We start from the raw sequence: 57,671 nt of genomic DNA on the forward strand, positions 1-57,671 counted from the left end.
GTTTTCCAAATATATGGAAAGTATAAATCGTGTTCGACAGTTTCAAAAAGAAGGGCAGCCGGACGCTTATAAAAAATGGGTGATAACTCTTTCTCCGGAGCTTAGCGCGCTCGTTCAGCTTCATTCGTTCGTATTGAAAGAAATGAAAAACGAACCCATCGATTGGAATTCGATCATCTCTTCGATTTCCTCTCGAATTGGTTTAAAAGATTCGAGACTTTGGAAGGTCTTGGAACTCACTCGCGTTTTTGCCGAACTCAGAGCCGGTTTGGAAGCGGCTTTTGTTTCTTCTAAGGCCGCCGGGCTGGAAGAACTCGTAAAAAAAGCTTGGCCTCATATTCTCAAAATCTTCGAAGAGTATCCGAACACTTCCTCTTTGCGTCAAAAATTGGATCAGCTTTTTGCGAGAATTCCGGATGCCACTCAGAGAAAAAAACTTTCCGATCTTTTTCTTCCCGTTCTTCAAAAATTCTAATCGAGTTTTTTCATTTTTGGAGCCGCACGTTTCGGATCCATTCTTTGAAAACGGATTTGATTTTTTCAAAGTTGTTCGAATCCGATGACGCTACGATCCCTATAAAATGGAATACCGCCAATTTGAGCACAAATCCCACGTTTAGATTCAGATTTTAGACACTTTATTTTATGTAGGGATGAATGATTACCGAAAGTTAGAGTGGCTTGTCATTCGAAAGAACCAAGGAAGAACTAGGAATTTCTAGCGAGAGGAAATTGCGATCCTTTCCGCAATCAACAATTCATAGGATTTTTATAAAGCAGCGCGGTGTTTTAATAGATAGATCAGTCAGGGTTTTAGGACTTTACAAGGCTCTAAAATAAAGCGAGCTTGGCGTAAGAAATCCATGATTCATTTTTCTGTAAAAAGTTGAAATTTGAACTTTGTAAATCTATTTTTAAAATGTGGGAACTACAACAAATCGCGATTTTACGAACAAATTCTAAAAGTAGGAACTCCTACTTTTAGAAAATTCTTTCTCATTTTCTTATGCCGAACTCACGTTACAATAGAGTCATGAGTCACAGACGCTTTGTAAAAGGAGTTCTAACTTTAACAAAACCGAGCTTTATCTATTTCCAATCATTCTAAGATATTTTTGAGTTAGCCTATAACAAATAATCGTATTTGCGGAACTTTTGGATATATTTATGACTGAAAATTTTCAACGGTTCGTGTCGATTCTTTGCCAATCTTTAATCAAATTTCGATTCTTTCGAAAAGAATCTTATTTTTTAGATCTGGAACGATGTTCGAAATTGTGTTATACTTGGAAACGAAATTAAAAAGACCCAGCAATTAGAAAGTCTTTTTTGAAAATGAGGAGTTCCCACGTTTTAGTGGATAGATGTTAGGGTTTTAAGGGGGCAGTGGTTAGGACTTTACAGGAGTAACACGGAAAAAAAATCCGGACCACTCATACTACAAAAACCCACAGCGGTCCGATTTTTTATCAGCCGAATACCGTTTGATTCACAACAGATTCTTATTTCAATCCCGTCTTTTAAAAGAATGTTTTCAATTTACTTAACTCTCAATTTATTGGACAATAGCTGGGGAATTTTGCTGAAATTTCAGCCATAAACTATAGACGGCCCCGACGTTTTATGGAAACCAGGGAAATTGGATGATGAGGGATCTCTGCAGATGAATGATCTAAAAGAACAATTACAACTTCAAAGGTATCTGGAGGAAAACGGACTTTATGAGAAGTCGTTCGAACATGATAACTGCGGAGTGGGATTTGTCGCTTCCTTTCAGGGAGAAAACAGTCACAGAATCGTATCTATGGGGCTTAAGGCGGTCGCATGCCTGACTCACAGAGGAGCGGTGGACGCGGATATGGTTACCGGAGACGGAGCCGGTATCATGATCCAGATTCCCAAAAAGTTGTTCGCAACCTATATCGAAGAGATGGGACATCGTAGACCGGACGAAGATTCCATCGGAGTAGGGATGATCTTTCTTCCGAGAGAAGACATCGATAAACAGGACATGTGCCGCAGTCTCGTCGAGTCCGCGCTTATGGAATTCAACTTTAAACTTTATGCATGGAGATACGTTCCTGTAAATCCGGAAGTTCTCGGACCGAAGGCGAACCAATCCAGGCCTCAGATCGAACAAGTTCTCATCGGCAAACCGGAAGGAATGTCAAACGACGACTTTGAAACGAAATTATTCTTAATTCAGAAAAAATTGATGAGGGACGCGGATCGTCATTCTCTCGCGGGAGATCTTTATATTTGTTCTCTTTCCTCGGAAAGAATCGTATTCAAGGGGCTTTTCAACGGAAATCAGGTTTCCCAGTTTTACGAAGACTTGAACTCGGAAGAGATGGTTTCCCCGTACTGTATCTTTCACCAAAGATATTCGACCAACACGTTCCCTTCTTGGGCTCTCGCTCAGCCTTTTAGAATTCTCGCACACAACGGAGAGATTAATACAATCGCGGGAAACAGAATCTGGATGCTCGCGCGCGAAGAGGAACTCGAGTGCAAAAAATGGGGAGAATATCAAAAGGAAATCCATCCGATCATCCGCCCTCACATGAGCGATTCCGCCAGTTTGGACAACGCGATGGAGGCCATCGTTCGTTCCGGAAAGGACGTTCTTCAGGCGAAGGCTATGCTCGTTCCGAACGCGTGGTCCAAAAACCTCACGATGTCGGAAGAGTTGAAAAGTTTTTACGAATATAATAATACTTTAATAGAGCCTTGGGACGGTCCCGCCGCGCTCGCTTTTGCGGAAGGCGACTGGATCGGAGGCGCTCTCGACAGAAACGGGCTTCGTCCCGCACGTTATGCGGTTACGGAAGACGGTCTTTTGGTCATGGGTTCCGAGGCTGGGCTCGTTCAAGTGGACGAGGAAATCGTAACAAAAAAAGGACGTCTCGGTCCCGGAGAGATGATCGGGATCAATTTGAAAGAGAAAAAACTCTATTATAACGAGGACATCAACTCTCTCTTCGAAAAAAAATACGATTATAGAGAATGGTCCAAAGAAAACGTATCCTATCTCAATCAGGATTTGGATTCTTCGATCAACGAAACGATCACCTACAAAGGCGACGATCTTAAGAGAAGACAAATCTTGTTCGCGTATTCTCCGTTTAAACAAAAATCGGTGATCAAACCTCAGGCACACCAGGCAAAAGAAGCGATCAGTTCGATGGGAGACGATACTCCTCTTTCGATTCTGATGCTTTCCAGAATCGGTCTTTATACTTATTTCCGTCAGAGATTCGCGCAGGTAACCAATCCTCCGATCGATTACATCCGCGAAAAAGGCGTGACCTCTCTTTACACCCGTCTTGTGAAAAAGATGAATCTGTTCGGGGACGAAAAGCCCCAGAACTGTTTGGTTCTTTCCCATCCGTATCTCACGAATTTGGATCTGAAACGGATCCGGGAAATGGAAGGAAAGCCGTATAAAATTCTCACGTTAGACGCAACCTTCGAGGCGCATCTGGAAACGGAAACGAACTTGAATCGAAATTATCTCGAAAAGGCTCTGGAAGCTCTTCTCGAACAGGCCTTGCAGGCGGCGAAATCCGGAACGAACATTCTGATTCTTTCCGATAAAAAGCTTTCGAAAGAAAGGGCTCCGATTCCTATGGAACTCGCGGTCGCGGCGGTTCATAACCACTTGATCCGAAATAAAACACGATCCGCGGTTTCGATTCTCGTTGAAACCGGTTCCGCATTCGAAATTCATAATGTGGCCGTGTTGCTCGGATACGGAGCTTCCGGAGTCAACAGCTATTTGATCTGGGACACGTTATTTGATCTTTGGGAAAAGGGAGAATTTGATTCCGAGGATGGAAGTCGTCCCGAGTTTTACACGATTTGCGGAAACTATCGCTACGGAACCGATGACGGACTTTTAAAAATCATGTCCAAGATGGGAATCTCCATTCTTTCCTCTTACGTGGGCGGTCAGGTATTCGAAGCGATCGGTCTTTCCAGAACCCTCGTATCCAAGTATTTTCCCGGAACGTATTCCAGAATTTCAGGAATCGGAATCGGCGGAATCGAACAGAATATTCTTAGAAATCACGAACAGGCGTTTTATAAGGAAATCAATCCGGAAGATTTTATCTCCGAAAAGGACGATCAACCTCACCGTTGGTCTCCGAGAGTCGTTAAGTTCTTAAGAAAAGCGGCGGTCGATAACGACTACGAAGCTTTCAAAGAAGCGACTAAAATTCTGAAAGAGAGCGATCCGATCAATATCCGAGATCTATTCGACTTTGTTGCGAAAAAACCGATTCCGATCGAGGAAGTGGAAACCGTTACCGAAATTCAAAAACGTTTCTTAACTCCGGGAATGTCTCACGGCGCTTTGTCTATCGAAGCGCATACCGACCTTGCGATCGCCATGAACCGGTTAGGCGCTAAGTCTTCCTCCGGAGAAGGCGGGGAAAATCCTTCCCGTTACGTTGTGAACGAAAAAGGGGACCTCGCCAATTCTTCCATCAAACAAATCGCTTCGGGAAGGTTCGGTGTCACTTCCGAGTATTTGAATTCCGCAACGGAGATCGAAATTAAAATCGCACAAGGTGCAAAGCCGGGAGAAGGCGGTCAGCTTCCCGGTAAGAAAAATAACGAGGAGATTGCGACCAATCGTCACACTCCGATGGGAATCGATTTGATTTCTCCTCCTCCTCACCACGATATCTATTCGATCGAGGATTTATCTCAGCTCATCTACGATTTGAAGATGGCGAACCATAAAGCGCAGGTTTCCGTAAAACTCGTGTCCGAAGCGGGAGTGGGAACGATCGCCGCCGGTGTTGCGAAGGCGAACGCGGACGTGATCCTCATTTCCGGTCACGTGGGCGGAACCGGTGCGGCTCCGATCACTTCGATCAAATATGCGGGTTCTCCTTGGGAGCTAGGGCTTTCCGAAACACATCAAGTTTTAGTAATGAACGGACTGCGTGATCGAGTCGTTCTCCGAACGGACGGTGGTATCGTTTCGGGAAGAGACGTGATCATCGCGGCTTGTCTCGGTGCGGAAGAATACGGAGTCGGAACCGCGTCGTTAGTCGCGCTTGGTTGTATCATGGCGAGAAAATGCCACTTGAACAATTGTCCTACGGGGATCGCGACTCAGGACATTAAGTTCCGTGCGAAGTACAAAGGATCTCCGGATCAACTCGTAAACTTATTCACTTGTCTCGCTCTCGAAGTGAGGGAATATCTCGCCGAACTCGGATTCAGATCCATCGACGAGATCATCGGAAGAACCGATCTCTTAAAACAGATCACACGTTACGAAAGAGACCGTTTGGATTCTCTCGATCTCAATCCGATTCTTGTTCGTTTGCCTCTATTTTACGATCCTGCAAAACAGAAAAAAGACAGATCGATCCGCAAAGAACCGATCGGAGAGGTATTGGACGATCGCATCATCAAAGATGCCGAAAAAGCGCTCGAAGGAAAATCTTCCATGGCTCTTTCTTATTTGGTGCGCAACACGAACAGAACCGTGGGAGCGAAAATCTCCGGTTTGATCGCTAGAAAATACGGTTCCAAAGGTTTGCCTGGAAAGTTGGAAATTATCTTAGAAGGAACCGCAGGACAATCTTTAGGAGCTTGGCTCGTCAAAGGAGTTCAGATCACCTTACACGGAGATGCGAACGATTACGTAGGTAAGGGACTCTGCGGAGGTGTGATCGTGATCAAAAAACACCGAAAATCCAAGTTCAAAGCCTATGAAAATACGATCATCGGTAACACTTGCCTTTACGGTGCGACTTCCGGAAAACTATTCTGTTCGGGAAGAGCGGGAGAACGTTTCGGAGTTCGTAACTCGGGAGCGGACGCTGTGGTCGGGGGTGCGGGAGATCACTTCCTCGAGTATATGACCAGCGGAACCATCGTTTGTCTAGGAAGCGTAGGTAAGAACATGGGAGCCGGTATGACCGGAGGAAGCGCGTATTTTTTCCAAAAAGGATGGGATGTTCAATCTCTTCTAAACAAGGAATATGTGAAGACCGTGGATTTGGAAAACAGCGATTACGAGGTCATTAAAAATCTAATCTCCGAACATTCCAAACTGACCGGTTCCGATTTGTCGGAAGGAATCTTAAAGGACTTTGAAGAAAACAAAAAATATTTCGTAAAAGTGGTTCCAAAGTAAATATTAGAAGAATTGAATGAGCATTTCTTTAAGAAGTTCTCCATAACCAACCCCACAAATTAAGAAGGCTTTTGGTATAATATGGTGTGGGGCGTAAGTTTCACAGAGGATTTGTCGGAATTCCGACAGATTTATTTTCGGATCCAAGTATTTGTGGGGTTGGTTATGGAAGTTCTAAGGTAGAAAAATACGAATGTTGGTTTATATTTTCATTATTGCGGGTTTTTGTTTCCTAATAGAGAAACTCATTCCCGGTTGGTCGCTTCCGAAAGTAAAAACATGGTCGATACGAGTAGTTTTAGTTAATCTTGTTCAATTAGTCGTAGTGTTAATAGCCGGTTTCACTTGGGAAAAATGGCTTTCTCAATTCAGTCTTTTCCATACTTCGGACATTCTGGGAAATATCGGCGGCGGAATTTTTGCTTACTTTATAGCAACCTTTCTATTTTATTGGTGGCACCGATGGAGACATACGGTTGATTTTCTTTGGTTAGGCTTCCATCAAATTCATCACAGTCCCCAACGAATCGAAGTAATTACTTCTTTTTACAAACATCCGTTTGAAATGATTGTAAATTCAATCATAGGAAGTCTTTTAGTTTATACAATTTTAGGCCTTAGCGTTGAAGCCGGCGCAGTTTATACGTTTTGTACTGCAATCGGTGAATTTTTTTATCATACTAATATTACAACTCCGAGGTGGATTGGATACTTCTTTCAAAGACCTGAGATGCATCGTATTCATCATCAATACAATCGCCATAAAAATAATTACGGCGATATCGTTTGGTGGGATATGATTTTCGGAACATACGAAAATCCTAAAACATTTGACTATAGTTGCGGATTTGATCCTGAAAAAGAAGAAAGATTAGCGGATATGTTATTTTATGAAGATGTTCACAAATCGTAAACTGATGTCTTAGTATTTAAGGTGTTTTTTAAGTCGAATTCGTTAGACAAAGTGTGGAGTCGGTTTTTAATGTTCTTTTAATTTACCGGCCACGTATTGATGCAATATGCTTGAAACTAAAGTCTGATAGGGAATTTCAATGCCTTCGTTTTTAATAACTGAATATCTTTTCCCGCAATTCTAATATTCACATTAATTTTCACCTTGAAGTTCGAGACAATCAAATTGAGTTTTCTATTTATTCCATTCTACTGATCTCTACATAATAGAGTATCTAAAGTTCTGCGTCTAAACATGGGATTTGTGCTCAAATTAACGGTACTCTATTTTATAGGGATCAGTAAAGTGATCGAAAAATGAATTCCGTTTGTTTCTGTTTTATTGCAACGGACGATTGAAACAGTTCTGTGAATCTGAACTATGGAATTTTTCAAAACACTATTGGGAGAATTGAATTTTTTTCTTACAAAAAACGAGTTGTCGAAAAATTTCTTAAAAAGGAATGAAGTGTTTATGAGAAAAATGAAAACCAATGGAACATGCGCGTATTGCAAGGAAGAAATACCGAAAAATTCCAAATCCATAAAAGCGCATATTTCAAAATGCGACGGTAAAAATAAATCGAAGAAAAGCAAAACCTCTCATCATATGCTTTTGCTGATTGAGGGAAAATACAATCCCGAGTATTGGCTTGTAATTAAGGCAAAAGCCGACACTTCCTTGAAAAAAATAGATTCATTCATAAAAAATATATGGGTCGACTGTTGCGGTCATTTAAGCGCCTTTTCTGATAGATTCGGTGATATTGAAATGGAAAATAAAATCGGACAAGTTTTTGAAGAAGGTTTGAAAGTGGATTACGAATATGATTTCGGATCATCCACGGAACTGTCTTTATCGTTAATCGATGAAATCGAAGACGAAGACGAAAAGGATATTAAAATAATATTTAGAAATAAGGACATTGATTTTAAATGTTCTAACTGCGGCAATAAAGCGGAGATGATTTGTCCTTTTTGTATCCATAACGAATCGGGTCTTTTATGCAAATCTTGTATTAACGATCATGAATGTGTCAAGGAGGAAGGAGAGGAACTACTTTTGCCTCTTGTAAATTCTCCGAGAGCGGGAGAATGCGGATACGCCGGTTATGATGATAAGGATGTAAAAAAATATTTTCCGAAGGAAATATTTTAGGATTTGGCATTACGGCTTTTCATTGTAGCTTTTTTCAATGTTTTTGTTTCTGATAACTTCGGCGATTCTAATATTCATTAGAGTTGTTGAAAAATTAATTCTTCGTTTGCTTCTTGTTCCATTGAAACGGAGGATTGAAGCAGTTTTATGAATCTGAAATTTTTCAAAACTCTATTGCGAGAATTAAGAGCGTGTCCCAAAACCATTCGATCTTATCAGAATGTCCGCGGATCACTGCAATTGTTCCTACGTTTTGGGACAGACTCTGATTTTCTCGTATCGAAAAAGACTGACAAAACTAAGTCGCATTAAAAAATTGTAAATTTTTATGCAACACTATCTAACCTACAAAGACGAAACTTCGGATAAATTCTGGAACATTGAAGTGAACGGAGATTTGTTTACGGTGACTTACGGCAAAACGGGAACGCCGGGGCAAACACAAACGAAGGAATTTAAGGACGAAGCTACTTGTCTGAAAGAGGCGAAGAAACTCTTAAACGAAAAGCTCAAGAAGGGTTATGTGGAAAAACAAGGCGTCAAAACGGATCAAGACAAGTCGTCTCAAAAAAGTGAAGCCGAAGAAAGTTATCTGCTCGAATGGAACAAACTTGTGAACGAAAACGGCAGTGATCGTTTGCCATCCGTACTCGCCGAACATTTTTCTTGTTTGGCGGATATGCCCGGTTTTGACCTAGTCCTTCAATCGTTGATGCAACATGCGGAGCAAGTAGAAATCCAAGATGCGGATGAAACAAAAAAGAGCTTGGTCGTTCGATTTCGCAAAGATGACGATGAATTGATCGCGTCTCCTCCCTTTTTGGGCTCCCAATATAAAACATATCCTCGTAGTTTTCAGAATATAATGAAAAAGCATTCGAATCTTTATTTGAATAAAGCTTGGTTATTTCTGGGAAACGACGGCGGATTTGAGGCGGAGCAACTTGAATATGTGGATTCCGAATGGCTGAACTTGGTAAAGAAACCTTCACAAATCCAAGTTGCATTAACAGATTATTCCAACTGGTGGCTTTATCATCCTGAGAACAAAAACGGTTTCGGCGAACCCACCATACATTTTTGTTCTCACGAAGATATGGAGATAGAAGAAGAAGGTGTACCTTACAATGTAGGCGCTTTTTTTCTCAAGAATCTTGTAGAACGTTTAGAGTTAGACATCCCTATACCGATTGTTGAAACACCCCTCATTGAACAAGAAAAGAAAGAATGGTGGAAATATCTAACCTGGATTGAAAATGGAAAACATTCTTCGACTCAACCTAGAAATTTATATTATCTTCCGAACGATGGGATTCTGTCGACTCCGCCTTCGGATGAAACATGGAGTCAAGCAACCCAAGTACGGTTCACAGGATTGACTTCTTTGATAGAAGTTCCATTAGACAAAATGTCGTCTCTCGATAACTTGAAACTATTTCCCGGTGAAGAAAAGAAAGCTCCTAAACTTTCTTCTTTGGACGGAATCGAACGAGCACCCGGGTTGGTCCTGTTGCATGTGGCGAGTCAAGGCGTATCGAATCTAGATCCTTTGTCAAAACTTCCAAATTTAAAAGTTCTTTTCGGATCGAATAACTCGATCCAAGATCTGTCTCCGCTTTCCCAGTGTCGAAACTTAGAAACACTGTATCTCAACGCAAATAAAATTTCCGACATCTCTCCTCTTGCATTGCTTTTGGAAATAGAAACGCTTTGGATAGATCAAAATCCGATCAAGGATATTCTTCCCTTAACCGGTTTGAAGAAACTGAAAGAACTGCAAATTCCGGGGAAGCTTCCGAAAGAGAATTTGGAACAGTTTAAAAAATTACGCCCCGATGTGAAGGTTTCTTTTTAAAACTCAATGTAGTAAGGTATATAACGTGAGTTCGAAGGGTTATATCAAGCGAGGCCAGCTTCGAATTCAGAAAAAGCTCGATACTATTCAACTGATATTTGAAGATATGAGAGAAGAATATGATTTTTCAAAAGGGAAGCGTGGTATTTATTCACGAGACTTAAAAGATTTGCATCTTCCTGTATATCTCGATCTTCAATTGGAAGAGTATTATAAAAAAATAGCCCTCAAAAAGAAAAAAGATCTTAGACCATTATTAATACGATTTTACAAAAAGAAATAGAATTGCACGATTCCTTAATCTAATTTTAGCCTAATTTTTTAAACGCCACCTTCGTTTAACTGCGGCTTCTTGCGGCGCTTCGAGATTGCTAACACGATTCTCACTCCGGCTTCGCACATTTGCTTTGGCGTTTCAACTTGCAAGACGTTCGCTACTCAAATCTTGCGCCAATTCTTCTGTGCACAAGAGTTCCAGAACCGTAAACGTCGAGGAACTCTTTCGTTAGGAGTCATGCCCCGTTGTTGTATTTGATTATTAAAAAGTCGATTAATTGGTGCTTGAACTTTTCAGTAAACATCGTATAAGTAGATCTATGAGAAAAATTGTCTTTGCGATCAATATAACTACCGACGGGTTTTGCAGCCACACGGACATGATCGCCGACGAGGAGTTGCACAAGTATTTCACCGATCTTTTGCGTACTGCAAGTCTCATTCTTTATGGTCGAATCACATATCAACTTATGATACCTTTTTGGCCTGAAGTCGCAAGAGACCGATCGATGTCGGAAGTCGGCAATGAGTTTGCTCGAGTATTTAACTCGATCGATAAGGTCTTATTCTCCACCACATTGAAACAAGTTGAGGAAACGAATACGAAACTTGTGCGGGGGAACATTGTAGAAGAGGCGCTTGCGTTGAAGCAGCAGCCCGGAAAGGACATTTTCGCGGGCAGTTTGAGCGTTGCGTCCCAGCTTTCGGAACGCGATTTGATCGACGAGTATCGTTTCGTGGTTCATCCGGTTGTTGCTGGAAAAGGTCCGCGGTTATTCGATACCGTGAGGCCGCGGGAAAGTCTTCGGTTGGGCTTTCTTGGTTCGGAAACTTTTCAATCTGGCGCCATTGCTCTTCACTATAGAAAACATACGTGAGAAGAAATGCACTACGGCACGAACGCCTAACTGCGGCTTCTCTCAACTCTTCGGGATTGCTACTGCAATTCTCACTTGGCTTTCGCACATTGCTTTGACTTGCAAGACGTTCGCTCAAGCCTCATTCAAATCTTGCGCCAATTCTTTCGCGCGTAACGCTTGGAGATGCAACGTCGGAAAGCTTAGGTTGTTGTCTGAAATAGTTGCGCTCTTGTACTTCGTTGGCCTTCGACGTGTGAATCGACTATAACAGAATTCTCAGTGATCGGAAGTTGGACTTAAGGTGCTATATTTTAAAAAAATGCTGTCTTTTCCATATAACTTTCAGGTATTAAGCTATGGAAAATTTTTCAACCGCAAGCTTCGAGACGATTATCAATATCCTAGATTCAAAAGGAAAACGTAAGTCAATCCATTTCGCTAAAGATTACAAGGGATATTTATTTACCATGCAACAAGAGAACGTTTTGAAGATATGGAAAATTGAACCAACATTTAAACTATCAAAAGTATCGGAGGTAACTTTACCATTCCAGATTGGCTTTGAAGACCAACAAATCATTCAATTTCAATTTATAGGTGATCACTTTCTTTTGGTCGGGGGGACGAAGTCAAAAGATAACTGTTTGGTCTTATCCTTTCAAGATATCCATAACCCCATCCAAATCCTTTGGGACAACATAACCAAATATTCTGAAGAACTACTGATTAGCATGAGCTGTTTCGCGAAAGGTATGGTTTATCATATGGCGACGGATGATAAATTTAATACGCATTTTTATCTGTCAGGAGTTCCTGATCCGGTAATCTCTCTCCCAAGGGTCAACAGTGAAGATAGGTATGGAAGATATCCGCTCGTCGTAAACGATTTGATTTACTGGGTTTGCAAGCAAGGCGTTATAGTAATGGATATATCGAATCCGAAAACCCCAAAAATCCTGGCCGAGGAAAGAATACCGAACTTCTTTAATTACGGGTTTCCGATGCTGTTGGCTAACAATTGGATAGCGGTACTTGAGTTAGGCAGCTATTACGGGACGGCTGGTATCAGCCTTTTTGATATTTCGAATAAAAATGTAAAGCCAATCGGCCATGGTGCGCTTAAGAGAACGCTAATATCAGGCTTTACGTCGATGGATAGCGTCGTCTATGTTACGCACGAGAAAGCTCAAATCAAAGATAAGGGAAAGAAACACTATTTCAGCAAAATCGATCTGACAAACGACACGACCGTTAAATTTACATGTGAACTGCCTTTCACAGATCGTATCGTCTGGTCGCGCGTTGAGAATGATAAATTGGCGGTTTTGCTTGACAATGGGCATATGCTTTCTACAGGGGCTTCCTCAAGCCATATGTCCTTTTAGTCTGCGTATATAACATTAAAAAAATTTAATGTTAAATGAGTTTTGTCAAACGAGTTTCTTAAAGTTGGTTCGTTAGCGAAATTCATTTGCGTTTTTTGGATCTATCGGTCACGTATCGGTGTAATATACTTGGCATTAAAGTTTGATTGGAAATTTCGATTTTCAATATTTTCGTTTAAATAACTCCGGCGATTCTAAGAGCGTGGGTTCCAGTATAAGAAAATGGGAAAGAATTTTCTAAAAGTAGGAGCTCCTACTTTTAGAATTTGTTCGTAAAATCATGATTTGTCGTAGCTCCCACATTTTAAGAATAAATTTACAAAGTTCAAATTCCAACTTTTTACAGAAAAATGAATCGTGGATATTTTACACCGAACTCACGTTACTATAAGTTTTTGAAAAATTAATTCTCCGTCTGTTTCTGTTTTATGAAAACGGTCGATCGAAGCAGTTTTGTTAAACGGAACTGTGGAATTTTTTAACAACTCTAATATTCGTTCTTTTTCTAAATCAACTTCAAAAAAACCGCGACTGCGTGTTTTACATCCTCTCTTCCGTCTCGTTCAAATAAAGCGGAATGTTTCCCGTTCCAGTGTTTGATCTCCGCGATCGATTTTTCGAATCGAAACGAAAACAAATCTTCGTTCGAGATAAACGCGGAAGGAATTTCTTCTTGTAAGGATTTGTGCAAATACGGAACTTCCGGAAAATTTCCACGATCCGTGTAAAGAACCGGAGTGTTTGCGTAAACCGCTTCGCTTAAAATTCCGTAACCGGGTTTCGTAATCACGTAATCGCAAGCGGTTAGAAGATCCGGGTAGTGAATTCCGGAAAATTGAACAATACTGCCTTTTTGCTTTTCGGGAATTTGTGTTAAATCGAAATCGGTTCCCGAAAGAACGATTGTATATTTTTCCGGATCGAATTGTTCCCAATGAAATCTGGAAGTTTCCACTCCGTACGCTCCGAACGAAAACAGAAGATGAATTTTATCTTCGGGAAGTTGGAAAAGTTCTTTTGCGGCTTTTTTATTCAAATGAGGTTTTCTTCCTACGAGTCCGATTTGTTTTTGTTCCGGCAAGGAGGGCGCCGGACAGGCGAAGGGAAGGAGAAGTCCGAAGGTAGCGTGATAGTATTCCTCGTAGAGTTTTTTTGCAATTCGTTCAAAAATGGGAGATTCTTTCGCGTAACCCGCGTAGATAAAATCCCAAGTGAAATTTCCCACGAACAAGGAAGGGATTTTGATCTTATCCGCCACCATAAAGGGAAGAGAAGCAGAATCCGAGATGATGAGTTCGGCCTCGAAGTCAAGACAGGATTCAATTTCAGAAATTTGAATATACTGTTTTTTTAAATCGAATTCCTTGAGCTTTTCTTCAGTAGCGCGAATATCGATGGAAAGAGAATCTTTCTGAACCATTCCCACGTCCACGATTTTTTTGCGGATTTGTAGGCGTTCCATATTCTTGGAATCCACTTCCGAAAGAGAAAGTGTGTTTAAAAAATTTTCCCGAACGGTTACGAGATCGATTTCCAAATCGGGAAAACTACGGAGTAGATGGAGGATGATTTCCATGGATCGGCTGATATGGCCGAATCCGTGACCACTTACGTAATACGTGATTTTCACGTTTGGGAACCCTGTCGAATAACTTCGTACATTAAGATTCCCGCGGACATCGCGAGATTGAGAGAATCCGTTTCCCCGAACATCGGAAGAGAGAGATATTCGTCGGAATAACTTCTTGCGTAAGAAGAAAGTCCGTATTGTTCCGATCCAAAGACGAGAGCGATTTTTCCTTTGAGGTCCGCGTCAAAGTAAAATTTTTTTGCCTCCGGTGTTACGGCTAATGTTCTATAATGATTTTTTTTCAAAATCTCGTAGATCGTTTCGATTTCTCCGAGATAAACATCCAGAGTGAACAAGGCTCCGGTGGAAGCGCGGATAACGTTCGGATTGAACAGATCCAGTCTCGGATCGGCGACGATTACCGTATGGAACCCCGCGCCTTCCGCGGTTCGAAGGATCGTCCCGAGGTTTCCCGGTTTTTCCACGCCTTCGATCACCAAAATCGGTTTCAATTTTTTGAATGCGTTTGGTTCTTTCTCAAAAAAATCCAGTCCTATCGGAAAAAAATGCGCGGTTGCGATAAGCCCGTCCGGCCTATCTCTATAGGAAATTTTTTCGAAAACTTTTTTAGGGACCTTGATGTTTTTGGCTCCGACGGAACGAATGAGGGAAAATTCGTTTTCGCCTAAAAAGCATTCGGGAGAATAGAGTACGTTTTGAAACCGAATCTTGCCCGATTTTTGTGCTCTGAGAATTTCACGATACCCTTCTATAAAAAAAAGTCCCGAAGTTTCCCTGTGTTTTTTTTCTTTGAGATTAGAAATATGTTTCAGTTTTTCGTTCGAAAAACTGGTGATCTCTAAAAATGAAATATCCCTTTCCCCGTTCAAAGCGAAAGTCTCTCCGATACATAAATACAATTCGAGCCGGCGGGGTAAAGTCTTCCGTTTTCTTCCGGGATGGAAAGTTCCCCGAGATAAAAACGGCCTTTGTTGCGAATTCTTCCCTCTAAAATTCTCTGAAGAGCCAATGAACTAAAGCCTGTGGAGTGACAGGTGAGAACGATAAAGTCCGGTTTGTTTCCGCAGAGCTGCATAAGAAGGTCCATGAGTTCGGGAAGATCTTTTTCGATCTTAAAAACTTCCCCGCTCGCTCCTCTCCCGAATGTGGGAGGATCCAAAATAAAACCGCGATAATCTTTGCCTCTTTTGATTTCCCGTTTTAAAAACTTCAAAACGTCTTCCACCATCCAACGGACCTTTTTGTCCGCGAGACCGGAAGCGTTTGCGTTGTCCCGCGCCCAGTCCACCATTCCTTTGGAAGAATCCAGATGACACGCCGAGGCGCCTCCGTCTAACACTGCCAAGGTGGAAATTCCGGAATACGCGAACAGGTTTAAAACTTCCTCTTCCTTTTTTAGTCCGGAGGAAAGCTGTTGGATTTTCTTCCAGTTTTCCAACTGCTCGGCGAAGATTCCGAGATGTCCAAAGGGAGTAAACTTAATTTTAATAGAATATTCTAAAATTCGAATATAAAATTCATCGTCTACTTTTTTGCGCCAATTCCAGGCGCCGCCGCCCTTGTCCGAACGGACGTATTCTCCGTCGGTGGTTTTCCATAAATTCGGCTTTGTTGGGGGCCAGGCGGAAACGGGAGAAGGGCGAATGATCGTATAAGGACCGATTTGTTCGAGTTTTCGAAAGTCCCCGGAATCGAGTAGTTTATAAGAACCTGCTACGATGATCGCGTCTTGATTTTGCGAGTTTTTTTTTAGTGAATTCTCTTTCGATCGCTGAGGTTCAATTTTTTTTGCAGTTTTCATAGATATGCACCTTAAAATAATTTCCTTCCGGAAAATTCTTTCTTATCGGATGATCCGCTTCCGGTTTTAAACTCGTAAAACGTTCAAATGTCCAACCTTTTGTTTTTAGAATATTCTGAGCGAGCGATTCTAATTCTTCCGACCGGATTCTTCCGGAACAAGAACAAAGAATGATCGTTCCCGATTCTTCCAAAGACGCAAGGCAACTTCCGAACAGATAAGAATAGGATCTGAATGCGTTTTGTTTCGACTTCGCGTCCGGTGTGAGATTGGGAGGATCGATTACGATCAGCCCGAATGTTTTGTCCTTGAGAATGTCTTCCAATTCCTGGAAAAGATTTTTCTGAACGAACTTATGTTTGCAGTCATTCTCGCGTTTTTTCCTTAAACTCAAAACTCTTTGAAAAGAATCCAAAGCCTGTTTTGAGCCGTCCGCGGAGAGAACGGAATTCGCCCCCGCGACTTCCATACAAATCGAAGTGAGCCCCGTATGGGAAAAAAGATGAAGGCAGTTTTTATCTTTGCTGAGTTCTTTTTTTTCGAGGAGAAATCTGCGTAGGTTTCTAAGGTCTAAAAAGATGCCTCCCTTTTGTCCCGGAAGTTCAACCGGAAATCGGATGCCGTAAAGTTGAATCGTTTCTCGGATTCGAAGCGGCTCTTTTTCAGAGTTATCTTTTCGTTTAACGGATTTCTGGCTGTCTTTTGTCGATCCGGTTTTTATCTTGATCGGTTCGCACTTTCCCCTCCAAAGCCTCTCTTCGATCCGTTTGGTCGTATTGTATAAATTCGATTTTAATAATATATTATTCTCTTCGGCTTTGAGATTCGGCGTAGAAGGGGCGAGGCTTAGGGGAAAATTGGATATTTCGGAAAAGAGGGAAGTTGTCGGCGTGTCTTTGGAATTGTGTTTTCGAAAAATCAATTTGTCGTCTCCGATCTTTTCGGCGGGATCGAATAAAATCCGTTTCGGTTGCGGTTCTCCTAATTTATAATTTTTGCATATATCGTAGAGATTCCAAACGAGCCATCGTCCATACGCGAGCAAGGAGGACGAATAAATACGAACGACCCAGGTTGAGTTTAATCGATCGATCGTAACTCCCGGAAAGAAGTCGTTCTCTCCGTGTAAAATCCTATATGCGTTAGTGGTCTTTCTGAGTTCGTTTCTTTTTTGTAAGGCGCAGATTAAACTTTCTCGAATTTTTTCTTTGGAAAAAGAGGGCGAAAATTGTATCACCCGAATTGCCACGAGACCAATGTCCGAATAAATTCCGGTCCCTATCGGAAAATTTTCCGTGGAGAAAAGGCTCAACCACTGTCCGTTGACAAAGGGGGAAGTTACCGAAGAAAGATTTCCGCTGAAGATCCAGGGATGTTTACGTCGGACGGAAAGTTCGCTCTTCCGGTTCAGCTGGTATTTGCGAAACCGGAAGTTTGCCATAGGAAGGTTCAGGCTTTTTTCTTGGCCTCTTTGTAGGAAGTTTCGACGGCGCCTGTGTAGATCTGTCTTGGGCGACCGATTTTCATATCGGTAGATTCGATCATTTCCTTCCACTGAGCGATCCAACCGGGAAGACGGCCCATAGCGAACATCACAGTGAACATGTTCACGGGGATTCCAAGTGCGCGATAGATGATTCCGGAATAGAAGTCTACGTTTGGATAGAGCTTTCTTTCTACGAAGTAAGGATCGTGAAGGGCGGTTTCTTCGAGTTCTTTAGCGATATCTAATAAAGAATCTTGAACCCCGAGTCTTTTCAGTACAGAATCACAAGCCTTTTTGATGATCTTTGCCCTTGGGTCAAAATTCTTATAAACCCTGTGACCGAATCCGGAAAGACGGAAAGAATCGTTCTTATCCTTTGCTTTTTCCACGATTTTTTTGACCGGCAAGCCGCTTGCTTGAATCTCTTGGAGCATTTCCAACACTTCTTGGTTTGCTCCGCCGTGTCTTGGCCCCCAAAGAGCGCAGATTCCGGCCGAAATTGCGCCGTAAAGATTCGCGAGAGAAGAACCTACAAGGCGAACCGTGGAAGTGGAACAGTTTTGTTCGTGATCGGCGTGAAGGATCAATAATAAGTTGAGCGCCTTTACGATTTCAGGATCGATTTTGTAGTCTTCGCTGGGAACGGAGAACATCATGTTCATAAAGTTCGCACAATAGTCGAGACTGTTCAGAGGATGGATTGTAGGCTGCCCGATAGATTTTTTATACGCGAATGCGGCGATCGTCGGGAATTTTGCGAGAAGACGGATCATGGAGATATGTCTGTGTTCCGCGTTTTCGGGATCGTAGGAATCCTGATAGTAAGTGGAAAGAGAGCCGATCATAGAGGACATGATCGCCATCGGATGGCCGTCTTTCGGGAATCCGTTGTAGAGGCGTTTGAGATCCTCGTGAATGAGAGTGTGTATCGTAAGTTCGTCGTTCCACGTTTTTAGTTCCGTGTCCGATGGAAGTTTTCCGTAAATCAGCAAATAGGCGACTTCGGTAAATGTGGAACTTTCCGCAAGTTGTTCGATTGGAATTCCTCTGTATCTTAATATGCCGAGTTCTCCGTCGAGAAAAGTCACCGCGCTAGTACAGGCTCCCGTGTTTAGGTATCCGTTGTCCAGGGTTACATAGCCTGTCTGTTGACGAAGTTTTGAAATATCGATTGCTTTTTCGTTTTCGGTACCTACGATGATCGGGAGTTCGTATTCCTTCCCGTCGATTTTCAGAATTGCTACCTCTGCCATGTCTTTCTCCTAAGAATTGTTCGTTGTTTTTACCAAGTTATCAATCGTTCAAAAATTGCGTTCTAAATCGTTTCAGATTCCTATCCTATTCCTTCCGTTAGATAGACAATCTAAAAAATCAAAATGACTCAAGAACTTGACTGAAGATTTTATTTTCATTTTAGAATTCCTTTATACTATACAAATGAATAGATTTTCCATACGAAGAATTTGATAGAATATAAAATCGGAATTTGCCTATGTTATTTGAAACCGACGGATATAAATTCTTCAGGATCTTACCGTTAGAGGTTCTTATATCTTCGTAAATTCTGATAGTTATAGTAGTTCGAGCTAACAATTCTGCAGTAATCTCTGGGTTCCTTAACCGGGAGTTCTTCCAAGAAATGATTGAAGTCCCCGCGATAATGATTTCGTTTCCATTTACGAAGATTTCCGGGCCCGCCGTTATAAGCGATCGAAGCCCATTGAAGACTGTTTCCGTTCGAAGCGACAAGATAACGTAAAAATCGAGCGCCCATTTCGATAGAAACTTCCGGATCAAAAAGAGAATAGGAATCTAGATTCATTCTTTTGGCGATTTCTTTTCCTGTTGGACCCATGATCTGCATCAATCCTCGCGCATTCGAAATCGAAGTCGCATTTTCCTTAAAAAAAGATTCCTGACGCATGATCGCGTAGACGATATCCTCTTCGATTCCGACGTTTTGGGAAACGGAAGCCACAAGTCCTCTATGCGGTCTCGGGTAAATTCTTGCGGCAAGTTTGGATGGAAGAAGGATGACATCGTCGCTGAGTTTTTCTTTTTTCATCAGGGATCTTGTGTAGAAGACGGTCAGGTAAGGAGTTCCGGTTTGTTCCCCTAACGCTGCGAGAATTTCTTCCTTTTCGTTTTCTCCGATTCCTTGTTGGACTTTGTACCTTTGAACTAAGGAAAGCGCATACGCCATCTCTCCGACTTCCAAATATTCCTTAGCCGATCGCAGAGTGGCGTTCTCTCTAATTTTAGAATGAGCGCCGTCGATTCTCACGTTCAATTTAAACGCCGCGGCTTGAGTGGCAAAGTCCAAATCCTTGCCCAAGATTTTTTCGGAAAGTTCCGGAATTCCCGCGGTTAAAGAAAGATACTCGAAGAGGCTGTCCTTGTTCCAAGTCGGATTGGAAGGAAGCGGGAAAGAGGAAATTTCCTCCTGGAATTCCTCTCGAATCACTCGAGTGTAATACGAACCCGGGATATGTCTGTAATAAGACTTAAGCCAGGAATTTAATTCTTCGGTTCTTCCGTTTTGTTTTAGAAAACGGAGATACCAATAGACGAGCCTTCCTTTGACGGGAAGATCCGGAATCTTACGGAGAGCATCCTTCCAATAAGCGTCTCCCAAAAAGTGTTTGTGACCTCCGGTCAGAAGATCGATGAGTTCGTCTTGTCGAATTAAATTCGTAGGGCTTTTTTCGAGAGAGTCTATCAGATTTCTGAAATATAAATTCTTGTTTCCCTGTTTTTTATAAGCTCTCGCGTAACCGTAAAGAACCTCTTCGTTTTTTTCCGGACTCACGTCGTTTAACAAATTCAAGGCCTTATCGGAAAGATTCTGGTTTGTGAGTTCTCTCGATATCGCGGCCGTAAAATCCGGATTGGACCTGGCGAGGTTCGCATTTCTTTTAAAGAAGCTCGGGAGAGCTTCCGGTTCAAGGGTTACGAGGACTCTTGCGGTGTTACGAAACGCTTCTCCTTTGGAAAAGGAAACTCTTTTGAGATCTTTCGATAAGACCAGGTGTTTCCTTTCGGAAGAATCCAAATGAGGAAGAAGCAAGGCCGCGCGTTCGGGAGTCAAGGAAGTATAAAAGGAGTTTCCTTTCCAAATTTGAAGATCTACCTGGATGAATTTTTTTACGGAAGAAAAAACGGAAGAGTCTTCCAGGATCGAATAGAAAATAGTCTCGGCTTTTTCGATATCCCCGGATTTATAAAGAGATTTCGCATAACGATATAAGATCATCGGGGAAAAAATTTCCGACTGTTCCCGGTCGGAAAAACTTTTGACGAATTCCAAACATTCCCGGATCATTCCGGCTTCGTAATAAATTCTGAAAATTTCGGAGATCGCGTTTTGACTGAGCGGATCGTTTTCTCTGGGAAATTTTTTTAAAAGACCGATTAATTCTTCCCTTCCCAAAATTTTTCTGTGCGAAATTTCCTCATAGAGTTTCCAGAGAGATAGTTTTGTAATAACCGAATTCGATGGCAGTGGGGAATGGAGAATTTCCAAAAGGTCTTGTCTTCCGGGTGTGAGCACAATTTTTCCTTTAAGAAGAGAAACCAGATAAGCGAATTTTTTATCCCGGTTTCCATTTGGATGTTCTTCGTGGTATCGGACTAACGCGTAGGCTTCGGATTCTGTTCCCGGGTGTCTTTCCCGAAAAATACGATGGATTTTTTGAAGACTGTAAGATTTGATCAGATATTTGAGATCATCGTTTGCGTAAAGGTTGCCGAAAATGAATAAGAGTAGGCTGGTTAGGGCGAATTTTTTCATTCGTATTCTTTACTTACCTTTTCGGCCTAAGGATTCAATCGCAAAAAGGAAATTCCCATGCAAATCCTGGAAAAAGAAAAAACGGATCATCTCTGGCCGGAAATCACATTGTCTTCTTATTCGGAGCAATTTCTCATCAAGAAAAAAAAACCAAAGGGCCCGATTTCCCGTAATTCAGAAATTATCAGACTCAAATCCAAAATTTTAGAATATTTTTCCGGAGCCTTAAACAAGATCCATTCTCCTTTCTACAATCTGAGAATCGATCTACTCGGCGAGTTTCGCTTTCAATCCGACGTTAGCTCTCCTTTCGAAGAGGAAGGTCTTTCCGAGAGAGAGAAAAATCTTCTCAAGATTTTTTTCGAAGAACTTTTGGATAAGACGCTTGAAGAACACCAGGCCGATCCCGAGGTCTTTCAGATTTTAGAATCCTTTCTATTGCACGAACAAAAATTGGACGAATATCAGGAATTAATCGGTGTCTATGACGAGGATCTTCCGTTTATCGTGGAAGCGAAACAGTGTTTAGCGCTTATGGGAAAAATTGAATATTCAACTTCTTTAAAAGACAAGGGGACTTCCCGTTTTCAGAAATATGGGGCCCTTTGGAAATTTGGGGGCCTCCGGCTTGAGGATAGGGAAATGATCTACGATCTTGTCGTTACAGGCGAGGAGCCTGGTTTGTTAGGGCTTGCGTGGCTCCTTTTCAAGCACGAGACCGTCGGTTTTAGAACCGTATTTCCGATTGAGAGAAGAATCCTTACTCTGATCGAAACGTTTCGTTCCGAAGAAAAAGAATCCTTTTTCAAAGCTTATTCTTCCCGTCACGGTTATTTGGAGAACTATTTCGTTTTGAAGAGGATTTATCCTCTGGAATATAGAAAAGCCTGGCTCGAGGGAGAAAAAAGAAAGAACGGCAGATCGGTTTTATTGGGCTCTTTACAGGATAAGATTTTAGAAGGTCAAGACGAATCCTTAGAGAAACGTTATGCGATTTTAAAGCAAAATCGTCTCGTTTATACTTTGAGTCCATTCGAACTTTTAATTCTTTTGAATTCCACCGAATCCTCCAACGTTCAAAAAGAAATCGGAGGCGTGGAGAAAAGTCTTCCGGATTCCTATTTGACGAAAAGGGCCAAGGCGGTTCTTTATTTTTTCAAAAAGGACTTCGAGGAGTTTTTGAAATCTCTTGAACATTGCGGTCGTTTCCGATTTTCTCCGGAGATGCTTTATCTTCAAGGTTCGGCTCTTGTCGAAATCGGCAGAACCAGCGAAGGAATCGGACTTTTAGAAAGCCTTTTGATGAAGTTTCCCGATGCCGACTATCTCCGTTTGGTTTTGGAACGTTATAAGAAATCGTCCTGAACGTTTATCCTAAAGCTTATGATAAAAATAAGAACGTGATCATAAAGCTCGCGGATAAAAACAACCGGAACGACTTGGAAGCGTATCCGGTTGAAAAAAATCTCCCAGTTATAGATTTACGGGTTTTACGACAATGTTTGAGAAAGCAGGATTTATGTTTGTAAAAAGGGCCGGAACCGGAAGAAATGTAATGAGATATGAACTTTAGAAAGCCGAATGTTAGGTTTTGAGACAAGTTCTTACTCAAGAACCATATAATAGAGCGCTCGCAATTCCGCCTTTAAAACAGGGATTCGTCTCAAAATTCATGACATTCAATTATGTAGGGGTTTGTAATAAAAAAGAAATCCGGTTTATATACGATGAAAAAAATCATACAAAGGATTTTGGTTATTATGATCCTGCCATGAGTTATTTTTATAAACGATGGAACGCAAACTTACGTTTGATTCAAAGAGGGCTCGAAAAGAGGAAGTTCTTAAACATTTAAAAAACTTATATCAATGGAATCGATTGGAAAGCGAAGAGAATGCGGACCCCGAGGCCATTCCTATCGCCTCTAAGAAGACGGTTTATGAAAAATACTTTTATACCGAATATACGAAATACTTATTCCACAAAGTACATTAGAGTTGTTGAAAAATTCCATGTGATGACTTCCGCTTTTTGGTCTCGAATCACTTTGTCCAGTTTTCGATTTTTAGATCCGGAATTTTATGAAAGTGTTTTTCGTTGTTACTTACCAACGTGTAGTTGAGATACAATGCGATTGATCCGATTAAAAGATCAAAATCTTCGATAGCGGTTCCTTTTTTCTGTAGAGTCGCTTTCAATTCTCCGAATGTTTCGACGATACCTCGAGTCAGTTCGATGATTGGGAATAATTCTCCGATTCGATAAACGGTCGCTAAATTCTTTTCCCTATTTTGAGATTTTTTGGCCCCATAAATCAGCTCGCCGTAGGTAATCACTGAAATCGATTTGGAAAAGTTCTTTCGGTCTAAAAAATTTTGACGGACTCTTTCGTGTTCTTTCAAGCTATAAATGATGATATCTGTATCAATCAAATAGCTCATTGACTGTTTTATCCCGATTGTTTTTGGAGCGCGAAGAACGTAAATCTTTTGCGATCTCTTTTGCTTCTCGTTTATCCCCCCACGAGTTGGATAATTTTAAAAATTCCATCGTTTGCGATTCCATCTCAAGGTGATCTCTTTGAAGGTGTTTTTCTATGATCATTACAACTTCTTGGCTGACGGAACGGTGTTCGATTTCCGCTCTACGTTTGAGCGATTCATAAAGTTTATCGTCGATATCGCGTACTTGCAGGTTTGCCATAGTGAGTTTATACGATAATGGGATCTCATGCATTTGCAAGCATTATTCATGCATAGTTTTTTCAGTGAAGTTTATTCTACTCGATTCTCTCCTTTAGAACTCCTTGACAAAAGTCTTCAATTTGCGCGAAACTAGAAAAAATCAAAATGGCAATCAGTCACGAACAAATTCTTGAGTTGCAAAAATACCAGAAGATGATCCTCCAATTGGAAAAAATCGCAAAAGGATCTCAGAACGACGAACAACGATATCGAGTTTCTAGGGAACTGGAAAAATACAAAACGAAGATGAAGGATATTTCTCCCGAAGGAATTCCGGACAATCTAGACATGACCGCGGAACAGATCAAACGATACAAAGAGAACCCGAATGAGGCCGGAAGGGTTCTCGCAAAATATCCAATCATGAAAATTTCTCCGAACTCGAACGATCCCGAGGTCAATCAGATTGGAACTTGGATCAATATAATGGATCGGGAATATCTGCCCGTATTAAACGAAACTCACGTCCGTTTCGACTTTTCGCATACCAACGAAAAAGACGGGGTCGTGAAATATATGGAGAACATTCGAAGGAATATCAAGGTTCTCACAGAAACTATAGAAGAATTTCACGCCGCAGAAAAACAGGAATTCAGAGAACAGCTGAGCAGGATGAAAAATAAACAGACTCGGATCTTCATTGCGGAAGCCTTTGAAATGTTTCAAAAATTCAACGAATTTTTAAACAAAGTAATCAGGGAGGCCAAGGAAGTCGGAGGTGTTATTATGAACTTGGAAGATTCGATCCGATTCAACCCGAGATTCGAAAGAGCCACAGAACTGGAGGGAAAGAGTATCATGGATGCTCTTAAGGAATTCCAGGAATTTACATCCGAGGTTTTAGCTAGAATCAACGTTCCCAATATCCGTTGATTTTTCGTTCTCTTTGTCAATTTTCAAAATGAAGCCTTGAAAAATCCTTTTCCGATTGATGGGATCTGCATATTTAGTGATTTTAACTCCCTCCGAAAAGGATACACAGGCGCATGGCACTCGTTAAAAATTCATCCGAAGTTACGAACTCCACTATCGGAGAAAATTCCTACTTCAGTGGCAAATTCTTTATCAACGGATCTCTTAAGATTGACGGAAAATTCGAAGGTAAGTCCTTACAGGCCGAACAACTTTATATCGGCGTTACGGGTAAGGTAAAAACTAATATCACGGCAGCCAGTGTTATCATTGAAGGAATCGTAATTGGAAACATCACCGCAAGAAACAGGGTAATGCTCCTTCCCACTTCTAAAATTCTCGGAGATATCCGCACACCGGAATTGATCATCCAGAACGGAGTGATCCTTGAGGGACGTTGTATGATTTCGAATGATCTCAAACATTCCGCGAAAGACCTAATTGACCTTGAGTATTCTAAAGATTCTCTCAGCGTCGAAAAAATCTTCGGAAAACAATCCGGAGCGAGAGAATAATTCGAAAGGTTTTCCTTTCGGAAAAAAATTTCCGGAATGAAAACCGACTTCTCGAAACAGTGAAGCGGATCTTGATTACAGAAGGCGATCCTTGTGGAATCGGTCCGGAAATCTTCATTCATTCTCTTTTTCTTTTAAGAAAAATCTCCAAAATAAGACCGATCGTTTATTTTCATTCGGGTAAGTTTCCGCTCCCGAAAGAATTCGTTTCGATTTTTTCTTCCTCCGAAATCCTGAAAAAAGGTTTGTTTGCGATTGCCCACGATTCGCTTTCCAAAAAAGAAATCTCTTCTTTGAAATCCGGTAGACCTTCTGCCTTGTCGGGAAAATCTGCGTTAGCGGCTCTTTTACTCTCAATAGAGTTTCAAAAAGAAGGTGGAGGAGATTTGATTACTCTTCCTCTCAGCAAAGAATGGGTAATTGCGTCCGGTGTTTCCACGTTTCGAGGTCATACCGAATTTTTAGCGGAGGCGTATCGGACAAAAACGTTTATGCTTATGTCCGGAAACGATCTTCAGGTGCTTCCTCTCACAACTCATATCCCTCTTGTAAAAGTTCCCGAGTTTTTGAAAGAGATTGATCTGAAATCGCTTGCGAATTCTATTCTTTCCTGCGAGAAAATCAATCTCCAAAAACCGATCGCATTTCTCGGTTTGAATCCGCACGCGGGGGAAGGCGGTAAGGTCGGTAAAGAGGAGGAAGAAATTCTAGTACCGATGATTCGATTCTTAAAAAGGCAAGGTTTGAAAGTGGAAGGACCTCTTTCTGCCGATTCTGTATTCGGTGAGTCTGCACGAAAAAAATTCGGTCTGCATCTTGCTTGTTATCACGATCAGGGTTTGATTCCTTTCAAAATGTGGGAAGGAAAGAAGGGTGTGAATCTAACCTTGGGTCTCCCGTTTATCCGAGTTTCACCGGATCACGGAACGGCTTTTGACATTGCCGGGAAAGGGCTTGCGGATTCGACGAGCTTTGTAGAATGTCTGAACCGGATTTTACAATATTCATGAATCGTATTACAATCGAGGTTTTATGCCGGGACTTTTAGAACAAATTGTATTTCCGATTTTTCTTTTTTGGTTCTGCGGATTGACTCTACTTTTGTTTCGTTCCGATTTCGAGTTCGTCTGGAAGATCATTTTTGTTTTCGTTTTTGTCTTTTATTTCTTTCAATACTTTCCCGAGTTAAAAACGAGTTATGAACGTTTGACCGTGGGTTATCCAATGGAAATTATTTCTTGGATTTACGGAATTGGAAAAGGTTTCTATTTCTTTCTGTTGTTTCTTTGGCCCATCGCTTTATTTCGAATCTTTTATTCTGCTTCTCCCCACGCAAGTAAATCCCTTGTAAAGGCTCTTGTGAGTGCAACTTTGATTTACTGGTGCGGTTTTATTCTCTACAACAATTTTTCTCCGGAAATAGACGGCTTTTTAAATACGACCTTTCTGAAATTCTTGAATTTTTCCGTGAAGTAAATCCCGTCTAAAATGTAGAATGAATCCACTCTATTTACAATCTTTTGGAGAATCCGAAGATGCGAAGAAGCATTTTTTGACCGCTTACGAGTATCAAACCAAGGGAAATCTCAAACTGGCTTCCAAACACTATCGAATGTCCATTGCGGCAAAACCGACAGCAGAAGCCTGGACGTTTTTGGGTTGGTCTTATTCTCTTGCCGGTAAATTGGATCGCGCGATTGAGTTCTGTAAAATCGCGATCGAAACGGATCCTACATTAGGAAATCCTTATAATGATATCGGGGTTTATCTGATTCAGCAAAAACGTTTCGAGGAGGCACTTCCTTGGTTTGAAAAGGCGAAGTCTGCTCCTCGTTATGAGGTTCCCGTATATCCGTATTTCAACACAGGTTCTTGTTTGGAAATTTTAGGTCATATTGAACTCGCTCGTTTGGAATACGAAAAAGCCATTCAAATTCAGCCCAATTATCCTCCAGCAAATCTCGCTCTGAAACGGATTTACATCCGGTATAACTGACTGTAAAGTCCTAACCCCTATCCACTGATTCCTAGTGCAGACTTGCGGGAAACTCAGCAAGTTCTTCCCTAAACTCAGTGAAACGCTCTCTACCATAACGTTACCCACAAATACTTGGGTCTGAAGATAAATCTGTCGGAATTACGACAAATCCTCTGTGAAACTTACGTCCCAGAACGCGCCCTAAACACCGACCCATAGGAAGGTGTTTGCTGAGTTTTCTTCGAGCGGACCCGTAGGGAGTCGTTACATTGAGTTTCCCGGGACTCGCCGTTACGCAGTTTGCCATCGTGGCAAACTTAGCTCCACGGCGTCTTTCTCGCTCATTCGCCATCCCTGGCTCATGTCGCATTTGCGACGCTCTCTAAGGATCGCTGCAAATGCTCTCGCGAGAAAGCTTCGAGTCCCACTTTAATATTATGTAATACGATAACTAACCCCTAAACCCTGATCCCTAAAATGTACCTACCGGGACTCGAACCCGGACCCCAGGCTCCGGAGGCCTGTACTCTATCCGTTGAGCTATAGGTACGTTTATAAGTGAGTCTTTTGAAAAGGTTTGGACTGTCAAATGCAAATCCTGAAGAGGTTTAGTAAAGGAAAGTCCTTGAAAAATGAATCGTATAAAAAATCGTTTTCCTAAAAATTAAAAATAGAGGTAAAGATGAAGGTTTCGTTTCTGAATTTATGGGAAGGACTTTTTTTTCGGAGGGTCGTTTCCATTTTTGTATTGGTTTGGGCATGCGGAGTTTTTACGCCGATTTTTTCGGTCAGCGAAGAGGAAGAAGCAAGGCTTTTGGAAAAAGCTCTCGTGGAAAGTGCGGTGACTCCGGGACAAAAACAAGCGATCGCGAATTATCTCAAAGCGACTGCGGTTGCCAAAAGAGCGAGAGCAAATGAGCTTAGAGAATTGGCGAAACTTTCCAGGGGAGAGAAATTTCTTCAGGCCAGGGTTCGCAAAGAGAAATTATTTAAAATGGCGGATTCTCTGGATCGCCAAGCGAATCGTCATGAAACAACTCTCAAGGAATTTCAAATCGAAAGTCATTGATATTGCATATCAAAGAAAAACGGATTTGAGAATCCTAAATGGCTTATAGAAGAAAACGAGGCTGGTCACGAAAAATTAAAAGTTTGGAAAAATTAGATCGGTCAAAACTATCTCATTTAGAAGTCCGATAATCAAATGATAAAAAAGTTGTTAAACATCGTGTTATTGTTTAAATAATTCAGGAAATTTTTCTTGGATTCTCTTTAGAAGTTCATTTTTATCAATAAGTTTATAATTAGGCGATATGCTCCATCTATCAAGTTTTCCTGATAGTAGTTCTGATTTTGGTAAATTTTGATAGTCGTTTAAAAATTCAGTCTTTGGTAATTTAAATTCAATTTTATGAGGTCGTTTACAATTGATTGCTATCAAGAAGTTCTTAATATTAGATATCAATAAAGATAAAATTTGAATTTCACTGAATAATCTACCCGGATTCCAGTGAGAAAAAATTTTACTTGTTGATAAGTGGTGTTTGTTATTTTTCGATAGTCTTTCTATTTTTCTAAAAGTTGAGCCATAATCCCCGCCGTTAATTTTTATTTTATTTTCTAAAGGACCGATTTCAATTTGAAATGATCCAAATTTATTCCGTAAAGAATGTTTTATGGAATTATATTCGAGGGAATACGCTTCTGAATTAAATTGATTTGCAAGTTCAGCCACTGTTTTTAGAATAACTTCTTTTGGAAATGAATTAAAAAAATTTAAACCAAAGTGTATTTTGTTTAAGATTGATTCCCAGTTCGGTTTAACATCTGGAAATTTCCGAAAGAAGGGTGTCCCTGATTGAGTTTTTTTGATTAATTCTCTTAAATCGTTCGGAGTATATAACAATAACCATATATTTATGGCATCGTATGCTTGTATTGCAGCGAAGAGTATCGAGAAAAAGTGCTCTAAGCAGTGACTATGTAAAAGACGTATTGAAATTGCAAAGTCTTTATCTTTTTTTCTTTTGAACCCTTTATATATTATCCTTGATGTTTTTTCGAAGTAATTATAGTTTATACTTTTTATATATTCTAAATTTTCCATATCTACATTTTCTCCGTGATACAGATAAGGTTCTTCATCTACAAACAGATAAACACTCTGCATTTTATTGATTCCTATTTAGAAATTACGTTCACCAAATGACAATTTTACGCTGAAATTGGATTGAGTAGTGGTTGTTTTCGGATTTTATAGGAGTTTCCTATTAACGTTTTTTAAAAAAATTTCCAGACATTCGAAAACGATTTGATCCGGACCTTTTTCGCCGTCGATTCGGATCGTTTCTTTCGGAAGAATCCTATCATAGGCGGAACGAATTTTTTCAAGTTGAGCTAACGTTTCGAATCTTTCTTTATTTTTTTTTCTTCGACTCAGCCTTTCGAATGCGATTACGGGATTAAGATCCAAATAAAATAGAAGATCCGGAATCCTAAAGTTCCTATTCAAATTTTTTTCGATAATTGATTCGGGAAGAAGATCTTCGCCGCTCTGATAAGCGGCGGTGGAATACATATAACGATCCAGTAAAACGTTTCTACCGGATTCTAAAGAAGGAAGGATGTTTTGTCTTAAAGATTCTTCTCTGTCGTTTAAAAACGCGTTGATTTGTTCTTCTCTTCCAAGTTCTATTTCTCCTCTTAAGAATTTTCGGAGGTATTCTCCAGTTTCAAAGTTTGTGGGTTCGGTAAAGTTTACGGAAGAAATTCCTCGTTCCGTAAGTCTTTCGGTTAAGGATTTGCAAAGAGTCGATTTACCGCTTCCATCGATTCCTTCAAAAACTGCAAAGATTGGTTTTTCGATCTTCATTTTTACGGTTCCGATTCAATTCTTGACAAAGGGGGATTTATACGAAATCATTCTATCTACATGGATTCTTTTGGAAATTGAGAATCCAATGAAAATTCCGTTATGGGCCCATATTTTTCGATTTTGAAATTTTTCGGAGTGATTCTTTATTTCGGGTTATTTCATTTCTACTGTTTTTCTCCGATTGCACAAACAAAAGAGACGGAGCCAGAAATCGAAGGTAAGCAGGAGATTCTTTCCGAAGAATCTCCTCATTCCGATCATCATTCTTCTCTTTTGCGCTATCCCAAAAATAAAGTTCGAGTACATCATATTTTTGAAGAAGTCTATCCGAGTTCTTCCGCAAGTTCGGTTTCGATTCTCGCTGAAAAAACGACCAAATCTCGGTTTCTTCATTCTAAGGGCGGGCATTTTCTGGAAAAAGTTTTGGTTACCCTCGGCTATGGAATTGTTCTGAATCCGCAGGGTTACATTCTTACGAACGCTCATGTGATCGGGACTTACGATCATCTTTTGGTGAAGTCAAAATCAGGTAAATCCTACGAAGCGGTCATCATCGGTCAGGATAAAAAAATCGATTTAGCGATTTTGCAAGTCACTCCGGATGAAGATATCGTTCCCGTGGAAAAGTTGGATTATTATACTCTTCAAAGAGGAGAAGCGGCGATTCGAAAATATATCAATGCAAAAATTCAGATCAAAAAGAATCGGGAATCCAATCAGCCAAAATCCAAAAACCGGACTCCCGATTTGTAAATCTTCTCGATTTGTCGGATGAAAACGGAAACTCTTTTCTGGGTGGCTCGGTCTAAGAGTGAAAACGGAAGGATTCTCCCTTTCGTTTAAATCCAACTTGTTTAATCGAATGTGTACTCTAAGGACTGGCTTCCAAATCTAACTTGACAGTCATAGAAGCGAGCCGATTCTTTTAGATACCAAATGGAAATACATTTTCAGAGGGATAGAATTCAATGAAAAACATGGAAAAACTGAAGTATGTTGCGATCGTAAGCATTTCACTTCTGCTCGGAGCGTTCTTATCTCCTGTCATGTTTTGTGGAACTGGTCAAAGCAGTCCTCTTTTTTTAAATGCTAAAGGTGATAGGGAGCCTAGTCCGGCGACTCGTCAGGCGATCACGATTCAACAAGCCTTTGAGGAAGTTTATCAAACCGCTTCTCCAAGCGTAGTTTCCATCGCTACGGAAAAAATTCAAAACGTTCCCGTTCATTCCGGACCTTTCGGAGATCCTTTCTTCGATCAATTCTTCGGCAGAGGTCATCAAGGTGGAAGCGGAAGAGTGATGAAACAAAAACAAACCGGGCTCGGTTCGGGGATTATTCTCAATACTCAGGGATATATTTTAACCAACGAACATGTGGTTCGCTCCATGGATAAACTCACCGTTCGTTTAAAAACGGGTAAGACATTTAACGCGGAACTTGTCGGCTCTGATCCTGTGATTGATTTGGCTCTTTTAAAAATCAAGCCAGACGGTGAAATTGTTCCGATCGAACTTGGGGATTCTTCCGCGGTAAAAGTCGGGGACTGGGCGATTGCAATTGGGGCCCCTCTGGGTTACGAACAGTCTCTGACCGCGGGGATTGTCAGTGCGGTCGGTAGAACCGGAATCGATAATAGCGGAGTTCATTATCTTCAAACGGACGCTTCCATCAATCAGGGAAATTCCGGCGGCCCGCTTCTCGATATCAACGGTCGTGTAATTGGTATCAATCGTATGATCGCTTCTCAGAGTGGGGGTTCGGTGGGAATCGGATTTGCGATTCCGATTAACGAAGCGAAAGCGATCATGGAAGAATTAAAAACCACCGGTAAGGTCAAACGTCCCGCACAGGCTTGGCTTGGAGTCGGAGTGGATTATCTTCATGAGGAAGACGCAAAGAAGTTGAATATTTCGGGCGGTGCGGTTGTCGTTCAGATCATGAATGATTCTCCGGCGGATCGTGCCGGAATTCAGTTGATGGATGTGATCACTGAAATTTCCGGAACTAAAATCAATTCTCCGGAGGAAGTGGTCAGCACGGTTAAGAAGAGTAAGGTAGGTGATCGTATCACCGTTACAGTTATGCGTCAGGGAAACGTTTCTAGAATCTCGATCCAACTTAAGGAAAGACCGAACTGATTGGCAAAATCCCATACGCTTAATCCTGAGGAAGAATTTGAAGAAGAGTCGGGCCTACGTCCTTCTCTTCTTTCCGAATTTATAGGTCAGAAGGAAGTTCTCGATAATCTTACAGTTTACGTTCAGGCCGCTAAAAATCGAAAGCGAGCGCTCGATCACGTTTTGATTTCCGGCCCTCCCGGGCTTGGAAAGACAACTCTTGCTGGAATCGTTTCCAACGAACTCGGAACCAGACTCACCATCACCTCGGCCCCCGTGATTACCAAAGGCGCCGATCTTGCGCGCCTACTTACGGGTATGGGTGAGAATGAAATTCTATTCATAGACGAGATCCATACTCTTCATAAAAAACTCGAAGAGATTCTCTATCCGGCGATGGAGAATTATATGATCGATCTAGTGATCGGAGAAGGAGTGACCGCTCAAATGGTTCAAATTCCTCTCAAACCGTTCACCTTAGTCGGAGCGACTACCAGAAGCGGACTGATCAGCGAACCTCTCAAAAGCCGTTTCGGAATTCAATTGAGGCTGGATTATTACAACGATGAAGAGATGAAGGAGATCGTTTTACGTTCTTCTCGGATTTTGGGAGTTAAGATCGAAAATGATGCTGCCTTGGAAATCGGAAAACGTTCTCGTAAAACCCCCCGAATTGCAAATCATCTTTTAAAAAGAATTCGGGACTTTAGCGAAGTAGAAGGTAATCTTTCCGTGAAAAAGGATCTTTGTCTCAAGGCGTTCGAAAAGATGGGGATTGACGACCTGGGATTGGATGGTATGGATCGACAAATACTGGGTTGTATGATCGATCGTTATAAGGGGGGCCCTGTAGGTTTAAAGGCGATTGCTGTCGTAGTCGGAGAAGAAGAGAAAACTATCGAAGATACTTACGAATCATTTATGGTTCGGATCGGACTCATCAATCGAACTCCCGCCGGTAGGGTGGCGACCGAAAAGGCCTATCGGCAATTGAAACGAATGGAAGATTTTTCCGAAAACCATGGACAAGACCCGACTCTATTCTGAATATTCCGGAATTCCCGAAGACGACCAAAGGTTGATCTATGCATCCTTTCTAGTTCTTGTACTCGCGTCTTTTTTTACCGCACATTTACTCACACGTAATATGCTCTGGAAAATTCTCGGAAGCGAACCCATGGTCAAAATGGAAAGTAATGAGGAAAAAGAAAAGATCTACGAAGTACTTCTTGAACAAGACTTTGTGGATAAGAATATCAAAGACGAATACAAGGCCCTTTCCAACGTGGACGCCGCGGGCGCAGGGGGAATCACGAAGAAGGAAGGATTTCATTCCGCGAGTCCCTTTCGTGAATTTATCATGGGCAGTATGGCGAGAAGGCCTTCCGAAGCGCAGAAACAGGAGGCTAAAGAAAAGAACGACGAGAAAGTTTTTGAAGTGGGAATTTATAAGATCGACCCAGTGCAAACCACCACTACGGAAGAAACCAAACAAAGCTCTCAGACCTACGGAAGAATGACGAAGATTCCGTTTAACTATCGATTCGAACAAGACTTTCTTTTTCGTTGGGACGGGAATCAAGCGCTTTCGATTCCTAGAAAAAAACTCGCAGGTTACGAATACTTCAAACGGATGTTGAAACAGATCGAAGGTAGTTTTGCACCTCCCGGCGGAGGAAATTACGCGTATCGAGATATGGCGGGAACTGTAATTCGAGAAGGAATTCTGCCTGGACAAGTCAAAGTTCTTTTTATGCTAAGCGAAAGCGGCCAGGTTCTGGATACGAGACTCGTTTCGAGTCAGGGGCAGGACGTGGTTAGTCAGGCTTGTGTCGATTCTATCCGAGGACAAAATTTCGGAAAGGTTCCAGAAGAAGTCAAAGCACAGGGAATGATTTTCGGAATCAACTTTATCTTTCCGATGATGCGGACTCGCTGATTTTTTTGGTAAAAACCGGTTGACTTTACAATTTTCGGGGCCACGTTATTGGAGATATGAAAACTGTCGGGGTCAAGAATCTTAAAGAAAACTTGAATACGTTTTTACGCCTTGTAAAAGAAGGGGAAACGATTCTTGTGACCGATCACAGTCGAATCATTGCCGAAATCAAAAAACCTGTTTCTGATACTCTAAATTCGGATCTAACAGTCGAAAGTTATATTGAGAAAGAACAAAAAAGCGGTTTTCTCTTAAAAGCAAAAAGAAAATCTACTGTTTTAAAGCCGCCGTCCAAAGTAAAAGAAAAGTTTCAGTTGGATTGGATGAAAACATACTATGAAGATCGGGATTGATTTCCCTTTTCATGGCTGTTTATATCGATACTAGCTTTTTTCTTTCCATCATTTTTGAAGATACCAATTACGAACTATCGTATGAAAGTTGGATAGGGGACGATTACAGATTTTCTTCCAGTCTGCTCGAAATCGAATCATTCATCAATATTCATAAAATCTACAGAGAAAATCGAAAGGTTTTAAGTAAAGTTTGGCTAACGGAAAAATTGACCAGGCAAAAAGACCTTTTATCGGAGATTCATTTAAAACGAATCGGTTCGGAAATTTATGAAAAAATTCGGAAAAACGAGAAACTGACTTTTTTGAAATCCTTGGATTCGATTCATTTGAGTACCGCTTCGTTGATCGCAGACGTTTTAAAAGACCGTATTACGATTTGCACTTACGATAAGAATATTAGGAAAATTGCATCCGATATGGATTTTAAACTTTGTGAAGTTTTGTGACGAAGAATCCTTATTACTGATCCCTATAAAATAGAATACCGTCCATTTGAGGACAAATCCCGCGTTTAGGCGCAAAATTTTGAACACTCTATTCTGTAGAGATGAGTAACTTGAGTTCGGTATAACAAATGCGTAAGCGTTAACTCGGTGTTTCACTCCCCGAATGTCGATTCACAAAAGAGGCATTCGCTGAGTTCAAGGAGTCGTTGCACTTTAGTTTCTGATTCCCCAATTTTACTTACGTCGAACTTACGTTTTATTAGGAAATCGGAATATTTAGTTCGAATGAATTTTCCGAATCTGTGAAATGGAAAACGTAGCTTGCTCCCAATTTTTCGGATCTCATTCGAATACTGCTCATTCCGATTCCGGAAACCTCTTCCGGGTTGATCTCGAACTTTTTCCCATCGTCTGTCAGTTTTAAAATCAGTTTTTTTCCTTCTTTCTTCCAGGAAATTTGGATCTTCTTCGCTTCTGAATGTCTGAGAATATTGGACGCGACTTCTAAAAAGATTTTTTGGACGTGTAGACATTGATCCAGATGTATGAAATTGGAAACGTCTTCAATTTCCATTTTAACTTCTATGGTTCCGGTGCGTTGGATTCTGTCTCCGTACCTTTTTATCACTTCTTCCACGAGTTCCTGATTGTTTCCCTGATGGTGCATAAGAAATACGATATCTCTTACGTTCGAAATGAGATGATTCACTTCCGATTTGAGTTTTTTCAATGTGGAATCGTTTTTATCTTTGGATTCCAACTCGAAAAGAATCGCTGTAAGCTCGGACCCTATGGAGTCGTGAATATCCGACGCGATCCTCGTTCTTTCCTGCGCTTGTAGTTTGAGTTGCTCGTTGTATCTGATTTGAAGTTGTGCGAATTCTTTCGCTCTTTCCAGATCTTCCGCGAATCTTGAGGAAATAATATAAGAATTTAATGCGACAAAAGCGATAAGACCCAAAGGGAAGCTGTACGGATATAAGGCATAAATCTCGTATAAACCGTAAATTCCGTCGTTCATCATCGTAAACGCCAGAACAAAACCAGTGAAAAGTTCTTTGGCCTTAAAAGTGGTTGCTGTGCCTATAATCAAAATCAATGCGTAAAGCGGGGGAAAATACATAAACCAAGAATAAAACAGGACTATATTCCGTTCGTTTAAAGCGAAAATTCCGAAAAAGAAAATCGTACTCGTTCCAATTGCGATTTGAATCCATTTCCGATTGAACTGAAGCGGAAACATCTTACGAAGCATTAGGAAAGAGGTGGGGAAAAATGCGATCTCGCAAAAAAATTTTATCCGTAGTCTCAAATCCAAGGAAAGATCCGGAAGAGCCATAAATTGAATTTCGGAGGTGACGAAAGAATATCCGGAAACTAAAAAACAAAACGCGGTGAAATAGAGAGGGATCGGATCTTTTCTATAGGAAAAAAAGAATACCACGTGATAGATTCCGAAAGAAAAGATAACGACGATTAGGATCATCTCTCTCCATTCTTCCCTTTTTTCCTCCAAATCGATTGCCTTTCCTGATCCGATTTGGAACGGTTTTCGAATTCCACCTTTGAGATAATTTCCTTTGAAGGTGGAAACGGTTACGGTGATGTAAAAATCTTCAGAGGGTACGACGATATTTGTCATCAATGGATGCTCTGAAAATACCGTGTCTAAGGGACCGGTTCCGGCAAAACCGTTCGAATAAACTTTATGGTCGTCGAAATAGACTTCGTAAACTCCCGGAAGCCTGGGAATTCTGATCTTTAAATTGGGATATTTATAACCGCATAACACGCGCAGACGATAAGTCGCATAACCTTCCGGAGTGAAGTTAGGATCGTAGTCCCTCCAGATCCCTGGGACTGGAAAATAAGAGGGAGTTTTGGGGATTGAACGACTGCCGTACGCCAATTCCTTCCAGTAAAATTCCCAGTCTCCGTTTAATTCGGTTACATTTTCCGCGAAATTGAATTTCCTAAGGTCGATGATCCCTTTTTCGGCGATAGGCTTTTGCTGGAAAACAAACGGAAGTGAACAACCGATAGAAAAGGAAAATAATATAATAAAATTAAAAAATACGAATATTCTCTTTGCGGGCATTTAAGGATACCCTGGAACGTCTCGTATAATTCCCATTCTTCTTCCTCGGATGATGGCTTCGGATTTGGAATGCACTTCCATCTTTTTATAAATCTTTTCGATATGTCTGCTGACCGTATGACCGGAAATATCGAGTTCGTCCGCGATATCCGCAACGGTCATTCCAAGCGCCACGAAATTAAGAATCTGAAGTTGTCTTTTCGTAAGTCCCAGGGTGTTTTGGATCGGCGGATTTTGGGTTTCCTCTTTTTTTGTGAATTCTCGAATGATCTTGTCCGCAATTCTAGGGGTAAGCGGAGCGCCTCCTAACACGATAACTTTGAGTTCAGCAAGGAAAAGTTCGGGAGAAGTATCCTTCAAGAGATAGCCGGATACTCCCCCTTGGATCGCCTCTACTATTTTTTCTTCGTCTTCAAAAACGGTAAAGATCACATATTTAGTGTTAGGCGTTTTCTCTTTGAGTTCTTTGAGACATTCCAATCCGCTCTTTCCGGGAAGTCCTATGTCTAGGATCACGATATCGGGGATATCTTCCGGAATGCCTTCGATCGCTTTTTGAGAGTCGGGATAGTGTTTTAAAAATCGAAAATCGGGGGACTTGGAAATAAGTTCCTGAAGATTGAGGGCAGTGTGTTGATTGTCTTCGATGATGGAAACCAAATAAGGGGATTTGGTCTTTTGTGAAATTTGCGAACGTATCATCGGCTTTGATTATACGAATTCATTTCAATTGGTAAATTGTTTTTTACTCGCTCATTTTAGCTTTGCTAAAAGTAAGTTCTTAAGTTGCGAACTAAAAACGCGCCAATTAAAAAAGGCTTTTGTTTGAGCCGACGAACCTTATAGAGCCGTTTTATTCGGTTTGGGAAGGCGAATGAAAAGTTTATGCTTTTTCGTTGAAACTCGCTTTCCGAATTCAATACGCCCCTTGTTTTCTAAAAATCGTTCGAAAATAGTGGTGCAATACGCCCTATTCATTTAAAAAGTTCTTCCCTTGCTTTTTCCCATCTTCGTTTGCGTTCTTCTGGATCCTTGATCTTAAGGTACAGTCTGGATTCTTTTCCGGGAAAGGTAATTCTCACTCTGTGTTCGTGAAGAACTTCTATGAGGACGTTTTGTTTGTCTTCAATTTCTAAATCATAAAGAACCACGCTTTTCATCCGTAAGGGAAGCGGGCCTTGGCCTAGGTCGCCGATTCCTTTTCTGAAATTCAATTCCACACATTCAACCGGTTTGTGCCAGACGTCGCAGAACTTTCCTGCGGGAGGGGGAACGGGCTTAAGTCCGCAAGAAACGGTCCAAGCTGTAAATGAGGGTGCGGATACGATTACAATAAATCCTTTGAGAATTTTCGGGATCAGAGGAAATCTTGTTTCGTTTAACATTTGGTTTCTAAAAATTTTACCGAGTCGATTCCAAATCGAGTTTCGTTTTAAGAGTCGGCTTTTCATCGATAATTTCTTTTACGAGTCGGATAATGTCCTCCCTTCTCTTTTCCACCTTTGGATAAAGTTCTTCTAAAATCGCGATTGATTTTGCGTGTAGATTTTGAAGTCTGAAAATTTTCGCTTCTAAAATCCAAGATCCGATCGTGATAAAGTCTTCGTTTTCGTTTCTAACCTTACGGATGAAGTTCAGGGAAGAAACATACTGGCCTGCACGGAATTCGGAAAGTCCGATTAAAAAAAGAGCTTCTCTTTCGGTGAGAAGAATCGATCCGCTGGATTCCGGACTTGCGAGATTGCGTTTTAAGAATTCCGTATCTCCCGATAAGGACGCCCCTAAGATTGCAATCCAGGTATAGCTGATTTTAAATTCGGGGCTGATCTTGTCGTACGGGATCGAATTTAAGAGATGAGTGAGGGATTTTTTGGAAAGATGCTGTTTGACCGTTTCCCCAAATGCGATCATCACTTCGTTATCCGGATTTTCGCCGATCGCGGGATCGATCGCCTTGGCGCGAAGCGCGTTTCGGTACATTTCCTCCAGGATCGGAAGATACGATTCGTCTTCCTTAAGAAAGTCGTTGAATCCCGAATAGGCGAGCTTTACCAAGGTTCCCGAGTCGAAAGAGAACCCGTTAAGCAAAAATGAATTATAATTTCCTAATGCAATATAAAAATATCCCAATTCATCCGAAGGATTCGCGTGAACGTAATCTTTGGCGGCGTTTTGGAAATTTTTCACGGAGCCTTCTTCGAGAGTTCCCGAATGGATTTGTTGTTGGATGTTTTTTCTTTCTTTTTCGAGAAGAATTTTTCTATCACCCGCGAATAGGTTTTTAATACTCTGCTGGAAAAAAAATCCCGTTCCGCCTAAAATCAGCATAAGAGCGACAAGAATGTAAGGTTTATAACTGGTTTTCTTTTTATAACTTTTCAGGCCGGATTGATACAGCATACTTCGTCGATTTTTTATACACCCATTCTGGGTTCACGTATTTTTTGAATTCCCTAAAACTTGACACCTTAGTCTCCCCTGATTCCGTTGGATTTCTATGCCTTACGATTATGATTTTGATGAAGATTTTGAAGTTGAGACCGGTTACGATGAGGATGGGACCGGAGAAGAGGTATTAACGTTTGCTTGTGAAGATTGCGATCATCGTTGGGAAGAGGACGCTTACGAAGCCGAAGATTACGGCCTCGAAGGGGCGATTTGTCCGATGTGCGGCTCCTCTGTAGTAATCGAGTTTTGAAAAATACTGGGCCGGTTCGGCGATTCGCCAAGAATTGTGCCAACCGGTCCCTCGTGTCCGTATTTGTTCTATTTGTTTTGTTTCCTCACGGTTCGGTCTTACCGACCGATTTCGGCGACGTTTACGATTTTTACAAAAAAGGAAACTATGATACCTTAGTAAAGGTTTCCCGGGCCGCACTTCAGAAAGAGGAGATTGATTATAGGATTCTACTTTTATATACCTCCGCAGAAAAAGATCCGGAAGAGATCGATAAAACTTTGAGAAGTATCTATGAAAAGAAGGGATCTCACCCTGGAATTTTTTACAATTCTGTGTTTTTATTTTTAGAACGTTGTCTGGTATTGGAAGACGAATCTTCTGGAATTTATTGGGGAAAGATTTTTACCGAAAACGGAACATCTTCGGTGCGTTATGCGGAAGGGCTTTACACCTATGCTTGTATTTTATACGGAGCTGGAAAATTTTCGGAAGTGAGACAAATTCTTCTCAAACTTAGAGAATTGAAATCGGCCGAAAAGTTGGCGAAAAAGATTCGGATCTTAGAATTGAGCGTCGAAAAAAAAACGGAGTAAAAATGTGAAAGCACTCAAGGTACAGGCCGGGAAGCTCAAAGGTAAATCGATAGAAACGCCTATTGCCGTCGCGGGAAACACGAACTTTACTCCCGCGATTTTAAAAAAATCAGTTTTTGATATCGTTGGCTCTTTGGTTTTAAAAGGAAGATTGATACTTGAAGAATCCGCGTTTGTGGATTTTTTCGCGGGTTCGGGACAGATGGCTTTGGAAGCAATGAGTCGAGGATTTGCAAGAGTCGTTTTATACGAGTTGGCTTGGGAAAGATCGGACAACCTTCGAAAACTTTTCGCAAAATTCGGAGACAACTCCGAAATCAATAGAAAAGACGTATTCCGTTTTTATAATAAACTCGATATTCCCGAAAAATCGAAGATCTATTTTTTAGATCCTCCGTATTCCTTCTGGGATAAGAAAAAGGAAAAAATCAAGTCTCTTCTGGACTTTTTGTTAAACGACACCGCCACCGTAGCCGTTTTTATTCAGTCTCCGATCGATCCGGACTGGCCCGGTTTTGAAACCAGAAAGTTCGGAAAGAATTTCTTAACTTTTCGTGCGAACGGAGTTTGGAACGTTTCTCAACTTCCGAACGAAAATGTATCCGAAATTTCGGAAGATATATCTTCGTTTCGTGAAAATGAAGATTGAATATTCGAAAAGTTGAATTCTATTTTGGGGAATCGATTTTAATCCGGCTTTTCTTTTTTGGAAAGATTCCGAAAGTGTTGTAAAATAGGCCGGTCGTAATCCCGACGATAAGCGCAAAAAATGGTTTGATCGGGACTTAAAGCGCGCATTACCTGGGACGTATGAAAATGATATTCGAAAAGAAACGATTGATTTTGCAAAAGTACAGCGGTTCTCAAAAATTAAGTCGAATCGGGAAATCCCGACTTTTTAAAGGGAGATTCCAACATTCTAATTTTCGAAATAAGTTTATCATAGTATTCTATCCATACGTCCGAGTAGTAAAATGAAATTTGGTAGGTTTTTTGCGGAGAAAAAGTTTTTAATACAGTGTGGCAAGGGTTTGTCTTATAATCAATCAAAGTTCGATTGTGGAATTTATCATTTGAATCTTGCGGAAGTAAACTTTTTCTTTTATCCTGTCTCTCGAGAATTTAGGGTTCGACTTAAAACCTTTTTTCAGAAAGGTCGCTTGTCGGAACAAGTAAAAGAAAATGTTGGTCGAAAGCGAGATCTGATTTTCGAAAATGTTCTTAAAATGAGAATCGCGGAAAGTTTATGCCGAAGATGATCGCAATTCTATTGGCGGAGAAATCCGTAAGATTATATCTTCGATTTTTTGCGATCGGAATGGGGATTTCTTTTGCGACCTTGATTTTAAACTCTTCGTTTCGGTTTATGGGAGTGGATCTTTCCGAATTCAAGTCCCTCTTTTTATCCATTCTGCCTTTATTCTTAAAAGATTATATTCAAACTTTGATTGCGAGCGGAATTTTGTTCGGTGCGATCGGTTTGCTCCTTTCTTCTGCGTTTTTTGGGAATGAAAAAAAAGTTTCGACCGGCCTGTCTCTTATCGATCGTTTGTCGAAAGATAGGATTTTATCGGGTGAAAATTCTGATTCCTTCCACGATACTTTTATCGACAAGGACGTCGAAATTGAAAAAGAAAACTACTGTCGAAAAGTCTCTTGGATTTTCGGAGTATTTGTGTTTCTTCTTTGGTGCCATTCTGTGATTTTTTATCCCCAGCTCTACGGAGAATTTTTCTTTTATCGATTTCCGTTTTTGCGTTTCTTTTTATTTTTCCTGACGGATTGGGTTTCTCCCTGGATTCCGCTGGCGATCGCGCTCGGAATTTTGGGAGTTTGTATCGTAATACATTCTGTTTTCTTAATATTAAAACGAAACCGTTCCCGTTTTATATTTTTCGTTTTGTTTTGTTTTTTGCTCTTTTGGTCTCATTCTTGCGGAAGTCTTTTGGGGATTTTGAGCGCGACTATCTTCTATCTTTCCACTCGAGTTTTTGAGAACGAGATGGTTGCGATTTTTGATCCGGTTCGAACCGTAAATTTGAAGAATGCAAATTGGAATCGAATCGCCCTCGTTTTACTTTTTACTATTTGTTCCTCTCTGATTTGTTTCGCTTCTTCGAAAAGTTGTCTTGGAATTTTTACCTCAACTCTAACTTGGAGCAAAGAAGTTCCGGAAAATACCGTTCTGAGTGCGGAAGGTTTTCCGAACATTCTGATTCTGAGCGCGGATAGTCTTCGTTATGATAAAATGGGATACGCACAAGGTAAGGCGGGATTGACGCCTCATATCGATTCACTTGCGAAGGATTCTATAATATTCCAAGATCATCATACTACGATTCCCAGGACTTTCCCCGCTTGGGCGGATTTGCTCACGGGACAACCCAGCTTCGTACACGGAATTCAGGATATGTTTCCGGATATAAAGGATCGGGAGGGTTTGAGCGGTAATGTTTCTAAAACGCTTCCGAAACTTTTGTCGCAACTCGGATACAAAACGCGGGTCGTTTCTTCGTTTGCGGGGGATATTTTTCCTCGAGCCGATTGGGGGTTTCGATCCGTAAAAGCTCCGATCTTTCACGCTGGAATTCTCACGGCGCAAAGGATTTTAGAAACTCAGATTTTTCTTCTTCCGATCGTGACCGGTTCGATTCCGGGCGCGGGAGAATATTTCGAGGCAATTCGCGGATTTCCGAGTTTGGGGGACGATTCTAAAATTCTTCCGGATCTTTTGGCCGGATTAAAAAAGGAGGGGAATCCATTTTTTACGGTCTTTTTTTCCTCTGTGACGCATTTCCCATTCAGTCCTCCGTATCCGTATTACAAAATATTTACAAATTCTGAATATTATGGAAAATTTAAGTATTTCAAATTTGTGAATCCGAGCGATTCTTCCGAACTTTCGAGCTACGATCAGGAACAGATTCGAGGGCTCTTTCAGGCTTCGATTTATTCTTTTGACGACTCGGTCGGAAAAATTTTGGAACACTTAAAAAAGGAAGGGATTTACGATTCCACTCTGATCGTTTTAACGAGCGATCATGGGGAATCCTTGTTTGAAGCCGATCATAGTCACGGACACGGTGAACATCTGAGAGGGGAGGCTGTGACTCATATTCCTTTGCTCATTAAATTCCCTCGAAATGTCGGCGCTGGTCGGAGATTTGCCGGAATCAGTAGTTCCCTGGATCTGTTTCCGACTTTACTTTCGTTCGTCGCAAACCGGGTACGGGATTTTTCCTTACGCGAGAATTTGCGAAACGAATTGAAAAATCGTTTTGGAAGGGATTTGTCCGCGGGTTTGAGTTTTCAGACTTGGAAAGATTCTCGAAATGTCTACGGTGAAACTGGAATTTGGTTTAGTGATTTGGGAAATCATTTTTATCAAAAGGAAAGAATTTACTATCCCGACATTCTTCATTTGCATTCGATTGAGTCGGGAGAGTTTCCTTTTATTTCGATCGGAGATTCTTACGCGAAGGAGAGTGTGATCATTTCCAAACATAGGATGTTTCAGAATACGACCCGTAAACTCATCTACATTCCTTCGGAGAACGGTGTGTTTTGGCGTTGTTACGATCGGATTGCCGATCCTTGGAACGAAAAGCCTCTTGCGATTCAAGAGTGTTCTTCTCTGAAAGATTCTCTTGTTTCGTTTCTGATTTCTTCCGGAAAATTCAAGAAAGCAGGAGAGTATTTGCTCCCCTTGTCGAATTGATGCTTGAAGGATAGGGCTAAACTAAAAATCTGTATTTTAGTATGCCTAGAAGAGAAGATATACGCTCCGTACTCATCCTGGGATCCGGTCCGATCGTTATCGGACAGGCGTGTGAGTTTGATTATTCCGGAACTCAAGCCGCCAAAGCCCTGAAAGAAAAAGGGATTCGTGTTATTTTACTGAATTCAAATCCGGCGACGATCATGACCGACCCCGATCTTGCGGACGCGACTTACGTGGAACCGATGACGGTTTCAGTCGTTCAAAAAATTCTTGAGAAAGAAAAACCGGACGCAATTCTTCCCACGGTCGGAGGTCAGACCGCTCTCAACCTAGCTCTCGCCTGCAACTCCGCGGGGCTTTTGGAAAAATACAATGTGGAATTGATCGGCGCCAAAGTGGACGCGATCAAAAAAGCAGAAGACAGAGAACTTTTCAAGAAGGCGATGGAAAAAATCGGTGTGAGAGTTCCCGCATCCGGTCTGGCGAACAATCTCACAGACGCCGCCGAAATCAAAAAAAAGCTCGGGCTCCCTCTCATTGTTCGTCCGGCGTTTACTCTCGGCGGTACCGGAGGTGGAATCGCTTACACCGAAGAAACGTTCGAAGAAGTCGTTTCAAAAGGACTCAAGGCTTCTCCTATCAGTCAGGTTCTTTTGGAAGAATCGGTTCTAGGTTGGAAAGAATTCGAACTCGAGGTTATGCGGGATCTGGCGGATAACGTAGTTATTATCTGTTCGATCGAAAACATAGATCCGATGGGAGTTCATACGGGCGATTCCATCACTGTGGCCCCTCAACAAACTCTGTCCGATAAGGAATATCAAAACTTAAGAGATATGTCGATCGCTATCATTCGAGAAATCGGAGTAGAGACGGGCGGTTCCAACATTCAGTTCGCGGTCAACCCGGTAAACGGAGACGTGATCGTAATCGAGATGAACCCGAGGGTTTCCCGCTCTTCGGCTTTGGCTTCCAAAGCGACCGGATTTCCGATCGCAAAGATCGCCGCTCTTCTTTCCATCGGTTATACGTTAGACGAAATTAAGAACGATATCACTCGCGTAACTCCGGCTTCTTTTGAGCCTTCGATCGACTATGTAGTAACAAAAGTGCCCCGTTTTGCCTTTGAAAAATTTCCGGGAACCGACGATACTTTGGGAGTTCAGATGAAAGCGGTCGGCGAGGCGATGGCGATCGGTAGGACGTTTAAGGAAAGTTTTCAGAAGGCGCTTCGTTCTCTTGAAATCGACCGCTACGGCTTCGGTTCAGACGGATACTTTCAGGAATTATTATATGCAAGAAGTTTAAATAGTGATCAAAGAAAGGAATGGATCGATTCCTTTCTGAAACGTCCGAACGATAAGCGTATTTTTTACATCAAGCTCGCTTTCGACGAGGAATACACCGTGGATCAGATCCACGATCTTTGCAAGGTGGATCGCTGGTTCCTGTGGCAGATGGAAGACCTTCTCAAATTGGAAAAGGAATATTCCGAAAAGGGAAATTTGGTTCTTTCCAAAATGAAACAAGCCGGTTTTTCCAACAGACAACTATCATTTCTAAAGAATAAAAAACGGATTCTGGATCTGCTCGACGGCGAGCTCAGGGTGGATCTGAAAAAAACGGAAATTCAGAATCTTCTCAAAAAATCGGAAGAGGAAATTGAAACCAAGCTCGGTTCTGAAAAGATTCTTCCCGTTTACAAAAGAATCGATACTTGCGCGGGAGAATTCGAGGCTTATACTCCTTATTTCTATTCTTCTTACGACGAAGAGGACGAGTCCGATGTGACTTCTACTAAGTCCGTGATGATTCTCGGAGGAGGTCCGAATCGGATCGGCCAGGGGATCGAGTTCGATTACTGCTGTTGTCAGGCTTCCTACGCTCTTCAGGACTTGGGAATCGAGTCCATTATGGTCAATTCGAATCCGGAAACCGTTTCGACGGATTACGATACGTCGGATCGTCTTTACTTCGAGCCTCTGACCCTGGAGGACGTATATCGTATTTATCAAAACGAAAAACCGGAAGGTGTCATCATTCAATTCGGCGGTCAGACTCCTCTCAAACTCGCAAAGGATCTGGAAAGAAAAGGGGTTAAAATTTTAGGAACAAGTCCGGATTCCATCGACCGCGCCGAAGACAGAAAACGTTTTGTCGAAGTATTAGAAAAATTGAAACTAAATTCTCCAGAAAGCGGGATCGCAACTTCTATGGAAGAGGCGAGGGAGATCGCCCAAAAGATCACCTATCCGGTGTTAGTTCGTCCGAGTTACGTTCTGGGAGGAAGAGCGATGCTCATCATCAATGAGGAGAAAGAACTCGATCGTTACATGGAAAAGGCGGAAGAGATCTCCAAAGACAGACCTCTTTTGATTGATTCCTTTTTGGAGGATGCGGTGGAAGTTGATGTGGATGCCCTCTGCGATGGAAAAGAAGTTTTCGTTACCGGCATCATGGAACACATCGAAGAGGCTGGGGTCCATAGCGGGGATTCGGCTTGTATTCTTCCTCCGCAAACGCTTTCCAAAAATATGATGGATGAAATTCGTAGAGCGACCGTGGATCTTGCTTTGGAACTTCAAGTCAAGGGTCTCATCAACATTCAATATGCGGTAAAGAATGAAGTCCTTTATATCATCGAAGTGAATCCGAGAGCCTCAAGGACCGTTCCGTTTGTGTCTAAGGCTCTTGGCCATCCGATTGTAAAATACGCAACTCGGATTATGATGGGAGAATCTTTGAAAAGCCTTCCTCTTCCGAAAGAAATGGCGTTCTCTCAGGTTTCCGTAAAAGAAGTCGTTCTTCCGTTTAATAAATTTCCGGGAGTCGATACGATTTTAGGTCCGGAGATGCGTTCCACCGGAGAAGTAATGGGGATCGCTTCCACTGTCGGGGAGGCATTTTTGAAATCTCAATATATGGCCGGTGACGAACTTCCTTCTCAAGGGACAGTTTTTGTAAGTATCAACGACAAGACCAAGTCGGAGCTTCTTTCTTATATCAAGGATCTTTCCGAACTAGGTTTCAATCTGATCGCGACTTCGGGAACTCATAAATTTCTTTCGGACAATGGAATTCTTTCTTCCAAGATCAACAAGGTCTACGACGAAATATTTCCCACGGCTTTGGATTATATCAGAGAGAATAAGATTCATCTGATCATCAACACTCCTCTTTCAAGAGTCACGAGAGACGATAGTTTTACGATCCGTCAGGCGGCTATAAGATTTAAGGTTCCTTGTTTGACCACATCCAACGCCGCTAAAGCTCTCATCAAAGGAATGGTGGAAATGAAAAACAAGGGTTTTACAATCCATTCTCTCCAAGAAATTCACGCGATGCCGAAAAGTCTTTAAAAGCTATCTCAAAAATATCTTAGGCCGATTGAAATCGGCGTTTGAAGCGGCTTTGTTAATCTGAATCATGGAATTTTTCAACAACTCTATTGGTAATTCATAAATATATCAATTCGCAAAAAAGTAAGTAATACTTATGAGCGAACTTAAACATTCCTCTGCGCTAAACGAATTGGAAAAATTTTTCACAATATTCATATTTTCTAATTTTCTGAAAATAGGCTTTTATGCTTAGTTTTTCAATTTTTAAGGGATAGAAATATAATAGTTTTAATCTTCCGATTTTACTTTTAAGTAAAATTGATTTTTGGAGCGTTAAATTGATGTTAGCTGAAATTTAAATGCTGTAGTTAAAAAGATTTATTCTGTATCAAATATGTAAAAAAATAACTATATTTCGAAATTTTTGAAAAAAATAAACTTATGTTTGTTAGGTTATCACATATGCGGGGAAGATGAATCTTTTGTGTTTTTTGGGCCAATAGTGCCAACGGATTAGATTTAGAATTTCTCGTAATTTTAGGAGTAAATCAAAGATTATGAAAATTAAATATAAATTTACGATCTTATCAGCTTTCACGCTGGTATTTGTCGCGTGTTTGAATAAGTCATCTGATGATAATGCGGTTTTAAGCGGATTACTTTCTCTTGTATCTAACCAACAGCGATGTGTAGGATTGGATTGTACTAAAAATCGTACGGCAACAGATCGAATTGTGGATGGGAATCAGCTTCAGAGTGTGCAAAACCTACAGTCTGCTTTTCCACTTAGCATCACCCCGTATATCTTTACGACATCGTCTTTCGGTGTTCTTCACCATGGAAACTTTGGAGGAATTTCTGAAGCGGATGCGTTTTGTCAGAGCAATATTCCTTCGAACATTCCTTCGAATACTCCTCGCTCTGGAATCTACAAAGCAATGCTAACGGACGGAGTCAATAGAGTAGCGACTACAGTGGGTCCTAACTCCAAGAATGGGCAAGTAAACTGGGTGTTCCAACCGAATCAAAAATATCTAAGAGCTGAGGACGGTGCGATTGTAATGACCACGAATAGTTCCGGTATGTTTGATTTTGCAAGCGGTGCAAAACTGGAAAATCCGTTTACGCAAATTGCCGCTTCCGGTCAGTGGACCGGCTTAAATTCGGATTGGACAACTTGGAAATCTGAAGGTGTACCGGTTGCTTGTGATTCCTGGAATAGTTCGACTGCCGCTCTTTATGGGTCGTTTGGGAGTTCGACTCGTACGGACTCGGACATTCTCGCAGCGAAGATTTCGACGGGAGAAATCTTTACCGCAAATTGTGCCAGCGTCGGCTCAGACAATGGCCCTTATAAATTCGGTCTGGTTTGTGTGGAACAACCTCCTCCTCCAAGATATATCTTTACGACATCGTCTTTCGGTGTTGTTCACAATGGAAACTTTGGGGGAATTTCTGGAGCGGATGCGTTTTGTCAGAACAATATTCCTTCGAATATTCCTCGTACTGGAATCTACAAAGCAATGCTAACGGACGGAGTCAATAGAGTAGCTACTACAGTAGGTCCTAACTCCATGGATGGACAAGTAAACTGGGTGTTCCAACCGAATCAACAGTATCGAAGAGCTGAGGACGGTGCGATTGTAATGACCACGAATAGTTTCGGTATGTTTGATTTTGCAAACGGCGCAAAACTGGAAAATCCGTTTACACTTCAGCGTGAGTCTGGTCAGTGGACCGGCTTAAATTCGAATTGGACAACTTGGAAACCTGGAGGAGTACCGGTTGCTTGTGACTCCTGGAGTAGTTCTGTTGCCGCTCGTTATGGATCGTTTGGGAGTTCGACTCGTACGGACTCGGATATTATTGCAGCGAAGATTTCGGCGGGAGGAAGCTTTACCGCAAGTTGTTCCAGTACTCGTACATCCTATGGTCCGTATAACTTAGGTCTGGTCTGCGTGGAACAATGAGGGAAAGATCGAATGATGGTTTTAGAATGTAACCACCTAATCAAACGTACCTTTCGGAAATATCACAATTGAGTTAAACTATGCTTGATGAAAAAACGAATACCGACCGGTCCAAAGAGTTTACCGCTTTTTCCAAAAGCGGGTTATCCCAACGAGAGTATTGTAAAAAGCGCGGGATCAAAAATACGAATGATTGGGAGAGGCGATCTAAAAAACGTGATAGAGATGGCTTTGTAGAAATTCTCTCCTCGGTCGTGCAAGCCGACCTAACGTTTGGATCTGAATTTTTGATTCTCAAAATAGATTTATTGGGTAGGCACATCTCCCAATCAATCTATAATTTGGTTTAGACCTCTGGGAAATGGAAAAGTGTATTTGCGACCCGGAGTTACGGGTTTAAGGAAATCGATCAATACACTTGCGATGATCGTAGAAGGTAAAATGAAAAAGGATCCGTATGAAGAGAGCATATTTCTCTTTTGAACCTGTCCAGTCCCGGTTTTTTCCGTAAGAAAAAATCGGGATTGGACAGAATCTTGCAGCTTGACCCTTTGGTAAAGTAAAATGAAGTTTTGGGATGCGCTGTAAACTTTTCGGAGATAGAGGTTATGTCAGTCAATCTTTGTTTGAAAGTCTTTATGAAGAAGGAATTCAACTCATAACAAAATTAAAAAAGAATATGAAAATAAATGAATGCCCTTAGTTGATAAAATCCTTCTACTGATCCATATAAAAATAAGTACCTAAATGCCAGCTTGTCTCCAATAACTATCGAAACTGATAGTATTTGATTTCAATATTCTTAAAGTAGATTTTGTTCTTTGAATCAATTGGCTAAGATTCTCCGGGCAAAAATTAGCCATATAGCTTTTCTTTCAACGACACCAGATATATTCTTGCGGATTTAACTCCGGAGCATAAGGGGGAAAAATTTCTAATCTAAGTCTTTTCTCATTCTCTTTTAAAAATTCATTCATTGCTTTGCTTTTACGAACAGATAGATTATCCCAAACTATTAAAATCTTTTTGCGATTTTTCTTTAGAAGTATCTTTAAAAAATAAATAAGCTCCAAGTCATACGGATTCTGGCTGATTCCGCTTTCATCCAAAAATAGGATCTTAAACCTTTCATCCTTTGCTTTTTTACTACTCGGACGTATGAAAATAGTACTTAAAAATAAATGTTCGATTTTGCAAAAGTAAGGCGATTCTCAAAAAATAAGTTAAATCAGGAATTTCGGAATTTTTATAGATATATTCCAACATTCTAATTTTCGAAATAAAATTATCATAATATTATTTTCATGCGTCCTATTGGCATATCCGGCCAAGTTTTCGTTTTCCAAGTTTCAATTGCCTTTTCATCTCTTTCCAACGCTCTTCTTTTAGGTTTTTGATACGAAAACCCTAATTGATGTAAGAGAGTTCCCACATAATCTTGATGATACGTTACTCCGAATTCTTTTCGTATGATTTCCGATACGCGATACGTTGACCAGAGTTCATTCGGATAACCGTTACTGATCGGACCTTTCAAGATGATTCTTTTTAATTCTTTCTTCTCTGAAGTAGTCAACTTGGTCGGTCGGCCTCGTTGACCATTCCATTTTACTCCTTCGATTCCTTCCGATTCATATCTATCTCGCCAACGCATTACCGATTGCTTACTGACTCCAAGCTTTTTTGATACTCCGTAGCACGTGTAGCCTTTCTTCAGTAAATCGATTCCTTCAACCTACGCTTTTCCAAGCGTTTTAATTTTTCCCGCTCTAATCTTTGCATTATGACAATTGGATATTATTGATACTCTTTTTTGTAGGAATCATAATATACTTGGCAATTATGTTGGTCTCATGTCCCTATGGTTTTACATGATTACGTCTTAATTTTTCAAAGAAAGAGGATGTGAAAATGATTCGTTTGATAGTTCCAATAGTAGTTTTGTCAGTTTCAATTGGAGTTGACCTTTCTTACGGGGTGAGTCCTGCGCTTATCCATATTCTATCGAATGCTATTCCTGGTTCCATAGTTCAAAAGCCAGCAGATAATCCGAAAGATAAAGCTATCAAGATCGTTATACATGACGGGGGAAAGTTTTGTTATGCTCCTGTTTTTAGCGGTGGTGAAAGTTATATTCAGATTGAGCAATGTTGGGAACAGGGAGTTGCTAATGCAAGGTACGATGTGTTTCAAAGAATTTCTTATCACATTCAAGACACGTGGTTGTGTATTACTGCTCCGGAGAAAGTAGTTAAGGGAGAGGCAAACCAGGGTTATGTGAACTTAAGACCTTGTACTATCAATGACCCTTTGCAGCGATGGATCATAAAGGAAAATGCCTTTTGGACTTCAGATGGACGGTATCGCTTGAAAGATGTGAAGTGGTATGCCTATATCTCAAAAAATTCTAAGGATGGTTATAACCATACCTTGGACTCTTCAATGAAAGATTGGGCTCAAACTGTGGCGACTCCCGGCAACATCAGTATTAAGACTTCCATAGCTTGGAATTTGGAAAATAGGCGTTACTTTATTCATTCAAAAGGCTCAAAAAAAAATACTACATCTCTCTACTACAATCCTGAGAACGGACATCTTGCTCAATACAATCCTGTTAGCGGATCGCTCTATTGCATGTATTCTAAGGTAGGTAGTTATAAATGGAATTGGATTCAATGGGTATCATGTAGTGATGCACTTACCAGTAAGGATAACCCCGCTTATTGGAATGTTTATCTTCAAACTGAAGAGGGAGGAATGATCAAAGACTATAAAGGAAATATTCTCAGAGTTACTGAGAAAGGACCAAATTGGGGTGTTGCTTATGCAGTTAAGCCCTCTTTTTTGAAAACAGATACTACCAATAGTCCTACGTCTTTGTTCGTAGTTGATGGAGATTTACTAGATTGGATACGTTACACAACCGGCAATCTTGGAAAGACAGAGCAATATTGTCCAGCGGGTAATAAGGAGAGTCTTGCCTATAAAAGAGTAAAAAGGACCTTACCCCCTGACTTTCAATTAACTGATGATTGGATTCGGAGGCTCTATGAGATAGCGACTTCGTCTTCACCTACAAGTAGTGGACAGGCACGTGGTGTATGTGGTGTTTGTCTGCTTCATGGTTTCCAGATGTTGGCAGAACTCCAGGAGTATCATTCTCAAGGACCTCTTCGGAGCGGAGGCTACTTCTTCGATACAGTTTATTATAGGAATCCTTTTGTATCGTTTGAACAACGTTATCCGTTGTTAAACATGCTGCTGACGGACGTACCTCAAGTGTATGATCCCGTCAATTACTCAAACAGAAGACTGGCATTAGCATCGGCTAGGACTATGTTGCCTCAGTACAACTGGGTTCCCTCACGTGAATTCGCTACTCGGCCTGAGATAATATCTCACATAAATTCGCTTATTAATTCTCCTCCCGGAAGCATTTGGTTGGGGGTATTCTCGCAGTTACGTCCGGATGGAACTATGGGGTGGCATTCCGTTCCAATTCTTAGGGATACTCAAGGGCTAGTGGTAATTCAAACGAACGCGTATTCGGTACCATTTGACCTCTATAGGGAATATTTAACACCCACCACGGATCCGTTCCAGGTAATGAATTACCTAGAACTACCAAATAGAATTCTGATGATACTTATAACTATACAGTTGAGGGAGGTTTATCATAATACATTTGACTTCATAATTTCTAACAGGAATTGCACTGGAGAAGGGGACGACAGAAGAGGTACGGGAGGATATCCAACCAGCGCATCGGTGAATCAGTGCTCTGGAGGAGGCAGGTGCACGCTGCTGTAATTATGAGCCGATCCTGTCGATTTGTATGGTAACAGGATTCATCTTACATTACTTCTGAAAGAAATTGACTAATTTGCTAAAAGTCTATCCCAAAGTTGTGAAAGTGTCCACAGAATACTAAGTCCGCTGATAGAATCTGCGTATGTGCTTTTCTTGATATTCCGGATTGAATCTTTTCAGGAGTTTGATTTGATTTTCATGGCAGACGGGTTTAAACGTTTCTTCGGAACTCGTAGAATTATTGACTGGCTTAGTCTATAGACTCATAACCAAACCCCACAAGTTAAGAAGGCTTTTGGGATCATAAGGATCAAAAACTGATATTTTTCAGGTGTTCCGGCAAGAATGAGACTTTTTACTTGCAAAAAGTATGATTTTCTGATAGAGAAAAATCTCCCGAGTCTTCCCGCCACTTAAAGTCAGGGAAACTTAGGAGGGAAGTTCTCCTAAACTCAGTAAACACCTTCCTATGAGGCGGTGTTTAGGTCGCTTACGAAGAAACTCAGGCGCAGAGCTTACCTGAACTCAATAAGTTGACTCCCTATGGGTCGCAACTTAGGTCGCTTACGAAGAAACTCAGGCGCAGAGCTTACCTGAACTCAATAAGTTGACTCCCTATGGGTCGCAACTTAGGTCGCTCTGAAGAAACTCAGGCGCAGAGCTTACCTAAGGGTCGCTCTGAAGAAACTCAGGCGCAGAGCTTACCTAAGGGTCGCTCTGCGGGGCGTAAGTTTCACTGTCGTAATTCCGACAGATTTATCTTCGGATCCAAGTACTTGTGGGGTTGGTTCGTCTATAGACCCTTGCGGGTTTAGCAATCATTTTTCAATTCGTTCGCAAACTCTAGCAGTAGCTTCTTCTTTAAGAGTGTCGCCTGGCGTCGTTGAAGAGGAACTGTGTGGTAAATTTTTGTCCAGACCATTCGAGTTTCTTAATTCAAAAAACGAAATTCACCTAAAAAAATTAAAAATAACCGCGATCAGTTTTAAAAGCTGTTACTCGCCCTATAAAATAGAATACCGTTTATTTGAGTGCAAATCCCGCTTTTAGACGCAGATTTTGGACACTCTATTATGTAGAGAAAAGCAGGAATTCAGATATTTTTATAGGGCAATGCACTCTCCCTTTATAAGGGATACGAGTTTATAAAAATAAGTTTTTTCCCAAGTGTTTCGCCATAAAATTCGCATAGTACCCCATATTTAAGCAAATGACATCCTTAGTTATAAGAGTTTACGTTCTAAATTATAAACTAAGTGGATGAGAAAGGCCTATTAGAATATCATAAAGTAGAAAACGAATAAAGTTTTACAGGAGGCTTGGTTTGTTTCGAATCTTTTGGGCCGTATTTTTGATTTTTAGCTTACTTTTGATATTTACCTGCAAAGACGAAAAGAAAGAAGCCCTTCGTAAGGAAGGTGAAACGAAAAAGGTCGAAACGATTGCCTATCCTTTTCCTCCCGATAATGCCCCAACCCCCGAAAGAATCTTATTGGGGAAAACTTTATTTTTTGATCCGATTCTTTCCGGTTCCAATTGGATTAGTTGTGCCACTTGTCATAATCCGGGTCTTGCTTGGACAGACGGGTTAAAAACTGCGGTCGGACACAATATGAAGGTTTTGGGAAAAAATACTCCCACGATTCTCAATGGAGCGTACGGAAGCAAAATGTTCTGGGACGGCAGGGCTGACAATTTGGAAGCGCAGGCGTTGGGTCCGATTTCATCTCCCGATGAAATGAATCAGGATGTGGACGAACTTATATTAGAATTAAAGAATATTAGAGGATATAAAAAATTGTTCTCCAAGGCGTATCCGACCGAGGATATAAATGCGGCGACGATCGGAAAGGCGATTGCAAGTTTTGAAAGAACGATTCTGTCTACAGAGTCTATGTTTGATCGATGGAAAAAAGGGGATAAAACCGCGATTTCGGAATCGGCGCAAAGGGGCTTTTCCGTTTTTAACGGAAAAGCGAATTGCTCCGCGTGTCATCAAGGCGACCAGTTTTCGGACAACGGATTTCATAATATCGGTTTGAAAAACGCATCCAAGGAAGTCGGAAGATTTAAAATCGTGGCGGTAAAATCCATGAAGGGCGCTTTCAAAACTCCCGGTTTGCGGGACGTCGCTTTGACGGGGCCGTATATGCACGACGGAAGTTATGCGACCTTGGAAGAGGTTGTTGAACATTACGATCGAGGAGGGGATGAAAAAAATAACCTGGATCCGAACATGACGGCTCTCAAACTGACGAAGGATGAAAAGGCCGATCTCGTCGAGTTTATGAAATCTCTGAACGGCAAAATGGTTCCGATTTCGATTCCGGAGTTTCCTAGATAATTTTATCATAAATTAGGAGTATTGAATGTTAATTCGATTTACGGCGGTTTTTGTTTTTCTCGTTCTTTGTGGTGGAAGTTTAACTGCGGCGGAACACGAAGTGGGTCAAAAGAATAAGGGTTTTACGGTGGAGTCCTTAAAGATCAAAGCCGGAGACGTGGTGAGTTTTCCGAATTACGACACTTTTTATCACAACGTGTATTCCCTATCTCCCACGAAAATTTTCGATTTGGGCTCGTATTCTCAGGGGAAAACGCAAAAGGTGAAGTTTGAAAAACCCGGTAAGATCACCGTTCAGTGCGCGATACATCCCGAAATGAAAATGACGATAGACGTACAATGATGAAAAGATATTCAAAAATTATAATTATTTTTCTTTTTTTTGAGTCGACGTTTTCTTTAACGGCTCTTGACTCCATGGAAAAATCCGCGGTTCGGGGAAGTATCGTATTCCGTACTTATTGTGTGCTTTGTCACGGAGAAGCCGCGGACGGAAAGGGCCGCCTTGCGACGGGGAAGGTTCCGCCGCCCGCAAATCTTACGATCACTAAGCTGACCAATGCGCAAAAAGAAGAAATCATCAAAAAAGGGGGAATCGGAGTGAATCGTTCCCCCTTTATGCCTCCCTGGAAGAAAGAATTGTCCGAAGAGCAAATCAAAGACGTAATTTCTTACATCAACTTTCTTTCGAAATCGAAATAGTCGGCAAAACGTTTCCGCAAATTTTACAGTGAAATCACTCGGCAATATAAGTATTAAAACAAGATTGCGTTTCAGCTTCGGAGTCATCATCGGAGTATTTATTCTTTCTTCGGCTTTGATTGTTTACAATACATTTATATATCGGAAAACGATTCGATCGATGATCGAAAATTCGCAGCCTAAATTTCAACTGATGAACTTAACTTTGGAAAAGTTGATTCTTACGGAGCTGACTCTTTCCTCCAAGGTGTCCACGATCGACGCGCTTCTTTCCGAAGAGGAAAACAAGAAAGTTCGAACCCTATTGGATGAAATAAAGAAAAATAACGTTACGTTTCGGGAATTTTCCTTGGAAGCGAGCGAACTTGAAAATTTGAAAATTTTCGAAGAAGGGTTAGAGAATCTTTCCCAATATGCGGAAACGATTCATAGTTTGGGTAAAGAGAATAAAAGACAGGAAGCTCAGATATTATACGTTCGCGGGATCAATCCTTTGAGCGCTTCCCTTAGAAAAACGATCAAGGTTTTGATCGAATTCGAAGCTTCCCATTCCCGTAAGAGTGAGGACGTCGCGGAAACTCAACTTACTTTCTCCTTGTATATGATTTGCGCTCTTTCTTTTTTTTCTTTGATCGCTGGAATCTTATTTTCCAGATCCATTATTCGATCCGTGATGTTTCCGCTCAAAAAGGCGATTCATTTTGCGTCTGAAATTCAAAACGGAAATTTGAATAACCGGATCAAAATCGACCGTTTCGATGAGATGGGGGAGCTTTTAGAATTTTTGAAAAAGATGGAAACATCCCTTCGTGAAATCATCGTCGAAGCGAGAATTTCGGTCGAGAATTCCCAAAAGGCAAGCCAAGAATTTTACAAGGTTTCGAAAGAATTTATTTCTACATCGGAAACCCAAGCGGACGATTCTCAGAAGGTGGCCGATCATATTGATCGTTTGAGTACGTTGGTGGAGACCAATACTTCCACTATTCTTACTTCCGCCGAACATCTTCGAAATTTGGAAAAGGAAATCCAAAAAAATCTTTCCTCCTTGATTACCGTGACCGAGTCTTTGAACTCTTTAACGCTAAAAGCGCAAGAATCCTCGGAGACGGCGTTAAAGGGAAGGGAGAAGGTGGACGGGGTTCAGAAATCGTTTTTAGAGGTAAAGCGTACCGTTCAAAGAATCAACGAATCTCTCGTAAAGATCGGGGATATT

The 57,671-nt window shown here is 41.2% G+C and carries 47 protein-coding genes, 1 tRNA gene and 7 pseudogenes (2 of these 55 only partly in view); 37 read left to right on the plus strand and 18 right to left on the minus strand.

Translation table 11 applies throughout. From position 1 onward, the window contains the following. The 3 genes from FHG67_RS04315 to FHG67_RS04325 all read left to right on the plus strand — a co-directional run. Positions 1 to 475 carry the 3' end of a hypothetical protein gene (locus tag FHG67_RS04315; protein ID WP_004495794.1) on the plus strand. Its footprint begins 824 nt before the window's first position, so the window shows 475 of its 1,299 coding nt (coding positions 825–1,299); the start codon falls outside the window, past its left edge; it ends in the stop codon at positions 473 to 475. A gap of 1,188 nt (positions 476 to 1,663) precedes the next feature. Continuing rightward, entirely contained in the window at positions 1,664 to 6,160 is a 4,497-nt protein-coding gene (gene gltB / locus FHG67_RS04320) for a glutamate synthase large subunit (RefSeq protein ID WP_004495901.1), read from the plus strand. A 193-nt stretch (positions 6,161 to 6,353) separates the two neighbouring features. Continuing rightward, positions 6,354 to 7,073: a sterol desaturase family protein gene (locus FHG67_RS04325; protein ID WP_004495968.1), complete on the plus strand. Its 720-nt coding sequence runs from the start codon at positions 6,354 to 6,356 to the stop codon at positions 7,071 to 7,073. Between the two features lie 66 nt (positions 7,074 to 7,139). On the opposite strand, the pseudogene FHG67_RS04330 reads toward FHG67_RS04325, so the two are convergent. Further along, positions 7,140 to 7,264, minus strand: a pseudogene (locus FHG67_RS04330) (antitoxin); the annotation flags it as partial. Positions 7,265 to 7,586: 322 nt separating this feature from the next. Here FHG67_RS04330 and FHG67_RS04335 point away from each other — a divergent pair. The 5 genes and pseudogenes from FHG67_RS04335 to FHG67_RS04355 all read left to right on the plus strand — a co-directional run bounded on the left by FHG67_RS04335 (position 7,587) and on the right by FHG67_RS04355 (position 12,646). Then, complete coding sequence (locus FHG67_RS04335) at positions 7,587 to 8,270, plus strand: hypothetical protein (RefSeq protein WP_004499159.1); 684 nt, start codon at positions 7,587 to 7,589, stop codon at positions 8,268 to 8,270. Between the two features lie 328 nt (positions 8,271 to 8,598). Then, positions 8,599 to 10,125: a WGR domain-containing protein gene (locus FHG67_RS04340; RefSeq protein WP_081099967.1), complete on the plus strand. Its 1,527-nt coding sequence runs from the start codon at positions 8,599 to 8,601 to the stop codon at positions 10,123 to 10,125. A gap of 106 nt (positions 10,126 to 10,231) precedes the next feature. Next, a pseudogene (locus FHG67_RS22200) lies at positions 10,232 to 10,431 on the plus strand (toxin-antitoxin system, antitoxin component). A 290-nt stretch (positions 10,432 to 10,721) separates the two neighbouring features. Continuing rightward, complete coding sequence (locus FHG67_RS04350) at positions 10,722 to 11,279, plus strand: dihydrofolate reductase family protein (RefSeq protein WP_036075448.1); 558 nt, start codon at positions 10,722 to 10,724, stop codon at positions 11,277 to 11,279. A 338-nt stretch (positions 11,280 to 11,617) separates the two neighbouring features. Continuing rightward, the gene (locus FHG67_RS04355) at positions 11,618 to 12,646 is read left to right on the plus strand and encodes a hypothetical protein (RefSeq protein WP_036075447.1); all 1,029 of its coding nucleotides are present in this window, start codon (positions 11,618 to 11,620) and stop codon (positions 12,644 to 12,646) included. Positions 12,647 to 13,151: 505 nt separating this feature from the next. On the opposite strand, the gene FHG67_RS04360 is transcribed toward FHG67_RS04355, so the two are convergent. The 6 genes from FHG67_RS04360 to FHG67_RS04385 form a co-directional block, all read right to left on the minus strand. Beyond that, positions 13,152 to 14,276 (minus strand): sugar kinase, encoded by a 1,125-nt coding sequence (locus FHG67_RS04360; protein ID WP_036075445.1) that lies wholly within the window; start codon positions 14,274 to 14,276, stop codon positions 13,152 to 13,154. After that, positions 14,273 to 15,136, minus strand: a complete 864-nt coding sequence (locus FHG67_RS04365; protein ID WP_172616493.1) for a TrmH family RNA methyltransferase — start codon at positions 15,134 to 15,136, stop codon at positions 14,273 to 14,275. Before FHG67_RS04365 ends, FHG67_RS04360 begins: the two co-directional genes overlap by 4 nt. After that, positions 15,103 to 16,038, minus strand: a complete 936-nt coding sequence (locus FHG67_RS04370; RefSeq protein WP_004499218.1) for a class I SAM-dependent methyltransferase — start codon at positions 16,036 to 16,038, stop codon at positions 15,103 to 15,105. The genes FHG67_RS04365 and FHG67_RS04370 overlap by 34 nt, the downstream gene beginning before the upstream one ends. Then, positions 16,016 to 17,449, minus strand: coding sequence for a class I SAM-dependent rRNA methyltransferase (locus FHG67_RS04375; protein ID WP_172616520.1), 1,434 nt, complete (start codon positions 17,447 to 17,449; stop codon positions 16,016 to 16,018). Before FHG67_RS04375 ends, FHG67_RS04370 begins: the two co-directional genes overlap by 23 nt. Before the next feature lie 38 nt (positions 17,450 to 17,487). After that, complete coding sequence (locus tag FHG67_RS04380; protein ID WP_002623839.1) at positions 17,488 to 18,777, minus strand: citrate synthase; 1,290 nt, start codon at positions 18,775 to 18,777, stop codon at positions 17,488 to 17,490. A 284-nt stretch (positions 18,778 to 19,061) separates the two neighbouring features. Beyond that, positions 19,062 to 21,314 (minus strand): lytic transglycosylase domain-containing protein, encoded by a 2,253-nt coding sequence (locus FHG67_RS04385; RefSeq protein WP_004499274.1) that lies wholly within the window; start codon positions 21,312 to 21,314, stop codon positions 19,062 to 19,064. A gap of 57 nt (positions 21,315 to 21,371) precedes the next feature. On the opposite strand from FHG67_RS04385, the gene FHG67_RS04390 reads away from it, so the two are divergent. The 3 genes and pseudogenes from FHG67_RS04390 to FHG67_RS04400 all read left to right on the plus strand — a co-directional run bounded on the left by FHG67_RS04390 (position 21,372) and on the right by FHG67_RS04400 (position 23,309). Further along, a complete protein-coding gene (locus FHG67_RS04390; RefSeq protein WP_004499275.1) occupies positions 21,372 to 22,679 on the plus strand; it encodes a hypothetical protein in 1,308 nt (435 codons plus the stop codon). Between the two features lie 65 nt (positions 22,680 to 22,744). Beyond that, positions 22,745 to 22,887, plus strand: a pseudogene (locus tag FHG67_RS04395) (GNAT family N-acetyltransferase); the annotation flags it as partial. Positions 22,888 to 22,905: 18 nt separating this feature from the next. Beyond that, positions 22,906 to 23,309: pseudogene (locus FHG67_RS04400) on the plus strand (hypothetical protein). Positions 23,310 to 23,356: 47 nt separating this feature from the next. Here the strand turns inward: FHG67_RS04400 and FHG67_RS04405 are convergent. Both FHG67_RS04405 and FHG67_RS04410 read right to left on the minus strand, forming a co-directional pair. Further along, complete coding sequence (locus FHG67_RS04405) at positions 23,357 to 23,755, minus strand: type II toxin-antitoxin system VapC family toxin (RefSeq protein WP_039940871.1); 399 nt, start codon at positions 23,753 to 23,755, stop codon at positions 23,357 to 23,359. Further along, a complete protein-coding gene (locus tag FHG67_RS04410) occupies positions 23,739 to 24,017 on the minus strand; it encodes a FitA-like ribbon-helix-helix domain-containing protein (protein WP_002623835.1) in 279 nt (92 codons plus the stop codon). The genes FHG67_RS04405 and FHG67_RS04410 overlap by 17 nt, the downstream gene beginning before the upstream one ends. Positions 24,018 to 24,163: 146 nt before the next feature. Here FHG67_RS04410 and FHG67_RS04415 point away from each other — a divergent pair, with 146 nt between their 5' ends. The 5 genes from FHG67_RS04415 (at position 24,164) to FHG67_RS04435 (ending at position 27,481) form a co-directional block, all read left to right on the plus strand. Further along, entirely contained in the window at positions 24,164 to 24,931 is a 768-nt protein-coding gene (locus FHG67_RS04415; RefSeq protein ID WP_002623906.1) for a hypothetical protein, read from the plus strand. A 113-nt stretch (positions 24,932 to 25,044) separates the two neighbouring features. Continuing rightward, the gene (locus tag FHG67_RS04420) at positions 25,045 to 25,485 is read left to right on the plus strand and encodes a bactofilin family protein (RefSeq protein WP_001229815.1); all 441 of its coding nucleotides are present in this window, start codon (positions 25,045 to 25,047) and stop codon (positions 25,483 to 25,485) included. A gap of 59 nt (positions 25,486 to 25,544) precedes the next feature. After that, positions 25,545 to 26,495: a PdxA family dehydrogenase gene (locus FHG67_RS04425; RefSeq protein WP_010576463.1), complete on the plus strand. Its 951-nt coding sequence runs from the start codon at positions 25,545 to 25,547 to the stop codon at positions 26,493 to 26,495. Positions 26,496 to 26,517: 22 nt separating this feature from the next. Beyond that, a complete protein-coding gene (locus FHG67_RS04430) occupies positions 26,518 to 26,961 on the plus strand; it encodes a hypothetical protein (RefSeq protein WP_010576462.1) in 444 nt (147 codons plus the stop codon). Between the two features lie 19 nt (positions 26,962 to 26,980). Next, positions 26,981 to 27,481 carry a tetratricopeptide repeat protein gene (locus FHG67_RS04435; RefSeq protein ID WP_010576461.1) on the plus strand — a complete coding sequence of 167 codons (501 nt, stop codon included), beginning with the start codon at positions 26,981 to 26,983 and terminating at the stop codon, positions 27,479 to 27,481. Between the two features lie 460 nt (positions 27,482 to 27,941). Here FHG67_RS04435 and FHG67_RS04440 read toward each other — a convergent pair. Further along, a tRNA-Arg gene (locus tag FHG67_RS04440) sits at positions 27,942 to 28,013 on the minus strand. A 132-nt stretch (positions 28,014 to 28,145) separates the two neighbouring features. Between FHG67_RS04440 and FHG67_RS04445 the strand changes: the two genes are divergently transcribed. Beyond that, positions 28,146 to 28,532, plus strand: a complete 387-nt coding sequence (locus FHG67_RS04445) for an LIC10421/LIC12816 family protein (RefSeq protein WP_039940868.1) — start codon at positions 28,146 to 28,148, stop codon at positions 28,530 to 28,532. A 162-nt stretch (positions 28,533 to 28,694) separates the two neighbouring features. On the opposite strand, the gene FHG67_RS04450 is transcribed toward FHG67_RS04445, so the two are convergent. Together FHG67_RS04450 and tmk are read right to left on the minus strand one after the other, a co-directional pair. Next, positions 28,695 to 29,402, minus strand: a complete 708-nt coding sequence (locus FHG67_RS04450; RefSeq protein WP_142499901.1) for a hypothetical protein — start codon at positions 29,400 to 29,402, stop codon at positions 28,695 to 28,697. A 315-nt stretch (positions 29,403 to 29,717) separates the two neighbouring features. Further along, positions 29,718 to 30,335: a dTMP kinase gene (gene tmk, locus FHG67_RS04455; protein WP_020983323.1), complete on the minus strand. Its 618-nt coding sequence runs from the start codon at positions 30,333 to 30,335 to the stop codon at positions 29,718 to 29,720. Positions 30,336 to 30,437: 102 nt separating this feature from the next. On the opposite strand from tmk, the gene FHG67_RS04460 reads away from it, so the two are divergent. The 6 genes from FHG67_RS04460 to FHG67_RS04485 all read left to right on the plus strand — a co-directional run bounded on the left by FHG67_RS04460 (position 30,438) and on the right by FHG67_RS04485 (position 35,196). Then, a complete protein-coding gene (locus FHG67_RS04460) occupies positions 30,438 to 31,091 on the plus strand; it encodes a trypsin-like peptidase domain-containing protein (protein WP_078123675.1) in 654 nt (217 codons plus the stop codon). A 215-nt stretch (positions 31,092 to 31,306) separates the two neighbouring features. Beyond that, complete coding sequence (locus FHG67_RS04465; RefSeq protein WP_020983311.1) at positions 31,307 to 32,476, plus strand: S1C family serine protease; 1,170 nt, start codon at positions 31,307 to 31,309, stop codon at positions 32,474 to 32,476. Further along, a complete protein-coding gene (gene ruvB, locus FHG67_RS04470) occupies positions 32,477 to 33,502 on the plus strand; it encodes a Holliday junction branch migration DNA helicase RuvB (RefSeq protein WP_004499213.1) in 1,026 nt (341 codons plus the stop codon). After that, positions 33,477 to 34,394: an energy transducer TonB family protein gene (locus FHG67_RS04475; protein WP_004496018.1), complete on the plus strand. Its 918-nt coding sequence runs from the start codon at positions 33,477 to 33,479 to the stop codon at positions 34,392 to 34,394. Before ruvB ends, FHG67_RS04475 begins: the two co-directional genes overlap by 26 nt. A gap of 56 nt (positions 34,395 to 34,450) precedes the next feature. Beyond that, positions 34,451 to 34,747, plus strand: coding sequence for a type II toxin-antitoxin system Phd/YefM family antitoxin (locus FHG67_RS04480; protein WP_002614475.1), 297 nt, complete (start codon positions 34,451 to 34,453; stop codon positions 34,745 to 34,747). A gap of 11 nt (positions 34,748 to 34,758) precedes the next feature. Continuing rightward, complete coding sequence (locus FHG67_RS04485) at positions 34,759 to 35,196, plus strand: PIN domain-containing protein (RefSeq protein WP_036058273.1); 438 nt, start codon at positions 34,759 to 34,761, stop codon at positions 35,194 to 35,196. Between the two features lie 259 nt (positions 35,197 to 35,455). On the opposite strand, the gene FHG67_RS04495 is transcribed toward FHG67_RS04485, so the two are convergent. From FHG67_RS04495 to FHG67_RS04510, 4 genes are all read right to left on the minus strand, one after another. Beyond that, entirely contained in the window at positions 35,456 to 37,294 is a 1,839-nt protein-coding gene (locus FHG67_RS04495) for a sensor histidine kinase (protein WP_004496025.1), read from the minus strand. Next, positions 37,295 to 37,996: a response regulator gene (locus tag FHG67_RS04500; RefSeq protein WP_004495995.1), complete on the minus strand. Its 702-nt coding sequence runs from the start codon at positions 37,994 to 37,996 to the stop codon at positions 37,295 to 37,297. A gap of 272 nt (positions 37,997 to 38,268) precedes the next feature. Further along, positions 38,269 to 38,679, minus strand: coding sequence for an LIC12806 family lipoprotein (locus FHG67_RS04505; protein ID WP_036058272.1), 411 nt, complete (start codon positions 38,677 to 38,679; stop codon positions 38,269 to 38,271). Between the two features lie 16 nt (positions 38,680 to 38,695). Next, positions 38,696 to 39,694, minus strand: coding sequence for a hypothetical protein (locus FHG67_RS04510; protein WP_004499194.1), 999 nt, complete (start codon positions 39,692 to 39,694; stop codon positions 38,696 to 38,698). A 97-nt stretch (positions 39,695 to 39,791) separates the two neighbouring features. On the opposite strand from FHG67_RS04510, the gene FHG67_RS04515 reads away from it, so the two are divergent. The 9 genes and pseudogenes from FHG67_RS04515 to FHG67_RS04565 form a co-directional block, all read left to right on the plus strand. Then, entirely contained in the window at positions 39,792 to 39,992 is a 201-nt protein-coding gene (locus FHG67_RS04515; protein WP_002745160.1) for a hypothetical protein, read from the plus strand. Next, positions 39,989 to 40,567 carry a hypothetical protein gene (locus FHG67_RS04520; RefSeq protein WP_036058271.1) on the plus strand — a complete coding sequence of 193 codons (579 nt, stop codon included), beginning with the start codon at positions 39,989 to 39,991 and terminating at the stop codon, positions 40,565 to 40,567. Before FHG67_RS04515 ends, FHG67_RS04520 begins: the two co-directional genes overlap by 4 nt. A gap of 4 nt (positions 40,568 to 40,571) precedes the next feature. After that, positions 40,572 to 41,216: an RsmD family RNA methyltransferase gene (locus tag FHG67_RS04525; protein WP_002614464.1), complete on the plus strand. Its 645-nt coding sequence runs from the start codon at positions 40,572 to 40,574 to the stop codon at positions 41,214 to 41,216. A 597-nt stretch (positions 41,217 to 41,813) separates the two neighbouring features. After that, the gene (locus tag FHG67_RS04540; RefSeq protein ID WP_142499662.1) at positions 41,814 to 44,285 is read left to right on the plus strand and encodes a sulfatase-like hydrolase/transferase; all 2,472 of its coding nucleotides are present in this window, start codon (positions 41,814 to 41,816) and stop codon (positions 44,283 to 44,285) included. A gap of 41 nt (positions 44,286 to 44,326) precedes the next feature. Next, positions 44,327 to 47,647 carry a carbamoyl-phosphate synthase large subunit gene (gene carB, locus FHG67_RS04545; RefSeq protein ID WP_061222006.1) on the plus strand — a complete coding sequence of 1,107 codons (3,321 nt, stop codon included), beginning with the start codon at positions 44,327 to 44,329 and terminating at the stop codon, positions 47,645 to 47,647. Between the two features lie 539 nt (positions 47,648 to 48,186). Continuing rightward, positions 48,187 to 49,599, plus strand: coding sequence for an endostatin-like outer membrane lipoprotein LenF (gene lenF / locus FHG67_RS04550; protein ID WP_142499663.1), 1,413 nt, complete (start codon positions 48,187 to 48,189; stop codon positions 49,597 to 49,599). 80 nt (positions 49,600 to 49,679) lie between these two features. Next, positions 49,680 to 49,949: an IS66 family insertion sequence element accessory protein TnpA gene (tnpA, locus tag FHG67_RS22205; RefSeq protein WP_420844356.1), complete on the plus strand. Its 270-nt coding sequence runs from the start codon at positions 49,680 to 49,682 to the stop codon at positions 49,947 to 49,949. Positions 49,950 to 49,968: 19 nt separating this feature from the next. After that, on the plus strand, positions 49,969 to 50,082 hold the full coding sequence (gene tnpB / locus FHG67_RS04560) for an IS66 family insertion sequence element accessory protein TnpB (RefSeq protein ID WP_002614482.1): 114 nt from the start codon (positions 49,969 to 49,971) through the stop codon (positions 50,080 to 50,082). 103 nt (positions 50,083 to 50,185) lie between these two features. Further along, positions 50,186 to 50,319: pseudogene (locus FHG67_RS04565) on the plus strand (transposase); the annotation flags it as partial. Positions 50,320 to 50,342: 23 nt separating this feature from the next. Here the strand turns inward: FHG67_RS04565 and FHG67_RS04570 are convergent. Together FHG67_RS04570 and FHG67_RS04575 are read right to left on the minus strand one after the other, a co-directional pair. Then, positions 50,343 to 50,669 (minus strand): annotated as a pseudogene (locus FHG67_RS04570) (transposase); the annotation flags it as partial. 250 nt (positions 50,670 to 50,919) lie between these two features. Then, positions 50,920 to 51,381: pseudogene (locus FHG67_RS04575) on the minus strand (IS630 family transposase); the annotation flags it as partial. Positions 51,382 to 51,510: 129 nt separating this feature from the next. On the opposite strand from FHG67_RS04575, the gene FHG67_RS04580 reads away from it, so the two are divergent. The 5 genes from FHG67_RS04580 to FHG67_RS04600 form a co-directional block, all read left to right on the plus strand. After that, on the plus strand, positions 51,511 to 53,409 hold the full coding sequence (locus FHG67_RS04580; RefSeq protein ID WP_142499664.1) for a DUF1561 domain-containing protein: 1,899 nt from the start codon (positions 51,511 to 51,513) through the stop codon (positions 53,407 to 53,409). 1,324 nt (positions 53,410 to 54,733) lie between these two features. Then, the gene (locus FHG67_RS04585; RefSeq protein ID WP_004504308.1) at positions 54,734 to 55,753 is read left to right on the plus strand and encodes a cytochrome-c peroxidase; all 1,020 of its coding nucleotides are present in this window, start codon (positions 54,734 to 54,736) and stop codon (positions 55,751 to 55,753) included. A gap of 25 nt (positions 55,754 to 55,778) precedes the next feature. Next, positions 55,779 to 56,096, plus strand: a complete 318-nt coding sequence (locus tag FHG67_RS04590) for a methylamine utilization protein (RefSeq protein WP_002626032.1) — start codon at positions 55,779 to 55,781, stop codon at positions 56,094 to 56,096. Further along, complete coding sequence (locus FHG67_RS04595) at positions 56,096 to 56,455, plus strand: c-type cytochrome (protein ID WP_036061355.1); 360 nt, start codon at positions 56,096 to 56,098, stop codon at positions 56,453 to 56,455. The genes FHG67_RS04590 and FHG67_RS04595 overlap by 1 nt, the downstream gene beginning before the upstream one ends. A 28-nt stretch (positions 56,456 to 56,483) precedes the next feature. Continuing rightward, positions 56,484 to 57,671, plus strand: the 5' portion of a protein-coding gene (locus FHG67_RS04600; RefSeq protein ID WP_016759155.1) for a methyl-accepting chemotaxis protein. Its footprint extends 525 nt past the window's final position; the window shows 1,188 of its 1,713 coding nt (coding positions 1–1,188); its start codon is at positions 56,484 to 56,486; the stop codon falls past the right edge of the window.

Source organism: Leptospira weilii (genome assembly GCF_006874765.1).
GTDB lineage: Bacteria > Spirochaetota > Leptospiria > Leptospirales > Leptospiraceae > Leptospira > Leptospira weilii.

Coding starts and splice junctions, on each gene's coding strand:
- gltB (WP_004495901.1), top strand. CDS start 1,664: ATGAATGATCTAAAAGAACAATTACAACTTCAAAGGTATCTGGAGGAA.
- FHG67_RS04325 (WP_004495968.1), top strand. CDS start 6,354: ATGTTGGTTTATATTTTCATTATTGCGGGTTTTTGTTTCCTAATAGAG.
- FHG67_RS04335 (WP_004499159.1), top strand. CDS start 7,587: ATGAGAAAAATGAAAACCAATGGAACATGCGCGTATTGCAAGGAAGAA.
- FHG67_RS04340 (WP_081099967.1), top strand. CDS start 8,599: ATGCAACACTATCTAACCTACAAAGACGAAACTTCGGATAAATTCTGG.
- FHG67_RS04350 (WP_036075448.1), top strand. CDS start 10,722: ATGAGAAAAATTGTCTTTGCGATCAATATAACTACCGACGGGTTTTGC.
- FHG67_RS04355 (WP_036075447.1), top strand. CDS start 11,618: ATGGAAAATTTTTCAACCGCAAGCTTCGAGACGATTATCAATATCCTA.
- FHG67_RS04370 (WP_004499218.1), bottom strand. CDS start 16,038: ATGAAAACTGCAAAAAAAATTGAACCTCAGCGATCGAAAGAGAATTCA.
- FHG67_RS04380 (WP_002623839.1), bottom strand. CDS start 18,777: ATGGCAGAGGTAGCAATTCTGAAAATCGACGGGAAGGAATACGAACTC.
- FHG67_RS04385 (WP_004499274.1), bottom strand. CDS start 21,314: ATGAAAAAATTCGCCCTAACCAGCCTACTCTTATTCATTTTCGGCAAC.
- FHG67_RS04390 (WP_004499275.1), top strand. CDS start 21,372: ATGCAAATCCTGGAAAAAGAAAAAACGGATCATCTCTGGCCGGAAATC.
- FHG67_RS04405 (WP_039940871.1), bottom strand. CDS start 23,755: ATGAGCTATTTGATTGATACAGATATCATCATTTATAGCTTGAAAGAA.
- FHG67_RS04410 (WP_002623835.1), bottom strand. CDS start 24,017: ATGGCAAACCTGCAAGTACGCGATATCGACGATAAACTTTATGAATCG.
- FHG67_RS04415 (WP_002623906.1), top strand. CDS start 24,164: ATGGCAATCAGTCACGAACAAATTCTTGAGTTGCAAAAATACCAGAAG.
- FHG67_RS04420 (WP_001229815.1), top strand. CDS start 25,045: ATGGCACTCGTTAAAAATTCATCCGAAGTTACGAACTCCACTATCGGA.
- FHG67_RS04430 (WP_010576462.1), top strand. CDS start 26,518: ATGCCGGGACTTTTAGAACAAATTGTATTTCCGATTTTTCTTTTTTGG.
- FHG67_RS04435 (WP_010576461.1), top strand. CDS start 26,981: ATGAATCCACTCTATTTACAATCTTTTGGAGAATCCGAAGATGCGAAG.
- FHG67_RS04445 (WP_039940868.1), top strand. CDS start 28,146: ATGAAGGTTTCGTTTCTGAATTTATGGGAAGGACTTTTTTTTCGGAGG.
- tmk (WP_020983323.1), bottom strand. CDS start 30,335: ATGAAGATCGAAAAACCAATCTTTGCAGTTTTTGAAGGAATCGATGGA.
- FHG67_RS04460 (WP_078123675.1), top strand. CDS start 30,438: ATGGGCCCATATTTTTCGATTTTGAAATTTTTCGGAGTGATTCTTTAT.
- FHG67_RS04465 (WP_020983311.1), top strand. CDS start 31,307: ATGAAAAACATGGAAAAACTGAAGTATGTTGCGATCGTAAGCATTTCA.
- FHG67_RS04475 (WP_004496018.1), top strand. CDS start 33,477: ATGGACAAGACCCGACTCTATTCTGAATATTCCGGAATTCCCGAAGAC.
- FHG67_RS04480 (WP_002614475.1), top strand. CDS start 34,451: ATGAAAACTGTCGGGGTCAAGAATCTTAAAGAAAACTTGAATACGTTT.
- FHG67_RS04485 (WP_036058273.1), top strand. CDS start 34,759: ATGGCTGTTTATATCGATACTAGCTTTTTTCTTTCCATCATTTTTGAA.
- FHG67_RS04495 (WP_004496025.1), bottom strand. CDS start 37,294: ATGCCCGCAAAGAGAATATTCGTATTTTTTAATTTTATTATATTATTT.
- FHG67_RS04500 (WP_004495995.1), bottom strand. CDS start 37,996: ATGATACGTTCGCAAATTTCACAAAAGACCAAATCCCCTTATTTGGTT.
- FHG67_RS04505 (WP_036058272.1), bottom strand. CDS start 38,679: ATGTTAAACGAAACAAGATTTCCTCTGATCCCGAAAATTCTCAAAGGA.
- FHG67_RS04510 (WP_004499194.1), bottom strand. CDS start 39,694: ATGCTGTATCAATCCGGCCTGAAAAGTTATAAAAAGAAAACCAGTTAT.
- FHG67_RS04515 (WP_002745160.1), top strand. CDS start 39,792: ATGCCTTACGATTATGATTTTGATGAAGATTTTGAAGTTGAGACCGGT.
- FHG67_RS04540 (WP_142499662.1), top strand. CDS start 41,814: ATGCCGAAGATGATCGCAATTCTATTGGCGGAGAAATCCGTAAGATTA.
- carB (WP_061222006.1), top strand. CDS start 44,327: ATGCCTAGAAGAGAAGATATACGCTCCGTACTCATCCTGGGATCCGGT.
- lenF (WP_142499663.1), top strand. CDS start 48,187: ATGAAAATTAAATATAAATTTACGATCTTATCAGCTTTCACGCTGGTA.
- tnpA (WP_420844356.1), top strand. CDS start 49,680: ATGCTTGATGAAAAAACGAATACCGACCGGTCCAAAGAGTTTACCGCT.
- FHG67_RS04580 (WP_142499664.1), top strand. CDS start 51,511: ATGATTCGTTTGATAGTTCCAATAGTAGTTTTGTCAGTTTCAATTGGA.
- FHG67_RS04590 (WP_002626032.1), top strand. CDS start 55,779: ATGTTAATTCGATTTACGGCGGTTTTTGTTTTTCTCGTTCTTTGTGGT.
- FHG67_RS04595 (WP_036061355.1), top strand. CDS start 56,096: ATGAAAAGATATTCAAAAATTATAATTATTTTTCTTTTTTTTGAGTCG.